A 57,671-nucleotide genomic window follows, 5' to 3' on the forward strand; every position below is an offset into this window, starting at 1 on the left:
TGGCTCTTGGCTCTTGGCTCTTGGCTCTTGGCTCTTGGCTCTTGACTCTTAACTCTTAACTCTTGACTCTTGGCTCTTGGCTCTTGACTCTTAACTCTTAACTCTTGACTCTTGGCTCTTGGCTCTTAACTCTTAACTCTTAACTCTTGACATTTGACTCCTGGCTCCTGGCTCTTGAAGTTATTTCTCCCTGTTGAGCAGATAACGGTAATCATCGAAGCTCATTCCACTAAAGATCTGCATGGAGCGTTTAATGATCCCTTGTGAAACTTCAGGAGAAAATCCCAGCCCAATAGCATATCTTCTGAGTAGTTCTTCTTCCTCCTCCTCAATGTCATGATCTGCATAAATGATCCGGAACAGGTCATAAAGTCTTTCCAATCGCCCCTCAACAGAGTTATTGGGATGAATTGGAAATGCGGTAGGGTTTTTAAGGACCTTGGAATATTCATCTTCTCCAATATCCAGTTTCCTCGCAAACCTTTTTAATTGCGCCTCTTCGCGTGTGTTAATGGGTCCATCGGCGGCTGCAAGATTTACAATGGCGGCAAAATGCCCCAGATTTCGAAGATGTTCTCCGGTTCCAAAAAGGTCTGAAAATGACATAACACTGTTTTTACTCAAAGATAGCAAATAGTACCCGATATTTTGAGGTGGCGAATTTGTTTCCCCTGCGGCCTGGACAGGCACCGCTTTTCGGCTCATTTTCCTATGCCTCTAAAAATTTCCGAAGCTATACTACCGGCCCGTTCGGAGCCACTGCGATAGCTAATTCTTTAAAAATGGCATTTTCAGTTTTAATTTTTTCCTAACGCCACAGCTGCCCTGCACAAATATTCCTAACTTGAATTTATGCCGCTCAAAAAGAGAAAAAAACCCCTGCTTTGCTTTGACGACAAAGGGATCTACTGCGAACCCGCCGGAGTTTATCTGGACCCGTGGAAGCCTGTGGATAAGGCGATCATTACTCACGGCCATGCCGATCATTCCCGCTGGGGTCACAAGCAGTACATTACCCACCACACCAATATTCCTATAATAAAACACCGCCTTGGGGAAATAGAAGTTTCCGGAAAGGAGTACGGGGAGACCTTCACAATAAACAATGTGAAATTTTCCTTTTTTCCGGCAGGACATATTATTGGTTCTTCGCAGGTGAGGGTGGAGCACAAGGGGGAAGTCTGGGTATTTAGCGGGGATTATAAGACTGAAGATGACGGACTCGCAGTGCCCTATGAGCCTGTGAAATGCGACGCCTTTATTACTGAATGTACCTTTGGGCTACCAGCTTTTAAGTGGCTCCCGCAGGAGCAGGTGATGAACGACATTAACAGCTGGTGGCAGCAGAATAAGGCTGAAGGTAAAACCTCTATCCTCTTTGGCTATTCCCTCGGAAAAGCCCAGCGGCTCCTGAAATTTCTGGATCCGTCGATTGGCAGGATCTTCACTCATGGCGCAATTGAGAATATGACTGAAGTGGTCCGACCTTTCGCTGAACTTCCTGAAACAACAAGGATCACCCGGGAAACTAAAAAGGAAGAAATTAAAGGCGGAATGGTGTTGGCGCCACCCAGCGCCCACGGCAGTACCTGGATTAGGAAAATGGTGCCTTTTGAAACCGGAATGGCCAGTGGCTGGATGGCCTTTAGAGGCGCCCGCCGCCGCAGGGCTGTTGATCGCGGCTTTGTTTTGTCAGATCATTGCGACTGGCAGGGATTATTATCCTCGATCAAAGCCACAGGTTGTGAAAGAGTGATCTGTACGCACGGCTATTCAGAAATATTTTGCCGATTTCTCAATGAGATTGGGTACGACGCCCGTACCGCCGAAACTCAATATGAAGGAGAGCTGGCAGAGATGAGTTCAAAGAAAGAAGAAAATGAAGAAGACTAAAGTAGTGGTCAGTGTTCGGTGGTAAGTGAGCAGAAAAAATATTCAAGAGGCTCCTCTCCTCTGGAGAGGCGGGGGAGAGGATGAGTGAAAAGTATTCAGTGTTCAGTGATCAGTGGTCATTTGTCAGAAAAAACAATAAACAATAAACAATAAACAATATTCAATTCCCAAGTAACCAATCACTAATCACCAATAACTAACGTGGAGGAATTCGCAGCACTCATACAGGAACTTGACAGCACCAACAAAACAAACGTGAAGGTGGCGGCGTTGACGCGTTACTTTCAGCGGGTGTCCAACAAGGACAAGGTATGGGCTATTGCCATTCTTTCGCACCGCCGTCCGCCGCGGCCGGTAAATACCACCCTGCTCCGCCAGTTTGCCGCCGAACTTGCCAATATTCCGCTGTGGCTGTTCGAGGAATCTTACCACATTGTTGGGGATCTTGCCGAAACCATTGCCCTGATTATTCCTCCGGCAGAGAATTCGAGCGAGAAAAGTCTCACTCAGTACCTGGAGGAGATCATTGATCTAAAAGCCGCCACCGAAGCCGAAAAGAAGGAGTATCTGCACGAGAACTGGGCAGCTTTAAATTATTACGAACGCTTTGTTTTTACGAAGCTCATTACCGGAAGCTTTAGAATAGGAGTGAGCCAGAAGCTCATGACCCGTGCTCTTTCGAAGGCCACAGATATTGATGAAGATGTGCTGGCATATAAGCTTATGGGAGACTGGAACCCTCAAAAAATTTCTTTTCAAAAGCTCATTTTAGAGGAGAATGAAGAGGACTTTCTTTCAAAACCTTATCCTTTTTACCTGGCCTATGCTATTGAAGGAGAACCCGCAGACCTGGGCGATCCCGCCGATTGGAGTGCCGAGCATAAGTGGGATGGCATTAGATCCCAGGTGGTAGTGCGCAATGGAGAACTTTTTGTTTGGAGTCGGGGGGAAGAACTGGTTACAGATAAGTATCCCGAATTTTCGGCTTTTTTGGAGCTCCTACCAGGCGGGACTGTGTTGGATGGTGAAATTTTGCCTTTTCCTGAAGGGGATATAGGAACTTTTAATGATCTTCAAACGCGCATTGGCCGCAAAACGGTTTCCAAAGCGCTGCTGAAAAAGACTCCTGTGATCCTGAAGGCTTATGATATATTGGAGTGGGAGGGAAAGGATATTAGAAGTTTACCCTTTTTGGAACGTCGGGAGATCCTGGAAAAATTGCATAGTACCGTCTCCACTGAAGGTTCCCCGTTTCATATTTCAAGAACGATCTCCTTTGACGATTGGAGCGAAGCAACTGCCGAGAGGGAGCGGGCACGGGAGGTGAAGAGCGAAGGTTTGATGCTCAAGCGCTGGGATTCGCCTTACCTCGTCGGAAGAAAAAAAGGAGACTGGTGGAAATGGAAGGTGGAGCCATTGACAGTAGATGCGGTGCTCACCTACGCCATGCGCGGCCACGGTAGGCGGTCGAACCTGTTTACCGATTACACTTTCGCGCTCTGGCAGGATGATGAGCTGGTGACTTTTGCGAAAGCCTATTCCGGATTAACTGATGCTGAATTCCGCCAGGTGGATGCCTGGATCAAGAGAAATACTCTGGAGCGATTCGGCCCCGTTCGTTCCGTAAAACCTGAACTCGTCTTCGAAATAGCTTTCGAAGGCATCGCCGAATCCACCCGACACAAAAGTGGAGTAGCAACCAGATTCCCGAGAATTTTGAGGTGGAGACAGGACAAGAAGATTGAGGAAGCGAATACGATAGAAGAATTGAAGCAGTTAATCCCTAAGTGAGATCGTGCTGCGACGGACCACCCCGTCTGCCTTCGGCAGCCACCCCTCCTTGAAATAAGGAGGGGAGGTTTTGGCTGCAGCTTTGCTGCAGCTGTATAGGATTCTGGGTCAGGTAATACATCATGTGATGTGGAATTTTAGATGGTAGCACAAATAGCTCCTTCCCTTGCTAAGGGAACCTGCCTGCCGGCAGGCAGGGGTGGCTCCGGCGAATAGCCGGAGACGGAATGGTCCGTTATGGAAACGGGTGCTTCTAATTAGAACAAAAACAAAATAAAACGCAGAATTCATAATCGAAAACCCCTCAAGCCCTACCGCAAAAAGCTCCGCCATCATGGAACTACCGCAGAGGCTTACCTGTGGACGCATCTGCAGCAAAAGAAGCTGGAGGGAAGGAAGTTTAGACGACAGCACAGCGTTCTAAATTTCATCGTGGATTTCTACTGTGCCGAGGAAAAGTTGGTGATAGAACTTGATGGATTATACCATATGAATCCGACAAATGAGGAGAAAGACGCTGCAAGAACCAGGAAGCTGGAAGAATTAAATTTAAAAGTGGTGAGGTTTGAGAATAGAAGTGTGTTTGATAATTTGGAGTGGGTGCTGGAGGAGATAAAGAGAAATTTCAGGAGCGACGGACCACCCCGTCTCCGCTCCCGCGGATCCACCCCTCCTTGAAAAAAGGAGGGGAGCTTTTTGGGAACAGCTTTGCTGTTCCCCTAGCAGGACGATGGGTTTAGAAAAATTATAATTTGAAGTACTACAAAAAATAGTAGCACAATCAATAACTCCTTCCCTTAACAAAGGAACCTGCCTGCCGGCAGGCAGGGGTGGCTCCGCCGCAAGGCGGAGACGGAAGGGTTCAACCGGAGACGAAAACATGAATCAAAAACAACTCATAAAACTTGCCAACGACTGGTTCAAATCCCGGTCCTGGAAATCTTTTGCTTTTCAAAAGGAGTCCTGGAAGGCATTTTTGGATGGTAAGCACGGCCTCCTTAATGCTCCCACCGGTAGCGGGAAAACCTACGCTTTATGGGTGCCAATTGTGCTGGACTACATCAGACAAAATCCCGACTACAAAACCAAACACAAACCCGGACTCAAAGCAATCTGGATCACTCCCTTGCGGGCACTTTCTGTGGAGATCGAGCAGGCGGCAAACCGCTTTGCACAGGACATTGGCAGCGGACTTACAGTAGGTATCCGCACCGGCGATACTTCCCAAAAATTACGTGCCGCTCAAAAGAAGCAAATGCCCGACCTGTTGATCACTACGCCTGAGAGTCTGCAGCTATTATTGGCCTCAAAGGGTTATGAGAAGACCTTCAAGGATTTGAATGCCATTGTCATTGATGAATGGCACGAGCTGCTCGGTACCAAACGCGGAGTACAGATCGAGCTGGCGCTTTCTCGTTTAAAGACTGTTTCTCCAAAAATGAAGATCTGGGGCATCTCTGCTACCATAGGAAACCTTCAGGAGGCGCGGGAGGTGCTGCTGGGACCGGGATCTGAGGCTTTTCAGAATTCTGTTTTAATTCGGGCAGATATTAAGAAGAAGATCAGCGTGAAGTCTATTATTCCGGAGAAGATGGAAACTTTTCCGTGGCGGGGACATCTGGGATTGCATTTGCTGGACGAGGTGGTGCCTATTATCCGGAAGTCCAGGACTACCTTGCTCTTTACCAACACCCGCTCTCAATGCGAGATCTGGTTCCAGCGGATTCTTCAGAAGTATCCCGAATTTGCCGGGGAACTCGCAATGCATCATGGGAGTATCAACAAAGAAACCCGGCTCTGGGTGGAGCAGGCGATCAGAGACGAGCAGCTAAAAGCGGTAGTAGCGACCTCCAGCCTTGATTTGGGGGTGGATTTTGCGCCCGTGGAAACGATCATCCAGATTGGCGGACCAAAAGGGGTAGCCCGATTTCTTCAGCGGGCTGGGCGTAGCGGTCACCAGCCGGGGAAGGAGAGTGTGATCTATTTTCTTCCTACTCATGCCATGGAGCTGATTGAAGCTTCGGCATTACAAAAGGCTGTGAGGCACACCGTGGTGGAAGATCGGATTCCCTACCTGAACTCCTTTGATGTGCTGGTGCAGTATCTGACTACTCTCGCCGTTTCCGACGGATTTTTTCCGCAGGAGATCTGGCCCGAGGTCAAATCCACCTTCTGTTATCAGGCACTTTCCGAAGAACAGTGGGAATGGTTGCTGAATTTCATCACGCAGGGGAGTCAGACGCTGCAGGCCTATGACGAGTATAAAAAGGTGGAGATCGGGGAGGACGGACTCTTTAAGGTGAATAACCGCGCCATCGCCATGCGGCACCGGCTGCAGATCGGAACGATCGTAAGTGACGCGGTACTCGCGGTCAAATTTTTAGGTGGTGGTTACATTGGAACCATTGAGGAATGGTTTATTTCAAAGCTGAACCCTGGAGATGTTTTCACTTTCGCCGGAAAGAACCTGGAGCTGTACCAGATCAAGAATATGCAGGTGATCGTTAAGAAGTCGAAGGTGAAGAATTCCCGCTTCCCCAGTTGGGCAGGAGGAAGGATGAGCTTTTCGGCCGAAATGAGTGAGCTGCTGCGGGAGGAGATGTTCGTGGCTTCAGAATTAGAAGCCGATTCGCAGCAGAATGTCAGTTCGAGCACCTCGGCTGCGCTCGACGCAGGCTCCGTCGAGAAGTCAATCGAGCTCAAGGCGATGCATAACATCTTCCAAAGGCAAAAAAGAGAATCCATTATTCCCAAAAAAGATGAATTTCTCATCGAGACCTTCAAGACCCGCGAGGGATATCACGCAATTTTTTATCCTTTTGAAGGCAGGTTCGTCCACGAAGCAATGGCAAGTCTTCTGGCTTATAGGATAAGTCTGCTGTCGCCCATCACTTTTTCCCTGGCCTTCAATGACTACGGCTTTGAACTACTTTCCGATCAGCAGATAGACATGCAGCAGGTCTTTGACAATAATCTTTTTTCTGCGGAATACCTGATGGACGACCTTCAGAAAAGTTTGAATGCTACTGAGATGGCAAGACGAAAATTCCGCGATATTGCCGTTATTGCAGGAATGGTCTTTACGGGCTTTCCGAATAAGATGATCAAGACAAAGCATTTGCAGTCAAATTCGCAGCTGCTATTTAGTGTTTTCAGGGACTATGAGCCGGACAATTTATTGTTTCAGCAGGCGTTTAGAGAAACATTCGAGCATCAGCTGGAAGAAGGAAGGTTGAGATTGGCGATGGAGCGAATTTCGGAACAGAAATTGGTTTGGAAACAATGCGAAAAACCCACACCTTTCGCCTTTCCGATCATCACCGACAGGATGCGCGAAAAGTTATCTTCAGAAAAACTGGAGGACCGAATTAAGAAAATGATGGCACAATGGGGTGACCTGTAGCTTCAAAAATGACAAAAACACTTACTCTTCATAATAATACTTTTATTTTACATCCCTCCGGAGCGATGTTTTGGGAAGAGGAAGACTTGCTGGTGATAAGTGATGTACATCTGGGGAAGGTGTCGCATTTCAGGAAGTTTGGCAGTGCGGTACCACAAAAAGCTATTGCAGGGAATTTTCAAAAAATGAATGAGGTAATTGCCTTTTTTGAACCCTCAAAAATTGCTTTTTTGGGAGATCTTTTTCACAGTTCTTTGAACAAGGAATGGTTGTTCTTTGAGCACTGGCTTGATCAAATTTCTGCGGAAGTCATTCTTGTTGAAGGAAACCACGATATCATTTCCCCTCTGAAATATGAAGCCTTGGGCGTTTTTCTTACTCCGGAAATTGTCCTAAAAAATTTCCTTTTTACCCACCATCCAGAAGAAAGAGCGGGATTTTTCAACTTTTCAGGACATATACATCCCGGAGTAAAGATCAGCGGAATAGGTCGGCAGCAGCTGAAGTTGTCGTGCTTCTTCAAATCCAAAGATCAATTGATCCTGCCCGCCTTTGGTGAGTTTACCGGCAAACATATTCTCGTGCCACAGGGAGATGATGAGGTATATGTGGTGACAAAGAAGGAAGTGATTTGTTTGAATGATTAAGGAAGTCGGGACAAAAATTGGGCTAAAGCCCCTGCTCAACCTTGATCCTGACCAGTAACTAAAGCCAGTGGTGATTCATAAGGTTGAGAATTTCTAAACAAAATTCATGGTTGAGATGGTATATGAATTGCCTCCGCCTTCAGGCGGAGGATTAATAGGGTATATATAAAAAGGGCTTTAGCCCAACATCGAACTGAATTTAATATTTGATATTCCTTTAGAAGGGTACAAAAAAGAATTTTTCATGAATTGCCTCCGCCTTCAGGCAGAGGACCAGAGGATGAATTAACAAGGGCTTTAGCCCAATTCTCAATCGTCAAAATTTTTGAATTTGTATTTTTCTAAAAATTCCTCATATTCCTCCTGGAATGATTTTTTCCGATGATGCTCTTCCTGATTCTTAATGTAATTTCTTACCCTCTCAAGATTAGATTCTGAAACAGAGACAGCGAAATAATCATTCTGCCATTCAAATTTTTCTGAAGTTAAATTGTTCTTGTTGATCCAATGGGAAGATTCTCCTTTGATCAGGTTTACCACCTTTTGATTGGTTTGGTCTACTCCTAATGACAAGAGGCAATGACAATGATCTGTATATCAATTTACAAAGTCTACAAATATTCCTTTTGATCTTGCATTTTCTGCTATATGCTGCCAAACTTTTTTTCTTAATTCTGGACTATTGAGATCAGGAACTCTGTTTTTCGTGCTCCAGACAAAATGGATGTAGACCTTTATGTGCGGCATAATTTGCTATTAATTGGCTGATGATGAATTTAATGAATTAATATAATACTTAAAGATTGGGCTAAAGCCCTTGTGTGCTTTTTTATTTTTGATCCCCTGGCTGAAGCCAGGGGCAATTCATGGTTTTGAAAATTTTTATTTGTTGTGATGAGTTGCCGCCGCCTGAAGGCGGAGGAACAGAAGAATATATTTTCAAAGGCTTTAGATCAACTAAGATTCTGCTATGCCAGAAACTTTTTGACCTGCTGCCTTAGAAATTTTGGACTAAAACCTTTTTAAATTCTTTAATTTTTAATCCCTGGCTGAAGCCGGTAGCAATTCATGTTTTGGAAATTTTTTTTTGTTATGATGAATTGCCTCCTCCTGAAGGCGGAGGAACAGAAGAATATATTTTCAAAGGCTTTAGATCAATTAAGATTCTGCTATGTCAGAAATTTTTAACCTGCTGCCTTAGAAATCATGGGCTAAAGCCCTTTTTGTGGTTTTTTATTTTTGATCCCCTGGCTGAAGCCCGGGGCATGAGTTGGTAAACTTTTATTTGCTATGATGAATTGCCTCCGCCTGAAGGCAGCATGATGTCTTGCTGATTAGATAATAATGAATTAATAAAAAAGATTGGACTAAAGCCCTTTTGTAATTATTTATTTTGATCCCCTGGCTGAAGCCAAGGGCAATTCATGGCTCGCAGGATCATTTGTATATTCAAGAATTGCCTCCGCCTTTAGGCGGAGGATTAGATTAGAGGAAACATAACACAAGGGCTTTAGCCCAAATGCCCCCTCAAAGTCCTGGCTCTTGATTCTTGCAGCGCAGCGGTCTTGCTTCTTTTTTAACTTCTGTTTAAACCTTACCACCTTTAGCCTTTGAGCATTAAACTTTATCTTTGCCAAAATTTTATTTTTTGAGTAAAAATTCTATTGCCCAAAGCTTTGCACAGTCGGCTCAACAGCTGGAACTGGGGAAAGCGCTTGCCCTGTCGCGAACTCAGGTGCAGTTAAAAGGCCTTGTGGGTTCTGCACTTTCCTTTGTTATCGCCAATGCTTTTGAAGAAGCTGAAAAACCTTTTCTTCTGATTTTCAACGACAAGGAAGAAGCTGCATATTACCTGAATGACCTTGAGCAGCTGTTAGGAGATAAAAATGTGCTTTTTTACCCCGGCAGTTACCGCCGACCATATCAGCTGGAAGAGACCGATAACGCTAACGTACTGCTGCGGGCAGAGGTGCTCAACCGAATCAACTCCCGAAAAAAACCTGCATTAATAATTACTTATCCAGATGCCCTTTTTGAGAAGGTGGTAACCAGAAAAGAGCTGGAGAAGAATACTCTTAAGATCAAGGTCGGCGACGAACTCTCGATCGATTTTGTAAACGAGGTCATGTTCGAGTACAAGTTCAAAAGAGTGGATTTCGTGACCGAACCCGGAGAATTCTCGGTAAGAGGGGGAATTTTGGATGTATTCTCCTTCAGCAACGATGAGCCCTACAGGATTGAATTTTTTGGGGATGAGGTAGAGAGCATCAGGACCTTTGATGTGGAGACGCAGTTGTCGACAGATCAGATCAAGAAGATCACGGTGATCCCGAATGTAGAGCACAAAAGACTTCAGGAGGTGCGGGAGAGTTTCCTGAAGTATATTTCAGACAAGACAGTGATCTTTAGCCAGGATCCTTCCCTGATGTTTGACAGGATAGACAAACTTTTCAGTAAAGCTGAAGAGGCTTTCCAGAATCTTTCCGAAGAAATAAAACACAACGCGCCTGAAGAATTGTTCTGTAATTCGGCACTTTTGCAGGAGCAGATACAGGAGTATTCGCTTGTCACTACTACTTCCCGTCATCCTGAACTTGTTTCAGGGTCTAAAGCGGAAACAATCGAATTCTACACCAAACCCCAGCCTTCCTTCAATAAGAATTTTGAACTCCTTATTCAGAATTTGAGGGAGAATTCAGACTACGGTTATACCAACTATATATTTTGTGTAAGTGAGCAGCAAGCCAAACGCTTCCATGACATCTTTGACGACATGGAAGGTGGCGTGGAATATAAGACCGTTGTACTTTCCATGTATCAGGGGTTTGTTGCTGAAGACCAAAAAATGGTTTGTTATACAGATCACCAGATCTTCGAGCGCTACCATAAGTTCCACCTCAAGAACGGTTACGCCAAGAAGCAGGCGATCACGCTGAAGGAGCTTACCAACCTTGAAGTCGGCGATTTTGTGACACACATCGACCACGGAATAGGGAAGTTTGGTGGACTCCAAAAAATCGATGTGGAGGGCAAAAAGCAGGAGGCGATCAAATTGATCTACGGGGAGAGAGATATTTTGTACCTGAGCATTCACTCGCTGCACAAGATCTCCAAATACAACGGCAAGGACGGCAAACCGCCAAAGATCTACAAGCTGGGCAGCAACGCCTGGAAAAACCTGAAGCAGAAGACCAAAGCCCGTGTCAAAAATATTGCTTTTAACCTCATTGAATTGTACGCCAAGCGCAGACTGCAGAAAGGCTTTGCATACGGACCCGATTCTTATCTGCAGCACGAGCTGGAGGCTTCTTTCCTCTACGAAGATACGCCCGATCAAAGTACTGCAACGGCCGATGTCAAAGCCGATATGGAGAACGAACGGCCAATGGACCGCCTGGTGTGCGGGGACGTTGGCTTCGGAAAGACCGAGGTTGCGATAAGAGCCGCTTTTAAAGCAGTAGACAATGGGAAACAGGTGGCAGTGCTGGTGCCAACGACCATTCTGGCGTTTCAGCATTACAAGACCTTTACCGAACGCCTGAAGGATTTTCCTGTGACCGTAGATTACCTGAACCGCTTCAGGACCGCCAAAGAAAGAAAAACGACCTTGGAAGAACTGGCCAACGGGAAAGTGGATATCGTCATTGGCACGCACCAGTTAGTAAGTAAGGCCGTAAAATTTAAAGATTTGGGGCTGCTGGTAGTGGACGAAGAGCAGAAATTTGGAGTAGCGGTCAAGGATAAACTGAAGACCATCAAAGAAAATGTGGATACGTTGACCTTAACAGCCACGCCTATTCCGCGTACGCTACAGTTTAGTTTAATGGCTGCGAGGGATCTTTCTACAATAACTACTCCGCCGCCAAACAGATATCCTATTGAGTCGCATGTGATAAGATTTTCAGAAGAAACTATTCGCGACGCAATTTCCTATGAAATTCAGCGGGGAGGGCAGGTATTCTTTATCCACAATAGAGTTGAAAATATCAAGGAAGTCGCCGGAATGATCCAACGGCTGGTGCCCGATGCGAAGATTGGGATCGGGCATGGACAAATGGAAGGAAAGAAGCTGGAGCAGCTCATGCTGAAGTTTATGAATGGTGAATTCGACGTACTGGTTTCCACCACCATTGTGGAAAGCGGACTCGATGTGCCAAATGCCAATACTATCTTTATCAACAACGCCAATAATTTCGGACTTTCAGACCTGCACCAGATGCGTGGTAGGGTAGGCCGGAGTAACAAAAAAGCCTTTTGTTATTTTATTACGCCGCCATATTCAGCCATGACCGATGATGCTAGAAAACGAATTACAGCCCTGGAGCAGTTCAGCGAATTGGGCAGCGGATTCAACATTGCGATGAAAGATCTTGAAATCCGTGGCGCCGGAGACCTTTTAGGAGGGGAACAAAGCGGCTTTATTAACGAAATTGGTTTTGATACTTACCAGAAGATCCTGAACGAAGCTATTGAGGAGCTGAAGGAAAATGAATTCAGGGATCTTTATCAGGAACAGGAGAAAGAGGATAAGGAATACGTGAAGGATACGCAGATCGACACCGATTTTGAATTACTGTTTCCTGATGATTACATCAACAATATTTCTGAAAGGTTGAACCTGTACACTCAGCTCAACAACCTGAAAACCGAAGAAGAACTTCAGAAATTTGAAGCCGAACTGGTGGATAGGTTTGGAGAACTTCCTACTCAGGCCGAAGATCTTCTGAACAGCGTTCGTATTAAATGGATCGCCTCTAAGATTGGACTGGAGAAAATCGTGATGAAGCAGGGCAAATTGATCGGCTATTTCATTGCCGATCAGCAATCTCGTTTCTACCAGAGCAAAGCTTTTACAAGAGTGCTGCAATACGTACAAACACATCCTCAGAGCTGCACCATGAAAGAAAAGAAAACCCGCAGCGGGTTGAGGTTGTTATTGACCTTTGAAAAAGTAACTTCGGTAGATAAAGCGCTGAAGGTGTTGCAGCCGCTGGATGTGAAGGCAACGGTGGAGGTAGAAGAAAAATAATACTTTTAAAAATGGCATTTCTGAGAGGGGATTTCACCAGACCTCACCAGTTTTTTAAAGCCTGTGAGGTCTATATTATTTAAAAATTGCCTTTTTCGGCAGGTAATATAAATCCAGGGGTGCTTCTACAATTTCGAAAAGCAATGTTAGGGCTTCAGGATCATACTGCAGTTTTATTTTTCCGTCCGAAGCACTGTAAGCGCTCCTTATGCTGCCTTCAAAAACATTTTCGGAAGTTCTTTTTACATGAATAGAAGCGGGTTCGTCTTTATCTATGCAATCAATTCGGTCGCCTGTTTGAAATATGGCGCAATGGTATCCTATGTAATCCTCTTCTTCAGCTTCTAGCCCGATTTCCATTAGGGTGCTGCCATTTTCGGTTTGCCAGGACCAGCTTCCGGAAATATCCTGTGCGCTTCCGAAGAGAGGGATGAGAAAAATTAGGAGGAGGCTGTGAAAAGAATACTGATTTTTCATTGAGGTAAGTTAGTTAGAAATAATGTCCTTCAAAAATGGCATTTTTGGAAGGAATAGTTGAAAAACTCACAGGTTTGTAAAACCTTTGAGGTATAATACGTTCAGGTTCTGCTATCCAAATTCTCACGTTCATTGGTGCCCTTAGTTTTATCGTGATATAATTTCTCTAAAGGTACGCTCGTTAATCCATTAACAACAGTAGATGCCGCTACAATTAGGCTGGGAATAATCCAGGCTTCCTCAAAATGGGCCTTGTTTTTTGAGATCATAGCGTAGTAAAGAGCGGCAACTCCAATAGGTCCAAACCAGCCCATGATCAATATGCTGTACAATTTTTTCCGGAACTGGGGCATTACCGGCATAAGAAGTAATAAGGCTGGTAACCTTCTAAACAAAAGAATAGATATGATGATCCCAACAGCAGTCCATCCCATTTCCTGCCATTCCTGCCAGGGCAACATGAGGCCCAGGATAAAAAACACCGGAACAGTAGTCAGGCGTTCCATGGTTTCCTGGATCCTTTCTTCTTTTAGATCCTCATTTGCTGTAATGTCTTTGGCAAAGGCGAATCCGCCCACAAATACTGCTATAATTGGATTCATCTTTAACAGGTGAAAACCTCCCAAAAGAAGGAGTGCGACGGCAACTGAAAAGGATAAAAGAGTCTTGGTGTTTAAATACCCGGCTTTGTGCGTTTTTTTCATGAGAAACCCACAGCCATACCCAATCCCATAAGCAAGAATAGCGCAAAGGACATTTTCATATAACAGAACTTTCGTGACCCACTCTCCCAAATCGCCACCACCTTCAGCACCCAGAAGATATAAAGCTAGAAAAACTATTGGGTAGGCAAATCCGTCATTGACTCCTGCTTCGAAGGAGAGAGTGTTCCTAATCTTTTGGGGCAGGAATTTTTCAGCTTTTTTGCCTGTTACAAGGGTCGAGGCGACAACGGGATCTGTAGGCGTAATAATAGCTCCTAAAAGGAGACATTCAAAAAGAGAGAATTCCGGAAGAAGAAAATAGAAGACTCCGCTGCCAAACAACCACATCAGTATCATTCCAAAGACGACAAGATTGGATAAGCTAGTGCCGTTCTTTCTGAATACGTGGGCAGGAAGCCGCAAAGCTGTTGCCATTAGAGCCATGGCGATTGTGAATTGACAGGCAAGTTCTAGGATCTGGAATTCTGATTCAGGATCTGTCGATTTGATCAGGTTAAGGACATCTGGCCCCAAGATCACTCCGAACAGGAGGGCGAGTAAAGGTTCGGTGACCGATATATTCTGAATTTTCTTGAAAAATGCACCGGCTAAAATGATCAACAAGCTTATGAAAAAGATGATCTCCATTAAAGCCATAGGCTGACAAAATTTTGCGGTGTCTTTTAAAGATAAGCAGTTGCTCCTCCTATTTTCTTAAGATTTATTTAAAACTGTCGTTTAAAATCCTCTTTTCATTCCCGTGCGTTTTAGAACCCTTAAAGTTCCCTTAAGATTATAAAGCAATCTAATGCTTTCTTTTATCTTGTATAGCAGCCATTTAAAATTACCGGAAGAAACTTAAAAAATCTGAAGTCTAAAAATGAGACAACTTATACTTAAAATTCCAAAGGGTAATAAAGATGAAGTCTTAAAGGCCGTGGAAGAATTTGAAGGAAAGAATACCATTTTTCTTCCAAATGATGAGCAGGATGTATTTATTCTTTTTTTGCCGAACAGGAAGGTAAATGATTTCCTGAAACGTATAGATGACTTTGAGGAACCCGAGATCAATTTAATTCCCCGGGGAGTGATCACCTTGTATCCACCGGCCTCGGAATCACCCGATCAAGTGGCCGATGTGCAACCAAAGAGTTCCCTGGAGATATACCTTGGAGGTATCCAAAGTGTGGGTTCTGTCAAGGGTTTAATAGGCTATTCTTTCGCTGCCGGGATCATTGTATGGATAGGACTATACACTACCACAGTATTTCTTTTAGTAGCGGCAATGCTGGTGGCACCTTTTGCAGGCCCGGCGATGAACGCAGCCTTGGCTACCGCAGCAGGAAAGATGCCCTTGCTTAAGAGCAGTCTGCTACGTTATGGCATGGCAATAGGAATTGGAATAGCAGCAAGTTTTTTAATGACCGTTATTTTTCCTCTTGAAACACTCACACCCCTAATGGTGGAAGTGAGTCATGTGTCAAAAGTGGCACTTTTCTTACCCCTTATTTCGGGCTTTGCGGGAGCCATTAATATTGTGCAGTCCGAAAGGGATAGTTTGGTTTCGGGTGCTGCAGTGGGCATTCTTGTAGCTGCTTCCCTTGCACCACCGGTTGGTCTCGTTGGTGCCGGTCTTTATCTTATGGATTGGGAAGTGGTTTGGAGCAGCGTTTTCAGGATCATCCTGCAACTGCTTGGTATTCATCTTGCCGCCACTCTGGTATTCTATTTCTTCGGAAAGGTCACACCTGGCGGGGTCCGCTTTTTGAAAGGAAACAAAGCGATGACTTATGTCACAACTGCTCTGGTAACTATTGGAATCGGCGCAATGATGTTTTGGCAATTCAGCCAGCCTCCATTTCTGCGGAAAGCCAGTATGAATACCGAACTTACTGAAGAACTTGACAAAAAACTTAACGAACTCGACTACATCGAAGTGATTGGAAAAGATGTGAATTTTACCAATACCATTATAAATGGAAATCCTACTGTAAGCTACAATGTCACCGTGCTTCCGAAGGATTCTGCCATCTCAGATGCTGTTCTCAAAAATAGGATAATCGAGCATCTTAAGAAAAATATCAAACATCAGGAAGATAATATCTACGAGGTCTACCAGATAAACGTAGCCGAAGATTAGCAAACCGGTCAAGATTCAATTATGGACGACACTACTTTTTTGTGGAATGGGACACAACCTATCATTAGGATCGTTATTGTAGGTGTAAGCGCCTACCTGGCAATCGTTCTCATTCTTAGAGTTTCGGGTAAAAGAACCCTGGCAAGTATGAGCGCCTTTGATTTTGTAATTGCAGTTGCAGTGGGTGCTGTTTTTGGCCGTACGCTTACCACCAAAAACCTGTCAATTTCTGAAGCTCTAGCTGCTTTTGTTCTATTGGCGGTGCTTCAGTTCATTTTTGCTTATTTTGAAGTGAAATCAAAGACTTTCAAAAAGATCTTTAACACCACTCCGACTATTTTGTACTACAACGGAAATTTTATTGAAAAGAATCTTCACAAGGAACGTCTGGATAAAAGTAAAGTTATTAGTGCCGCCCGGAAAAAAGGATTTGGAAGTATGGATGATGTTGCTGCCGTCATTTTAGAGATCGACGCTCAACTTTCGGTAATAGGGAAATCCAAGGAAGGTAAGTCCTCCACATATCAAGACATTTTAGATAAGAATGATCTTTAAAAATGTAGAAAAGCATCCTCTATATGCTCCAGTCTTGTGCCGGCCTTGTTCTTAATGATTGCTACGATGTCGAAACGCACTTCCACATCCAGCTTATGCTCGTTCACAAAATGATCTATGGCTTTTACCAGCTGCTTGATCTGCTTTTTCTTCACAAAATCCTGAGGATCGCCAAAGTCGGGCGTGCTGCGGGTCTTTACTTCAACAACAGCGAGAATATTTTCTTTACGGGCAATGATATCTACCTCGGCTTTCTGATAGATGAAGTTTCGCGCCACGATCTCGTAGCCGGTCGCCAGGAGATGCGCAACTGCCATTTCCTCACCACGTTTTCCTAATTCATTGTGCTGTGCCATATTCTGAATATCCTTCTAAAATGCCCTTTTTTGGCCATCTGTTGCAGTGTTGCTCACCTGCTTTCTATACTTTAGGAGTCGGTTTCATTCTGAAGGATTATGGCTCTAACTTTTAGGTCGAGATTGATTATATCCTCGGGGTCTGCTTCTATGATCTGGTCGCCGTAAAAACTTTTGGGAGGTGCGGCTACGGGTGCAAGGAACACCCTAATATTGGAATCTTTCATTTTTCCATCTTTCCAATCTACGGCACCACTGTAGTCCCAGCCAAAGCCGTAAAAATCAAAAGGTCCTTCATTGATCCTTTCAAGATCTGTATAAGGGGTTCCAACTTCGATGCCTTCTCCGGTTCTCCAGCGGCCCTCATTTTCTACATAGATCTGGTGTGGTTTGTTTTGAGTCTTGTCGTCCCAAATGATAAGCAGCTCATCATCTGTATTAGGATATAAGATACTATAAGCCCGCTCCACAGTTCCCTCTTCAAAAAGGTCAATTCCTTCAGAGATTTCTGCTTCAGGATAGATCTTTTGTAAATTGTTCCTGCTGATCACTTTCGCCAGATTCTCCATCTGGAATTTTTCCGCAGAATCTGAAGTTATTTTTCGGCTTTTACAACCCGAAGCCAGAACTATGAGGGCAAGGATCAATAATTTTCTCATGCTTAGTTTTTTACTAAAATGCAGAACATTTGCCGCACCCGCACTGCCTTTTACTAAAATTTAACGTGTAATCGCCAGTACTTGCTTAACTTTACAGCCTTTAATTTTTCACATGAATTCACCAAAAAGATATACAATTACAGCGGCTCTTCCATATACAAACGGGCCTATACATATTGGCCATTTGGCAGGAGTTTACGTACCTTCAGATATTTATGCACGTTTCCAGAGAATGCAGGGAAAGGATGTGGCCTTCGTGTGCGGGAGCGATGAGCATGGAGTGCCAATTACCATCAAAGCAAAAAAGGAAGGAGTTTCTCCCCAGGATGTGGTGGATAAGTACCACAAGATCATCAAAAAGAGCTTTGAAGACTTCGGAATTTCTTTTGATAATTATTCCCGGACTTCAGCTAAAATACACCATAAAACTGCTTCAGAATTTTTCAGAAAACTCTACGAAGAGGGAAAATTCACAGAAGAAACTACGCAGCAGTTATACGACGAACAAGCAGAACAATTTTTGGCTGACAGATTTGTAGTTGGTACCTGTCCAAAATGTGGCTACGAAGAAAGCTACGGCGATCAATGTGAAAAATGCGGAACCAGTCATAATGCTACAGACCTTATAAATCCAAAATCAGCTATCTCAGGTTCCAAACCTGTTCTAAAAGAAACGCGGCATTGGTTCTTACCTTTAGATCAATATGAAGGTTGGCTAAAGGAATGGATCCTGGAAGGTCATAAAAAGGACTGGAAGCCCAACGTCTACGGGCAGGTAAAATCCTGGATCGATGATGGATTGCGACCAAGAGCGGTGACAAGAGATCTTGATTGGGGAATTCCTGTGCCTGTGGAAGGAGCCGAAGGAAAGGTCCTCTACGTTTGGTTCGATGCGCCTATTGGGTACATCTCTTCAACAAAAGAATGGGCAGAAAAGACCGGGAGAGACTGGGAACCTTACTGGAAAAGTGATGACACCAAACTGGTACATTTCATAGGTAAGGACAATATCGTTTTCCACTGTGTGATCTTCCCCGCTATGCTTAAAGCTGAAGGAAGTTTTGTACTTCCCGAAAATGTGCCTGCAAATGAATTTTTGAACCTCGAGGGTAATAAGCTTTCAACCTCGAAGAACTGGGCAGTTTGGCTGCATGAATATCTTGAGGAGTTTCCTAATCAACAGGACGTATTGAGGTATGCTTTGACTGCAAATGCACCCGAGACAAAGGACAACGACTTTACCTGGAAGGACTTCCAGGCGAGAAATAATAATGAGCTGGTTGCCATTTTTGGGAACTTTATCAACCGGGTGGTGGTGCTTACGAATAAGTACTACGATGGAATTGTCCCTAAGCCGGGTGATCTCTCTGAAGTTGATGAACAAACTTTAGCCGAGCTTAAAGCTTATCCTGCAGTTATAGCAAGTTCAATTGAGCGTTACAGATTCAGGGAAGCCCAGGCAGAATTGATGAATGTAGCCCGTCTCGGAAATAAATATCTGGCAGATGAAGAGCCTTGGAAGCTCATAAAAACCGACGAAGAACGGGTGAAGACCATAATGTATGTAGCCCTGCAAATTTCTGCAGCTCTTGCCAGTCTAAGCGAGCCTTTCCTGCCATTTACCTCTCAAAAATTAAAAGCCATTCTTGATTACGGCCGCTCAACTTCCGAAGCACTCATCAACGCCAGCGGAGTGGTTTTTGGTGAAAATGAAGAAGAAAGCGAATGGGATCAAATTAGCTCCGGAAACGAATTTTTAGAACCCGGACATGCGATTGGAAAAGCAGAACTACTTTTTTCTAAAATAGAAGACGACCAAATTCAGAAACAATTGGAAAAACTTGAAGCTACAAAGGCGGCAAACATAGCCGACAACAAAAAAGCCGAACCACAAAAGGAAATTGCAACTTTTGAAGACTTTTCAAAAATGGATCTCCGCGTGGGTACTATAGTAGAAGCTGAAAAAATGCCTAAGGCCAATAAGCTCCTGGTGCTAAAAGTAGACACAGGTATCGACGTGCGCACTATTGTTTCAGGAATCGCCCAAAGCTTTAAGCCTGAAGAAATTGTGGGGAAAAAAGTGACCGTACTTATAAATTTAGCTCCGAGGAAACTACGAGGAGTAGAAAGTGAGGGCATGATCCTCATGACCGAGAACAAAGAAGGAAAACTGGTCTTTGTTAATCCCGATGAAGACGGGGTAAAGGAGGGGACGGTGATTTCTTAGGTCTTTAGTAGCCTGATCTAAACGAAAAACGAAAGGCTCGACCTGTCTTCAAGCTTGTCTCCCCGAGCGGAGTCGAGGGGTCTCTTGCGAAGACGACAGTTAATTTGAAACGATGAAATTATATTACGTCTACATCCTGGAGTGTTCGGATAAATTACTTTACACCGGAATCACAAATTATATTTCCAGAAGATTAGAAGAGCACAATTTAGGATTAAATAAAGACAGCTTTACTTTTAAAAGAAGACCTGTAGAGGTTATTTTTCATCAGGAGTTCAGAGAAATTAATCAGGCAATCTGGTTTGAAAAGAAATTAAAGAAGTGGAGTGCCCAAAAGAAGAGGGCTTTGGCTAGTGAGGATGAAATACTCCTAAAGCTGCTGGCGGAGTGCAGAAATGAGTGTCATTCTGGGAACAATGGTAATAGCAATTAAATGAGGTCTCGACTCCGCTCGACCTGACAATTGAGCGCGGTAGTCTTAGCTCAACCTGAAAGATATGCTTAAAATCGCTTTCCATCCAATCTATGTTCTGCCTTTGCCAAAAGGTCACCGCTTCCCTATGGAAAAATACGAGCTGGTGCCACAGCAACTGTTGCACGAAGGCACCTGCACGCAGAATAATTTTTTCGAACCTGAATTCCCCGATGAAGGCGATGTGCTAGCTGTACATGAAAAAGATTATGTAGAAGCTTTGAAGAACCAGACCCTGAGCTACAGAGAAGCCAGAAAGATAGGTTTACCACTGTCTGAACGGCTGGTAGAGCGGGAATTTATCATTGCTTCAGGAACTATTAAGGCTGCCGAATTTGCACTAAAAAATGGTATAGCCATGAATATTGCAGGCGGCACTCATCATGCCTATACAAATCAAGGAGAGGGATTTTGCATGTTCAACGATCAGGCGGTGGCGGCGAGATGGCTGCTGAAGAACAAGCTGGCCCAAAAGATCCTTATTGTAGATCTGGATGTGCACCAGGGGAATGGTACGGCAGAGATTTTTGAAGATGATGATGCTGTTTTTACTTTTTCCATGCATGGAAAAAACAATTACCCCTTTAAAAAGGAAAAAAGTGATCTGGATATTGAACTGGAAAATGGGACCGGGGATGAAGAATACCTCAAGATCCTCAAGGAAACTTTGCCGAGACTTATTGAGGAACAAAGGCCTGACCTTATTTTCTATTTGAGCGGCGTGGATATCCTGAAGACCGATAAACTTGGAAAACTCGGCTGTACGGTTGCGGGCTGTAAGGAGCGGGACCGTTATGTGTTGCAAACCTGCCATGATCTCAACATCCCTGTAGAGGTAAGTATGGGTGGTGGATATTCGCCCCACATTAAAGACATAGTGGAAGCCCATGCCAACACCTTTCGTTTGGCGCAGGAGATATTTTTTTGAGTTTCAAGCAAAACCTGTTTGTTTCCAGCTCTGTTATTAGAAAAGAATTTAGGTCACAATAAAAAAGAGGTTGCTCCCGGCAACCTCTCCAAAACATTCTGATTATCATTAATTCCTAATAATAAATGCTGTTTCTGTTTGGCCGTCAATCGAAACACTTAAAATATATTGACCAATAGAAGTCAGTATAGTGCCAATATTATTACTCACTAATTCATTTCCAAGCGGGAAAAAATCAACCCCAGGGAATGACTTTGCTCCCTGAAAAACCTCTACCCGAACATTGCTCAGATATACAGGTTTTGAAAAGGAAAGCCTCATATAATTAGAAAATGGATTAGGATATACAGTAACCACCAGATTCCCTTTAAATTTTAGAGAGGTTGGATTACTTGCGCTGTCAATAACCTGAACAGTAGTTACCGAGCTAGAGTGATTTTCTGAACCATCTGTCACAGTAAAGATCACCTCATACTCTCCCGGGAAACTGAAGGTTGACTGATCAACAGAGTATTGAAGAACACTGCAATTATCACTGGAACCATCATTAATATCAGCAGGATTTAAATTTACTGAAGCAGCTCCCGCAAGGTCTAATGTAAAGCTGCGTAAAGAGGAAGCTGATGGTGCGATCTCATCTTTCAATGTAACTGTTGCATTAGCTGAACCGATATTGCCAGATTCATCCTCAACTGAAAGTTCCACTGTATTTTCACCAAGGTTGCCACAGTCAAAATCAGAAATATCCAGATTAAAGATCAAGTCTTTTTGTTGAGTCATATTATCTGAAGATCCATCATCTATATCTGAAGGAGAAATACTGGCAAGGCCATATCTATCCAGGTAAACGGTGACATCTTTGGTATTGACTATTGGTGCTTCACAATCACCGCTGTTGGTATACCTGGCAGTGAGGTCGATGCTCCAGTCTTCTATGGTAGTTGATTCGTCATCTACCCCAATACAATTCAAGAATGGATTGTTGGTTGCATCCATAAAAGTGATAGCTGAGTTATTTCCATTTCTCAGGTCAAGGCTGGTTAATACATTTTCACTTACGTTTACACTTCTAAGTTTATACAGATCGCTTAGATCAAGAGAGGTGAATTGATTACCAGAAAGATCCAGGGCTTCAAGGTTCGTTAGGTCCACCAGGTCAAGTTGGTTTAACATATTATTGGCTGCATTTAACTCAACCAATAATTTTGGATTGCTAATAACCAATGCTGCAAGAAGGTTTTCACTTAGGTTTAAAGCGATTAGATCAGTGTTTTCTGCCAGATCTATCTCATTTAGAAGGTTGTGTGAAAAGTCAAGGGATTCCAGGTTAACAAATCCCTCAATTCCTGTTGCATTTGTAATAGATTTGCCACTAACATTCAAAGAGTTTACCTCCTCGGCTTCAGATAGGAGAATATTTCCAGTTAAAGCACCATTTTCTCCATTGGTATCAATCCCAAGGTCAATAAGTGCCTGCTCAAAATTAGGATCAGGTATTAGGATAACTTCTGGGGCCTGTTTGCAGTTAAGGCTAAAAATTACTCCCAGATCTACTTCCCAGGTTTCATAAGGTAAGGACGTATCCGTTGGATCATCTACTGATATACAGGTTAGCAAATTGCCGGTTGCCTTAAGTTTCTCTAGAGCAACATTATTTCCGTTTCGTAGGTCCAGCTCTTCCATTCCATTATTCATGACCTGCAGTTCAGTCAGTTGAGCATTACCTGTCAAGCCCAGTTTAGTAATAATATTATTATTCAAAAACAGGTGCTGCAGGTTGAGATTATTATTTCCATTGAAATTACTCAAGCTGTTATCGTTCAATAGTAACCACTCAAGGTTGGGGTAGGTTGCACCATTGAAATTGCTCAATCCCGTGCCGGAAAGATTCAGGGAGGTTAAAGTTGGGTTCCCGTTCGCACCGGTTAAAAGTGTCATGTTCGGATTAAACTGCGCATCCACTCTATCAATTACAGAAAGCAAAGTGATATCCAGTTCAGAAAGCTGATTATGCTGAGCACTCACCCATTTAAGAGCTGTGTTTGCCGAGAGATCTAAACTCGTAAGCTCATTTTCTGCAATGAATAGTTTCCAAAGATTCGCATTCGCTGAAAGATCAATAGAACTGATTCCTGTAGAATGAACGAAAAGCTCTTCCAATAAAGGATTACCGGAAACATCAATTCCTGATGTCATATTATTCCTCATGACTCCAAATCGTTTGAGATTTGGGAGCATGGAAATATCAACGGAATTCAACTGGTTATCATTTAGAAACAATTCCTCTAGTTGGGTGTTTTTCGAAAGATCTATATCAGTTAATAGTCCGAAACCTACCTGAAGGTTGGTGAGATTGCCAAAGGCCTCTATACCCGTTAGGTTGGTGATTTTTTCAGCAATTGTTAGCCTGGCATCCGCAAAAGAATTTGTATTACCATTAGGCAGTTCAGGAAAGTTCAAATTAAGACTTGTTATATTTTTAACATCCTCTCTTAGAACTGAAGTATTGACCACTCCATCACTATCAATTCCAAGATCAATCAGTGCCTGCTCGAAATTAGTATCGGGAATCTTAACAAAATCGCCACAATCTTCACTGAAGTTTTTTCCCGAATTCAGCATGGCTTGGGAAACAACAGGATCTGCATTTATACAGGTTAAATTTGGTGCATTAGTGACATTAAAATATGTGACTAGAGAATTATTTCCGTTTCGCATGTCTAAGTGCTTAATATTGCTATTATATCCTGTAGATAAACTTATAATTGGATTATTAGATAAATCAAGAACTTCTATCTGTGTAAATTGAGTTTGCAAATTTTCAAGAGAGGTTAATTTAGAAACGTCGACTTTGGTTAGAGGATTTTGACCTAAATTTAGCCAAGTCACTTTGGTGTTTTCTTTCAAGTCTATAGAGGACAAGTCATTTACTCCTAATTGCAATACATCCATGTGAATGTTACTGGTCAAATCTATGGATGTAAGTTTATTTCCACTCAAGTTTAATCTTGTTAATTTGACATGAGGAGTGAGATCAATTGAAGTTAATTGGTTCCATGAGCCAGTTAAATTAGTGAGATTAGGAGTACCGCTCAAATCGATTTCTGCTAAATTATTTTGTGAAAAAGTTAACCAGGTCAGCGTTTCTGTTGCCGGTAAGATTAATGTCTCGATCCGGTTAATAGGACAGTGTAAATTCCGTAAAGAGGTATTGGCAGAAACATCTAATTCGGTTAGTTCGTTGGAATGGCATGTTAAATAAGTCAAATTTATAAAGGCCTCTATTCCGGTCAAATCCTGGATTTTACTACCTACATTAGGTAAGTGTGCATTACTATCTGCATTTGAAACATCCAGGGAACTTACAGCTTCAGCATCCCTCCTTAAAATGCGATGATTGACTATACCATCGCTATCAATACCCAGATCAATGAGCGCCTGCTCGAAGTTGTTATCAGGAATAAAAACGACATCTTTTAAGAGCTTATAGGTCCAAAATCCATCTCCCCAATTTAATGAGACGTTCATGACATTGCCATTTTCAGAAAAGGAAACATTGTATGTAATTGATTCCGGAACAGGCACATTTGGTAAAATACCAGCATTTACGGCACTTGAAATACCCAAAAAGGAACCTTTTCCGTTCAATGTGATTGTTCCATTTATTGGATCGTATTCGTAACTGGCAGGTATGGATCCATCATGGGGAGGAACTGGTTCGCCACAAACATGGGTTTCAACACCTTGAAAAGGTTCGAGTATTGTTTCATCCCCCTGCACATTACTAAAAGTTCCATCTTCAGAAAAGACATACAAATCATCCATATAACATGCTCTTCTTAAAATTTCACCCTCGTCCTTCTCCAGGTACCACCAGTCATCGGAGCCGGGGGTGGAACCTACTTTTAACGCTCCCGCTTCAGGAGCTATGATCCATTTACCGGCAATTGATGTTGAACAATCTTCGCTAAAGGTCTTATAAGGTAGATTCATCTGGTCTGAGATCTCAGCATCCGATCTTATACAATTAAGCTTAGGTGTATTATATGCTTCAAAATATGTTACGTTGAGATTATTCCCATTTCTAAGAGTAACGTATTCTAAAGGAGTATTTGATAGACCATAAACCTCAAGGTTTGGATTATTATCTAGATTCAAAACGGAAATTGGATTCCCATTACACCAGAAGACTTCCAGAGCCAGATTATTAGAAACATCAATTTCTGAAATGTTATTTAACCCAAATCCTAAGACCCTGAGTGACAAATTTTGGCTAACATCTAATTCAACCAGTTGGTTACTGCCGCATTCCAGAACTGTTAAATCCGAATTATTTACAAGGTCCAGCTCCTGAATTTGATTGCCTTGAATAAATAAAACTGATAGTAAGGGATTATTACTAATGTCTAATTCGGTCAATTGATTCCCTGTACCATGTAATTCAGTCAATTGTGTATTATTAAAAAGCTTTAATTTCTGAATCTGATTTTTTCTACAATCCAACACTGAAAGCGAAGTAAAAGCTTCAATTCCTGTCAGGTTGCTAATTTTTTCGTTGACAGTAGGCAAGGCCGGATTGTTTATGGGATCTGAAATATGTAGTTCGGTTACCCCTACAACCTGGCTTCTTTTAATGCGATGGTTTAAAGTTCCATCACTATCTCTTCCCAGATCAATAAGTGCCCGCTCGAAATTATTGTCCGGAACAAAAACCGCATCTTTGATTAAAGTAAAGGTCCAAAAAGTGCCCGGAGTAGATTCAATCATTAAGACCATTCTATTTCCGTCTTCCGACAGAGAAATGTCATAAGTTATTGATTCTGGTACTGAAGCCGGATCTTCAAGCTCACTGCCATTCACTACTTTGGGCAATCCCAAAAATGCCCCTTTTCCATTCAGAGTAATAGTTCCGTCTACGGCATCGTATTCATAACTGGCAGGAATGGAGCCATCGTGTGGAAAAACTGGTTCGCCACATTGTAATTCAGACACACCTTGAAAAACTGAAAGGTAAGTTTCAGGACCAAGAATGTTTTTAAAAGAGCCATCCTCTCCAAACTCATACACATCATCGAAATAACATATTCTTTCGAAAAGAGTTTCTTCAGTTACTTTCCACCATATATCCGATCCTGGTTCTGGTCCAACTTTTAACGCTCCAGCTTCGGGAGCAATGATCCATTTACCGGCTATTGAAACAAAAAAATCCCCCTCGAGTTGACCGCTATCCATACCAAAGTAGATAGGGGCCTGTCCAAAAATAGGATTTGAGATATAATCAATGGCAGTAAGGTTAACCGAAGTAATACTTTCATTAAGTGACATTTCGATTTTCCTATCAAGATTAGGAGCGACCTTAACCAACCGGTCATTAAGAAATGTTTTTGCATTAAGACCTTGAATGGAAATTAGCAAAGCACCAAATAATGTTAAAAGAGAGGAGTTGAAAGATTTCATAATAAAAAGAATTGATTAGCAATTAATTATATAAAGACCAAATGCCCTGATATTGAGTAAGCTTGGGGGGTGTTAATATGAAGTCAGGGGTATATCGTTGATTGGATTTACCCCATATTAATATGTTTCTTAAACTGGGTAGGACTTAGAAAAAATTCCAATTTAAAATTCACCACTAACATGGCAGCTTTATGGATTATAAAAGGCTTACATTTTTGACAGGGGACCTTTGTAAAACGATATTTTAAAATTATTTCAGACTATAAAATTCTCATTAATAGAACGATAGTTGTAAATATACTCGACTTAAATTATCAAGAGCAATACCCCTTTCTAGGTAATTTTATTTCAATTGCTTAAGTTTATTGTAGAAAAATTATCAGTCATAGGTTAACATTTTAAAATAATCCTTAAATCGGTTGAGTAAGAAAAATTTATTTATAAATGATGATTAAAAATTAATCCCGTTACTTCATTTGAGTAATATTTATAGTCCGCTAAAATGAGTCAAACAGATAATGAATCCACCCAGAAGGTCAAATTGGTCTGGAAAACAAAGAATGGAGTAAGAATTCTTAACCCCCATAAAAAGTTTTTCGGTCCGCTTATCAAGTCTATTGCCACACTTTTTTCACCTGGGGACTACTTTTATTTCACTTTTGATTTTACGACTTTACAAATGACTTTTGTAAGTGATGAGATAAAAGATGTGTTGGGTATTGAGCCTTTTGAATATAATCTAGATTATGTTTTTAAAAATATGGATCCACATTATTTGGAAGAATATCATAAAATTGAAAATGCTGGATTTAATTTCCTAATAAATTTCTTACCCACAGAGGATATAAGAAAATATAAAGTTTGTTATTTAATAAAGATAAAGTCTGGGGACGGCACCTATAAAACTTTATTGCATCAATCTAAAGCCATTACTATCTCCAAAGACGGTAAAGTCCAGGAAATTTTCTGTATTCAAACAGATCTTTCTTCATATGATATAAAAATGGATTACTCTATTTCTTTTATAAGTGAGACACGTCCTTCTTATTATTTAGTAAACACAGATCCTCCTTATTGTTATGAAAAAATAACTCATTCTCTTACTGAAAGGGAAATAAGAATAGTTAAAGAATTGGCCAAAGGAAATACTAACAAGGAAATAGCTGATATTTTGGACATTTCTCCCCACACGGTAAAAACTCATAAAAAGAATATCCTGAAAAAAACAAAATGTTATAATACCCCTGATTTAGTTGCCAGGAGCATACGAGAAGGGCTTATAACGTAAGGTGATGAAAGAACCCAGAAACACTTCCCTTGAGCAATGGCCAAAAGAATTTCCTTTAGGTGATTCTAATTCTTTTAAAGATGCCTTGGAAATAATTGATCAAGTAGGTTCTATGTTCGCAGTGGGTCCCTTTTACTATTATGTTGTTGATACGCGTAACATAAATTTGCTGCATGTAAGTAAAGGCATAAGAAACGTATTAGGAGTTCCTTCCTCAAGTTTCAGCTTGGAATTACTTGATGACCTTATTCATCCTGAAGACCTGGCGGCTATAGAGAAAATAATCGAGTTTTATTCTAATACACAAGAGTTCGAACTAAGCAATTATAAAGTTTCTTACTTAATCAGGTTGAAAAATTTTGAAGGAAAATACCGGACCATTTTAAATCAAAGCAAGATCTTAGGGGACACTATAGAACCTGAACAAAAAAAAATAATTAATATTCATACTGATATTTCACATTTAAAAATTGAACAGGACTTTCAGATTTCCTTTACCTGTAGTAACAGGCCTTCCTATCATTTCGATCTAATTAAGAAAAAACCCATAATAACAGAAAAGGCTACAAGGAATCTTTCTGAAAGAGAGCGCCAGGTTATCAAGCTTACTGCAGAAGGAAAAAAAGCTGAAGAAATAGCCAGATTATTATATATCTCAGCGAATACCGTCAATTCCCATAAACGAAATATTATTAAAAAACATGAGAGTAAAAATATGTCTCAGCTGATTGCTGATCTTTTACGGCAAGGGATTATTTAGAGCAGTCATTAAATTTTGAAATCTACAATGTTGACTACGAACAATTTCATATAGGCATTGAAAATCTTTTTCCAAAAACAACAAGCGCAGGAGAGTTTCCTGCGCTTGTTTGTCAAAAAGGGCATTTTTCAGTTGCTTTTTTCCGGGAGCTTTAATTCCCGGCATACCACCTCTGTCACATATTTTTTGTTGCCGTTCTTGTCTTCGTAGGTACGACTACTTAACTTGCCTTCAATTTCTATTTCCCTGCCTTTCGGTACCTGTTGTTCAACCATCTCAGCCATTTTTCCCCAGGCAACGATGTTGTGCCATTGAGTATCGGTCACTTTTTCGCCTTTGTAGTTAGTATAGGTTTCCCTGGTGGCAATCGAAAATTTTGCCAGCTTCTTGCGGGTGCTCAGGGTGAGGATCTCAGGCGCTCTTCCTACATTTCCAGATAGCTGCACGTTGTTCTTTAGTGTGTTCATGATCGTATCTATTACGGTTGATAATTCATTATTTTCCAAGAAGCAGTATCTCATTGCAAACCACTTCGGTAATGTATCTTTTGATTCCTTCCTTATCCTCATAGCTGCGGCTGGTGAGTTTTCCTTCCACCCCTATTTCTTTACCTTTTGGAACGTAATTCTCAATCAACTCTGCAGTTTTTCCCCAGGCTACAATGTTGTGCCATTGAGTATCGGTAACCTTTTCTCCTTTGTTGTTCTTGTAGGTCTCATTTGTGGCGATAGAGAATTTCGCAAGTTTCTTTCCAGATTCCATAGTGACGATCTCGGGTGCATTACCTACGTGGCCAATCAACTGTACTTTGTTTCTTAATGTGTTCATGATGTAAAGAATTTAGTTTAGCTGAAAATCATTCGTTCATTTCAACAGGACAAACCTACCAACGGCTTCAGGTCTTATTCGGTTGATACTGATTTGTTTTCGTTTACATCCGCTTGTAAGCGTTTGTAGACGGCTATGGCTGTAGCTGATTTAATTTTTGTAATATTACATGAGACCTCTGATTCTTTTCCCATGAAAAAAATGCTTTACCTGCTGTTCCTGGCTTTGACCATAAGTTGCCAGGAAAATTCTAAAACTTCTGAAGAAGCTATAGCGCACAATAATGACCTTTTGAGCATGACCTTCAAAGATTTTCGGGAAATAGAAATTTTTGAGAAATATGAGAAGGCTTTTGATACTGCTATCTACACCGGCGGTTGGGAGGATGATTTTCGACTACTTCACTTAAGAGAAACTAATGAAAATTTAGTTTTATTCTATAAAGTTGTCGACCGTCAACAAAATACTGGTGAAAATACTTTCCGGGTACTCGATACACTGCAAATCAGGAATTTGAGACAAGATGAGGAAATAATCATTGGGTACTGCTACAATCAAAATTATTATGAAGGAGAATTAGTGGCTGTGGCAGAGAAAACAGACAGTCTCGTGGCACAAAAAATTCTAAAAGTTTGGCGCGCAAATCCGGCATCTGGGGCCGTTGAAGCAGTTGAAAATTTTAAGGGCATCATCTGCTTGAGCTTAGATTATGAAGATAATGGGCAGCCTGTATCTATAAAGCACCTTAATCTGCAATCCCGGGTAGATTAATTACGGCATCAAAAGCATGAACAACCAAAGCGCCTTCTGGAAGTACTATCGGGATTTCAATTTCTTCAATCTGGCCTTTTCAGCCTTATCTGCAGTCTTTTTCGGAATTTCAAGCGGACTCCTCATCTTCATAAGCTTTGGAATGGGGGTAGGCTACCTGGGATATAACTTTTTCAGGAAGGATGAGTATTATTTATATTACAACCTCGGCTTCAGCAAATCTTATCTTATAAAGAAGGTTTGGATCCTTAATCTGCTTTTCATGGGGCCAGTGCTTCTAATTTTGTTTCTGTTCTTATGAGTCGGCTGCAGGTAAGCCGGGTAAACAAGAGCTTCGGAAAAAGGCAAATTCTCGATGAGGTTTCTGTGAGTTTTGAAACGGGAGAGATAATTGGCCTTTTTGGGAGGAATGGTTCCGGAAAATCGACTTTGCTCAAATGCATGTTGGGAACTCTGAAAGCAGATTCTTTAGAGATAAGAATTGACGGGGAGGAGATAAAACCTTCCGAAGTTATTCCTCGTCAAAAAATAGGATTTCTACCTCAGGAAACCTTTCTTCCGAAGGAGATGAAAGTGCGGAACGTTATTCCTCTAATATTTCCGGAAGGGGAAGATCAGGATAAGATCTTTTATTCTACCGGAGTAGCTGCATTTGACGGAAAGATCGTTGGGAAGCTCTCTGCCGGACAATTGAAGTATTTGGAGCTACTTTTACTGGCCCATATGCCACATCCTTTCCTGCTGCTGGATGAACCTTTTTCCATGCTGGAGCCGCGATATATTGAACTGGTAAAGGAATTGCTGCTTTCTCTCAAGAGCTCAAAAGGTCTTTTACTTACAGATCATTACTACCGGGATGTTCTGGAAGTGGCTAACCGTAGTTATGTGCTGAAGAAAGCAAGAGCATATGAGGTGGAAAGTGAACACGACCTGGTAACTCATAAATATTTAAAGATTAATAACGAATGAAACCTGCTTCGGCCAAAGAGATAAGGGATGAATTAAAGCACCTCGGGAGGGACGAGCTCCTGGAGATTGTGCAACGCCTTTCCCGTTTCAAAAAAGAAAATAAGGAGCTGCTAACATATTTGCTGTTTCAGACCCAGGATGAGGAGAAGTTCAAGGCTGAAATTAAAGCCGAAATGGACCGGGAATTCTCTGAGATCAACAGGAGCAGTTATTATTTCATGAAGAAGAGTATGCGCAAGATTTTGCGGAACGTTAAAAAGTACAGCCGATATTCCGGGAAAAAAGAAACAGAGACAGAACTGTTGATCTATTACCTTCAAAAAATGGATAATTTCAAACCTTCTGTCCATCGTAACAAGACTTTGAAAAACCTGTTTGACAGACAGCTGGCCCTGGTGAACAAAAACATGGAGAAGCTGCATGAGGATCTACAGTATGACCTAAGCCTGGAGCTGGAGAAAATTCTGAAGAACTACAAATAAATCTGCTACCGAAAGAGTCAACAGAACCTACCTTTAATTTTTAAAAAATCTGTAGAAGGTAATAAGAGAATGAGCTTTTTTTTCCTGAATTCCTTATTTTTACAGGTAGCAGGAAAGATGGCTCCTGCAGTTGTTCTGGCAGGTGTTGACTGAAAAAGTCATCCAAAAATTAGGAGATTAAACTTCCACAACATGGCTGCTGTTTCATATTCAAGGGTCCTCCTTCGCTTTTCTTCTATCTTCTTTTTCTTTTTACTGATTTCCTGTACGAAAACCAATGGAGAGCTTTTATTCAATGAAAAAGCTCCTGAAGCAGGTTTTAATTTTCCTTATTATCTTTTTATTCCGGAAGATATCTCCGAATCTTCCCCGAAATACTTGATTGTAGAAACAAACAATTCCGGATTTGCAAGTGATGATTTTAAGGAACACCTTGAAAAAGCAGGAAGAACTGCTTCCAAAGATTTTTATCTTGGAAATTATGCAGCGGTTAATCTTGGTTACCCGTTGCTCGTTCCGGTTTTCCCGAGATCAAAAGCAACAGGAAACATGTATACTCACAGCCTGGATCGCGACGTGATGCTTCAAAAAGGAACACAACTGGAGCGCATAGATCTTCAGGTCTTGGAAATGGTAGAAGATGCAAGGGAGAGACTAAAGCAAAAAGGGCTGGAGACAGAACCGGAAATTTTAATGACGGGATTTTCTGCATCAGGAACCTTTGCCAATCGCTTCAGTCTGCTGCATCCCGACAAGATCAAAGCAGTTGCCGCCGGTGGCCTTAATGGGATCTTAATGTTACCTTTTTCAGAAGAAAATGAAGTAGAACTCACTTATCCGGCAGGTACTAAGGATTTTGAGCATTTGTTCGGTAAGCCTTTTGATTCCATCGGCTTCAGGCAAACTCCCCAGTTCCTGTTCATGGGAGCACAGGATGAGAACGATGCACTACCTTATGATGATGCTTATGATCCAGCAGAAAGAGAGGCCATAAATACCATTTTGGGAAAGGAAATGCTCCCAACCCGTTGGAACAAAAGTAAAGAGTATTACTTGAGGGAAGGAGTAAATGCAGAGGTGAGGACATTTGAGGAGGTGGGACATGAGCATCCCCAGGCGGTGAAGGATGAGGTCGTGGAATTCTTCCGCAGGATAATAAAGAGTGAAATTGGGGAAAGGGGGTAAAAATTAAACCCATAAGCAGCCCCGACCGGAAAATTTGGTAAAGACCTGGAGAATTGAAATTCAGGTTCTGGCGAACCAGAAGAAACCGGTCTAAAATTACTAACTTTAAAATATGGAAAAAGGCTGTCTCGAATGTGGGGAAAAGATAATTGGCAGGACCGATAAGAAGTTCTGCAGCGATCATTGCCGCAATGCTTATAATAACAATCTCAATAAGGATAGTAAGAATATGGTGCGCAATGTCAACAATCAACTGCGCAAGAATTACAGGATCCTTGAAGAATTGAATCCGGATGGTAAGATCAAGCTTCCCAAATCAAAACTGGCAGCCAAAGGTTTTAACTTCGACTATTTCACCAGCATTTACACTACAAAAACAGGAAATATTTACTATTTCGTTTATGACCAGGGATATTTGCCCCTCGAGGGGGACTTTTACGCTTTGGTGAAAAGAATCTAATACCCCCAACTCTGCCCTTTAAGTTCAAGCGCTGCACGTAATACGTCGCTCTGACTTAGCTGACCTACCAGTTTGCCGTTGCTCACGATGGGAAAACGACGGAATTTGTGTTCGATAAATTTTTTGGCAGCGTCCAATACATTCATATCGGCATCTATGGTGACCGCGTTACAGGTCATTCTTTTCTCTACTGAATTGTCATCCATGGGCATGTTGTAATAGCGACTGTCCGAAATATGTTTCATACAATCTCCTTCAGAAATTACTCCCTGCAGGTTATTATCTTCATCAACCACACATCCTCCCGAGATCTTATGATGCAGCAATTGCTCCATGACCTCCATGACCGTTTGTTCTTTTCTAAAAGTGACCAGGTCTGTAGACATGTAATCTTTAACGCAGATTGGAGCACTTGCAGCTTTTTCCGGCTCTGCTCTTCTTCCCTGAAAGCTCTTAATTCCCATGGTACAAGTATTTGATAGTGAGTTTTTAAAATAGGAAATTAATCCAATCGGGAAAAGCCTATTGGCAATATTTTAAGAATTATGCATAGAGCTTCATGATTTGAAAGGCTTTTAGATATATTTGAATTATGTCAAAAAATCTACAGGCCCTCTTGGCTCTTATTATTGTCATTTCAGGTATTATCTGGAGTTTTACCGGCACCCGTCCCCAGGTGGATCTTGAAAAGCAAATTCCGGCAGATCAATTTTCGACTGCGCGGGCTTTTGAACACGTGAAGGCTTTAGCTCAGGAGCCACATTATGTTGGGAGCAAGGCTCATGCTTACGCCCGTAATTATGTGGTGGATGAGCTCGAGAAGTTGGGGCTTTTAGTGGAGATGCAGGAGGGCTTCACCATGAACAAGGGAGGGACTCTTACAAGACCTCAAAATATCCTGGCACGTATAGATGGGAAGGGAAACGGGAAAGCTTTACTCCTCATGTCCCATTACGATAGCGCCATGCATTCCTCACCGGGAGCCAGTGATGCCGCGAGTGGGGTGGCGACCATTCTCGAAGGAATTAGAGCTTACCTTGCCTCCGGAAAAATTCCTGACAATGATATCATTCTTCTTTTCACCGATGCAGAGGAACTGGGTCTTAACGGAGCGGAGCTTTTTACTGAAGAACATCCTTGGGCAAAAGATGTGGGGCTGGCTCTAAATTTTGAATCCCGTGGAAGTGGGGGCAATTCTTTTATGCTCCTAGAAACCAATGGTGGAAATAAAAAACTGATTGAACATTTTGCTGAGGCCGGTGTAGCACACCCCGTTACAAACTCCCTTGCCTATAGTGTCTATAAAATGCTGCCAAACGATACAGATCTTACCGTGCTGCGGGAGCAGGGAAACATCAACGGACTCAACTTTGCCTTTATTGATGATCACTTTGATTATCATACCGCTACAGATATTCCCGCAAACCTGGATATGCGAACTCTGGCCCACCAGGGAAGCTATTTAATGCCCTTGCTTGAATATTCGGCCGCGGTTCCTCTTGATGATCTTTCTTCGGAAGCTGATGTGCTGTTCTTCAATATTCCCGGCTTTCGCCTGGTGAAGTACCCCTACAGCTGGATAATTCCCCTGTTAATAATTTCCGGAATATTGTTGCTAACGGTGATCATATTTGGATTATCAAACAGAAAGTTGCACGTGAAAGCCATGGCTAAAGGTTTTGCACCTTTACTGCTATCCTTAATCCTGGCCGGGCTTCTGGGTTATTTTTTCTGGCAGTTCGCCCTTTGGTTCTATCCGGGATATGCCGAGATGGAGCATGGCTTTACCTATAACGGTTACTGGTATATAGGAGCTGTGATCTTCCTTTCTTTGTCTGTTTGCTTTTACATCTATCACAGATTCAGGAAGCCCGATAATTCCCGCGAATTGATGGTTGCACCACTTGTTCTATGGATAATCATAGGCGCTTTGGCTGCAGCCTACCTAAAAGGTGCAGCCTATTTCATCATTCCGGTGCTTTTCGGGATCATTCAGCTGTTCATCCTGGTCAATGATCCAAAATGGAAATTACCTGCAGTGGCATTTTTATGTCTCCCGGCTATTTTTCTCCTCATGCCATTTATTGTCAGTTTTCCCGTGGCTTTGGGACTGGGAATGCTGGTGCTTTCTGCAATTCTGGTGAGCTTGTTGTTCAGTTTGCTGTGGCCTGTTTTCGGAGCCTTCAGGAATAATCAACTTTTTGGGTTCTTTAGTTTTATAGTCTTTATTGGACTTTTCATAGTTGCACATTTCAAATCCGATTTTAACGAAGAACGTCCGCGGCCAAACAGTCTGGTTTACCTGGTTGATGAAGATAAGGGTGTTGCTACCTGGAATACCTATGAGGAGGTGCTGGATGAATATACCGCTCCCTATTTTGAAAACGCTGTAGAAGCACCACAGGACCATTGGTTTGGCAGCAAGAATGGCAGCAATTTCAGTAAAACTGCTCCTGCGCCTTCCATAATGCTTCCGAAGCCCTATATTTCTGTTGAAAAAGCAGTGAACCAACCCGATGGGCAAGATCTGTACAACGTCAAGATTGCTCCTAATCGGGATATAAACCGCATGGAACTTTTTGCTGATAGAACTATCAATTTTAAGAACTTTAAGGCCAATAGTAAAGAGGCGGGTGACCTGCGGCCGGGTGAAAGCAGTTTGCACGTGCACAAGAATCGTTGGCGCGACAGTTTTTTATCTTATTATGCAGTGAACAAAGACACTTTACGACTGGAAATAAGCGTTGAAGAGGGTCTGCACCCCGAGATCACTCTTTTGGAAGCCTCTTATGACCTGCATGAGAATCCGCAGTTAAATGTACCACCACGTTCTGCTGAAATGATCCCACGGCCCTTTGTAATGAATGATGCGATAGTAGTGAAAACGAGTTTCAAATTGGAATAAATTAAAATAAAAGCACCAGATTTCAAGCACCAAATTCCAATTACAGATATAGCACAATGATCAGTAAACAGTTAGCGATAATCAGATGACAGTTCAAGATTGGTTGTCTTTAGCCTCCAGTCTCACGTCGATAATTTGCTCTACCTTCGTACTTCTAAAATCCAACTTTTCATAACTCATAACTCTTAACTCTGAACTTTAAAAACCTTTCCATATTAGGAACCGGCTGGCTGGGATTACCCCTGGCAAAAATGTTAATTGCTGAAGGAATTTCAGTAAAAGGCAGCACTACTTCTAAAGACCGGTTGTCTGTGCTGAAAGATGCAGGAATTGAACCTTTTCAGGTCGTGGTTTCTGCGGAAGGAGCTGAAGGAAATGTCAGTGAATTTATGGCCTCAGCTGATGTACTTATAGTTGATTTTCCTCCCGGTCTTAGGAAAAATCCACAGCTGGACTATGCAGGAGCTATTGAGAAGTTGGCACAAGCCGTAGAAGCATCAGGTGTCAAAAAGGTCATTTTTGTATCCTCAATTTCGGTTTATCAGGAAACGGAAGCCTTTCCTATATACACCGAAGACGCAGCACCTAATGCAATTTCGGCTTCCGGAAAGGAGATCGCTTCCGCAGAAAAAAAACTACTTCAAAATCCAATTTTTGACACCACAGTAATCCGCTTCGGCGGACTCATTGGCGCCGGCCGGCATCCGGTGAAATATCTCGCGGGAAAAACCGGACTGGCAAATCCATTGGGGCCTGTAAACCTGATCCATTTAAAAGATTGCCTGCAGGTCATAAAAAAGGTGCTTAAAAATGACATTTTTGGAGAGGTATATAATGCCGTTTATCCGCTGAATCCGCCGCGGGAGAATTACTACACCGCGAAAGCCCGTGAAGCAGGGCTGGAAATTCCGCAGTTTGACCATTCAAAGCCTTCAGTCGGGAAGATCATTTCGGCTTCTAAGCTGATGCGGGAATTGGGGGTAGAGTTCATTGCAGGAATATGATCAATTAACAGTTAACAACAATCAGTGATCACCTGTAGGCTCAGGGCCGCCGCCTGAACTAATTTTATTCGGGTAAATAAATTTCCTGTCTGCTGTATCGGCACAGATTACAAATCCGCGCCAGCCTAATCAGTGCCAGATTTATATTAATTGACAGAACCCGGTTTATATCTAAGTCACCGATGCAGAAGCGGCACAGTAGTTGCAAATACTGTTAAAAAAATGATGGATTATGAAAAAGTTAGCCATAATATTTTCCAGTATCTTTTTTCTTTTTACCGGCTTTTCAGCAATGGCGCAAGGAAAAGGTAAGGGAAATAAGGAAGAATTTAAACAGCAGAAGGAAATAGCAAAAGAGTTCAGAAAAGAAGAAAAGGCACGGGAAAGATTTTTTCGTGATAGAGCCAAAGAGGAAGCCGAGTGGCACAGGGAACGCGCGAGGGAGCTTTCCGAAACCGCACGTGAAGCGAGAAAAGATGAAGCTGAATATTATAGAGAAATGGCTAAAGCCGACGCCGAATTTTACAGGGAAAGAGCGAAGGAAGCTGCCGAAAGAGCCAGAGAAATGAGAAAATCCCAATCTGAGATCCAACGGGAATTGGCTAAAGAAGAAGCTGAATATTACCGGGAACGCGCTAAAGAAGCTGCGGAACGGGAAAGAGAATTTCTAAAGGATAAAAGAGAGTGGAACAGAGAACGCGCCAAAGAAGCCGCAGAGTGGCACAGGGAGAGAGCAAAAGAGGCTGCTGAGCGCCAAAGAGAGCTTCAAAAAAGAGAGCGGAAATTATCCAAAGAGAGAACAAAACAGTAAGAATTTTACTAGATATGAAAAGCCGGCAATTTGTCGGCTTTTTTATGAGCTTCACTGTTTGGGTCAGAAATCCACCACATACGTTTCCTGTGGTAAAAGTTTCCATATTAACTTATCTCCAATAACCTTCTGGGATTTTGGATTTTGGTGCTTGGGATTTAGGATTTCTTCATCTTGATAACTTTTGAAATTTTATGAGTGGCACCGGGCCCCTGTTTTTATAGATTTGAGATTTTGAAAAATTCAGGAGAGCCTATGAGCGCATTTGTGATAAGTAAAAGAGACACCGGAAATTATAAGTTCACCTTTGCCTCCCGAAAGGGAAAAACCATTTTTACAAGTATTGCCTGCAGGGAGAAATCTGACTGTGAGAAGATCATCGAAACCATTCAGGGCGACTTGGAATCTTTTACCTTCCGAAAAGCCAGGACGGGTTCTGGTAAATATTTCTTCAGGATCACCCGCGGCGGACTCGTCCTCGCTACCAGTCGCAAATTTTCTACAGAACTTATGCTGCAAAAAGGCATAGATCAGTTCCTCAAATATGTCCCCGAAGCCGAAACACTGGATTTTTCGGTTAGTGAGGATGTTTTTGCCGAGGTGGAGGAAGAAGAGTAATCGTTCTAGAGCTTACATTCTTCTCCTGCGACCTGCTCAATTGTTGGGTTGTAGAGGTTCTGAAGTGCATTGAAACCTGTCCAACCTGCTGCAATTAGGTTTTGAAGGCTGCAATAATTTTCTAAAGAATTATTGTTGATTGCCCTTACAAAAAGATCTCCATGGGCTTTTAACCCTTCTAAACCATTCAAACTGGTAAGGCTCTCATTATATGATATACCAAGTTGTTGAACGTCTTCCAGATTTGTCAAACCCGAAATATTTTCCAGTATGGAATTATGCTGTATCTGAAAAAAATCGACCTTTTTAAGTCCGGGTAAATTCAGGCTCGTGAGTTTATCGTTATGAACTATCCAAAGGTCCTTCACTTGAGGAATATTACCTATTCCATTGGTGCTGATAATCCCTGTTCCAGTTAAATACATATATTCCACCGGTTGTTGGATATTGCTAAGAGGGCTTAGGTTATTTAATTTGGGTAAATCTCTTAATTCCAGTTGATAGGAAACTCCTGTAATTCCTTCCAGCCCGTTTAGGTTTTCCAGATTGGGACTCATTCTAATTTCCAATTGCCTCACCTCTCCGGTAATTCCACCTAAACCTTTTACATTTTTTAGAAAAGGATTATTAACAATTGAAATAAAAGAATCATCTTCAAGATCTATGTTTTCCAGGCCGTCAAGATCAACCAGGTCGGTTCCAATGATGTAAACATCACCTCTAACACTGGTGAGACTGCTTAGGCCGCTTACGTCTGTAATTGGATCCTTTGAATTGTAAGCACCAACACTAAGAATAAGATTTCCGGTAATTACTGTAAAACCTTCTTCTGCAAAATCGTCGACTTCTGCTTGGGAACTGAAAGCCTTATGATTAGTGAAGTACTTTTCTGTAGGTTTTGGCTCCGGTTTCTCCTGTTCAGGGGAATCTGAACTACAAGAAGAAAGAAAAAGAAGGAGGGATAACAGGACGAAATAAGATCTCATGAAGTGAAGGTTCTAATAGATGGAGTTAAGATAAAAAACTTTATTATTTTTAGTAAAATTTAAGAAATCGAATCTCTAAGCCTATTTTGATAGGAATCACTTGTTTACAGAATAATTTTAAAGCAATTTCAAATTGCTCATGTGGATTGTGGATTATCTAAGAGATGGAAACCGAAATTATGGTTAGATATTATTATTTCCTCCTCTTTATGGTGGTTCTATTAGGATGTAGTCCAGAGAGAAATACAGATGACGAATCTGGTTCAAAAACAAAGATAACAGGCTTTAGAATTGAGATAACTTCTCCAATTCAAAAAAGAGATTATTCTTTTCATCATCCCACAGAAACCTCTCAAGGTTATGACGGAGTATTTGCTAACCCCGCAAGCGAGTTGACTTTTATTGGGGAAGTGGGCGTGACATATAGTAAAGCTTCAGAAGAAACAGAAGAACCGGACTTCCAGGTGATATGGCGAAGTAGTATCGACGGAATACTGCACCAAGGTGAAGTGAAGGAAGGACTTCAAACAGAAATTCAAAGGAAATTATCTAAAGGCATTCATACCGTCTACCTTGAAGCTTCTATTCCCGGAACCCAATTTGTTGCCAAAGATTCTGTTATTCTTTCCAATACTATAGAGCTTAGAACAACAAGTACAGGTAAAGCTGTCGCACTAAGTTGGTCCAAATATGAGGGACAGGATTTCCAGAGTTATTTGATATACAGACAGGATCATACCCCTGTAGCCGAGATCGCCAACATAGATGATACTGAGTATACAGTCCCCGGGAGTAATTCCTTCATTGCCGAACATGAATACCAGGTTATCGTTCGCACCAGTAATAGCTATGATCATCCTATTGGGAGCAATATTTCCCTGCAATCCCAGGGTATTTTCTTTAAGTTCCCTCATTTTGTTCATAAAATCATCAAGGATCCTTTAAGGTCGAAGGTATATGCAATTGTAAGCCCCGAATTTTCTCATTACGATTCTACTACTTTTGGCCTTCTTATTATCGATGTGGGGGAGGAGAATTTCCAGATCGATTCCCACATTTTACAAGATCAAAAATTTGCCGATCTGGATATTTCACCTGATGGGCAAAATCTCTTCCTCGTGCAGAAGTATGTTGACCAGATCACTAAGCTAAACCTGGACCGGCTTGAAGCCGAAACTTTCGTCACCAGTACAAATGGATGGGGCTTTCATAAAATAGAAGTGGGTAAGGATAATACGCTTTATTGTCACAGAAATCCTCCAACATCTGGAAGCACGGGATTCTGGATCTTTGACGGCAATAATGGAAATCTTATTAGAAGTCAGGAATCTGTTTTGAGCCATGGAGATATTGAATATAATAGTTCTTTTGATGCCCTTTATGGAGGGGAAAGCAATACCAGTAACGGAAGAATGTACAAATACAATGTAACGGCAAATTCAATCGTTCAGGCAACTCCATATCCCGTTTGGCCCGATGGAATAACTTTTCCATGGTCGCATATATTCGTCTCCGATGATGACCAGTACATACTTTGGGAGAACTTTCAGCTGGATCCAAACCTCAATGTTATCCGGACTTTCGAAACTACTATGAAAATTAGCAGTCCCGGAAATAAGTACCTGTCAAATTATGAGGAGCTCTACGACTTCAACAGTCTTGAGCCGGTTTATAAGTTTCCGATATTACCAATTACAGATAGATCTACAATGGTCTTTATGGATGATGAGACCGTGGTAATGGCCAGGGCAGAAAATACGGGAATGAATCAGGAGGAGTACACTTACTTTTTCAGGATAAATTTGTAGTATACAGGTGCTGATCACTATAATTATGTAATCACAAAAAAGCCTCTATAGAAAGAGGCCTTAAAATGTCACTTTTGGAAATCCTCATCTGATGAGATTTCAGGAGAGTAAGACGAACAGGTAAAGAGCTACCTGCCGGTAATTATCTTACTCAAACATTTCCGTTTTTAAAATTATCATTTGAGAATTTCCATAAATTATGATGTGCTCACCATCTGGAGAGGTAATAAGACCGCCTGAAAATGAACCTTTATTTCTTTGGTCTATTGGATATTTGAAGATTGTGCCACCGGTGTTATAGTCAATAAGCTCTATACCTGTATCTGTGTCTGAATTTATTGCGTAGATATGATTCGGCAATTCAGGGTCATACGAAAAATCTCCCATATAAAAGGGAGCAGAAGTTTTTTGGCTTAGGTACGACATATCCTCTGAGATGATTTGTTGACTGCTGCTGCCGGAAACGTAGATCCTCTTATCCAATTTATTAGGAGTTATTCTCACTGCTCCTGCTCCACCATAATAGGTTTCCTGTAAGTCTATTTGCTCAAAAGATCCATTTGGGTTCAGGACGTTGATGTGGGAAGAGAAATGACTAATGGCATATAATTTTGAGGCGTCGTAGTTTAGCTTATAGCTCTGTAGCTGCATATCATCCTCAACTGTGTTGTTGGGTTCGGTCATTTCATCGGCATTTGAGCTGTCAATGAACCTCCATGTCATACCCGATATATCTCTGCTTACTAAGGAGATAATACCTTTTCCGGCCTTGTTAAAACCAATAGAGTATGGATTCGTATAAGGGTGATCTGGATGGTCTGAACTTCCCGGTTCAATATGTATTTCTTTGATAAGCTCTCCAGTTTGGGAATAAACCTCTACTTTTTCTCCCGACCAGTTGGGAATGTAGATAAGGTCATTATGTGGATTAATGAAAAAATCTCCTCCATAAAAGCTCGTAGGGGAGTAGTCAAGACCTGTTTCAAACCTCATTTCCTGTTCATAGTTGCCTTCCTTTTCTGTAAACTTGTAGATGTAACTTGCCTCACTATTTTCTCCCACACGAATTGAAAGAACCCACAGGTTATTCTCCTTGTCAAGAATAATTTTACGCACAGAGCCGGGGAAGCTGAACTTTTGCGAATAAAATTTTAGACTTACCAGATCTTCCAGCTTTCTATTGTCTTTGTCGATTATGGAATACTTATACCTAAAATCCCCACCCAATGGGGAAGGACCTTTGGTAAATTTTATACCACGGTTGTCATTAAAATATTCAACATCATCTTCCTTTATGAAAAAAGAAGTGGTCTCCGTTCCACTCATGATGTAATTAAGCTTGACAGGTCTATTGAATAACAGGAATTTTGCTTCGTCCATTCGTAGGGAGGCATCAGATCCGGTGTAAGCAATCAGCTTTAGAGAGGCCTCTTCCTGAGTTAGCTCGATGCGAAGTTTCCTGGTGGCATATTGGAACATCAAATGACCATCCCGCGGTTCCCCATCAAAGTTCTCCTCTACTTCCAACTGCAGGTCACCGTCTCCATCGCCTCCGGTCACTGAAGGATTCACCCAATCGGGATGAGAAAGTATTTCCCATGTAACATTTGTGCTTATGGAAAGATCAAAGCTTCTTCCTGCGGAGGAGGAATGAAGCACTGTTTTATTAAGTTCAAAATAAGGATCTTCTGTTTCTTTGGTTTCATCTTTACTGCAGGCAACTAATGCTATAAGGAGCAGGAGGTAAATTTTTTTCATTTGAGGCTTTTTATTTCAACATTTAAAGAAAACGAACAAAGATTAAAAAGTAGGGAAGAGTAATAATTATATAATTCCAGGATGCTATTAAAGATTTTTTTAAAATGCGAACCGCCTATTTTGAGGAAGAAAAAATTATTCACTATAGCCAACCTTTGGAAGCGATTCAGTTTTGGGTTTACTAATACGAAAAAGTTTCCTGTAGGTAAGACACCTCCAAAGCCATTCCAGTGGACCAAACCTGAAGTACGTCAGCCAAAGCTTACTAAAAAGTACCTGCAAGGCGAAAACAGCAAAGGCTATTGAAAGGGTTTGCCACGGACTAAAGCCTTCGTAAAAAGAAAATCCTACTGAAGAGAAAAGAAATAGTCCAATACCGCTTTGCATGATATAGTTAGAGAGGGCCATTCTTCCCACATGCCGTAGGGGCTTCAAAAGATATCTTGCTTTCGTGTTGTACCAAAGCCAACCCAGAAACCACAGATAGAACAGTCCCATCATAACATCTGAAACTACCATCACTTTTTTTAGATAGGGCCTGAAAAGCTCACTGGCATAGATCCCGGTTTCCGGTAAATAGAAAAGAAACAGGATTCTGTAGCTGTTAGTGGCTATTGCTATCAGGATCATAGGAATACTTATCCTTTTGATGAAGAAATCAAGAGAATTGTAGATCCTGTTTTTGCCAATATACAGCCCCAAAAGGAACATAGAAAGTGCAATGGGACCTAAAAAGCCAAACAGCATGGGAATATTTGCCATATACTCCTTAAGGCGGAGTTGCAGACCGTCAAAATAAGATCCTTCAGAAATTATATGGTGTACCGAAGCCCCGTCCAAACCGCTCAGGTAACTTCCCGGATCGAATTTCAGCTGCTCGAACAGGAAGAAGAAAATGTCATCATAGAACGGGAACAACAGGAAGAAGACCGAGAGGGACAGAATTAATTTATTGGATCTCTTCAGGAACAAAGTAACCATTAGTCCCAGGATTGCATATAGATTTAGAACATCACCAGACCAGAGGAAAACGATATGACACGCTCCGATTAAAAAGAGGATGAACATTCTTCTGGCAAAGAAAGAAAATCTAAGGCTGCCTTTTTCCTTCATTTTGAGGGCCTGCATGGAAATTCCCAGTCCAAACAAAAGAGAGAAAATAGGGAAGAACTTAGTATAAAAGAACAGCTGGAGAATGCGTTCTGCAAATTGATCTATTCCAGAAGTCCATTGTTTTGCAAACTCATCCTGATTAAGAAAGGTGGAATTCATAATCACACTGTTTACTACGAAAATTCCCAAAATGGCAAAGCCGCGGTAAACATCTAAGAGATCAATTCTTTTGGATTTGGTGGTGGGTTTAATTGCTCCTGAAGATTTCAAAAATCGAGGCTTTATGAAAAAATGTTCAAGTTAAAACTTTTAATTAAAATCTTCTGTCGGGAAAATTTAAAGATTCTATCTTTTAAGTATATAGTTCAGGAAGACCTTCTTGTACAAGAAAGATCCAGCTATAGAAAATTCTACAGCCGGATTGACAGATTAGAAAATAAAGAAAAAAAACCTTATGAAAACCTCACATGCTTTACTATGCAAGCTGAGCTGAAGTTTTTTGAGGGCGGGGATATGCTTTGTACATGATGATCACCTGAAACAATCCTGCCAGCATCTGGATAGGAAGACCTAGCGGATTAAGGAAAAGGAAGAATATTCCTGCACTTATTTCTAAAAGTCCGGCGACAAGACAGAGTGAGCCAAGCCCTTTCCGCAGCCGGATAAGAGATATCCCGAAGATGATTCCCAGAACCCCGAAAGCAACAGATATTCCCATGGAGATCAAAAGAGGATCTACAGGATTCCAGAAGAGGGAGGTGATTTCGTGTGTTATGGTAAAGATCATAAGTGCCATAAGAAGCAGTGCCGAGATCCTTAGCAGGGGATTGCGGAAGATAGCTCCCAGGGCGACAAAGCCTCTAAAAAAGAATAGAAAGGAGCCCAAAACGAGTAGCTTGATCATAAGGTAAAAGGTCTGATTGTATCCTTCCACCGGAAAGAAAAAGTAGGTGGAGGTTCCTGAAAGGTCTTCAGAAATTCTCATGAAGTCCATAGGACCTTCTAAAAATCCGAGAAGTAAATAGACGATCCCAAAGATCCAGCCTAACTGCAGGAGCTTGTTTTTACCTAAAGTAGAATTTTTCTCCTCCCGAATATCCTTTAGGTCATGGCCCATGGCTGCAAGAATTGTTTTCACTGTATAACTGCGCGGAGTGACCTCGCCGGTCTCAATGCGCTGAATCGTTCTCACGCTGATGTTGCAGAGATCCACCAGCTCTTCCTGAGTTAATCCTTTTTCTTTTCTAAGTTCTGCAATTTTTAAACCCAGTTCCGGCTGTTTCATAATTGATAATTTTTGATGTTGTACGTTTCTTTTGTTCATAGCAATATTATCCGGAACAGCAGAAAAGTACAAAATTTAGGGGATTACTTCACCCGTCATTTACCCGCCATTCGCTGTGAATAGCCATGAATACCGGAGGGAGAGAACTAGAGAGTGAAAAAGAGGAGGGAGATCCCGCGCAGACTTTAGGTTATTTTGAAAAAACAATTGTCCAAAACTGTATTCTTATCAATTCGACTACTCAAAAGAAAAAGGTTAAAAAACTGAGCAAAATTAGAGGTCTGGCAAATGTCATTTTTGAAAAGGTAAGGAACTGCTTTGTTTTTCTTTTAGTGGCTTCCGATTCAATGCTATTATTGAATTATAAAAGAAATGGTTTTTGAAATATTTCCTGCACTTGAACCTACAATAGTTTCATATTCAATGATCTGTCCTGCCGAAAAAAGATTTGAAGGTATCATAATGTCGATTTCTTTAATATACCGGGTAGTGCCATTATCATGCTCATAAAATCCTCCCATGGGTACTTCGTTGGTGATTTCAATTCTCTCTCCTTTATCAACAGTCCTAAAGAACCTGGGGGAACTACCATCGTTAGACTGTATACTTATCTGTAGGATCAATGGTTTTCCTGGAGTGGTGAAGGAGGTGTATATGGTATCTTCAGTAACTTCATGCTCATCATTGTGGGCATAATCATCAAAAGTGGAATACTTGATCCAGGTATCGGAAAAATCCGGCTCAGTACTACAGGAAATATTTAAAAGCGGCAATGAAAAAGTGAGGATAATAGATGCTAATCTTTTCATGCTTATCGCGTTTGGTTTGACTTTTATTTAGAACCGGTACCCAATTCTGAGGTGCAGGTTAAGGGCAAGATCACTTTCATTTTTAAGATAGCCGGCTGCTTTAGCAAAGGTATACTTATAGCCCAGTCCAATTCCGGTTTCATAGGTAAAGTGGCTGCCAATGTGCCTCCTTATTCCCCATGTAGGTATTATGGACACATCACTTATAACTCTGATATTTTCATAGTTGGAGATCACAAACCAATCGGGATGATAGTTGGTTTGTAGGGATAGGAAATTTCCTGAATTCCCATCTGTTCTTCTGGATTTTCTTTCCCTTTTGTTGAGATTGTAGTACCATCTCGGCTCAAGACTAATTACCGGGGCCAGTAAAAAACCCACCTTGTCGTAATAACTTCCCGCCCAGAGTCCTGTGTCAAAGCCCACTTCACTTCTCAAGGCGAACTCTTTGGAAAGTGCGGTTTCGTTATGGAGCCACAGGCCCAAAATTCCGCTCTGGATGCCGTAGGTGGATTTTTCTACACTTGCGTTTTGAGAATTAGCAAAAAAGCAAAGGCCACAAAAGGCGAGGGACAGGAAAAATTTTTTCATCAATAAGAGGATTCATTTGCCCGAGATCTGGTCCCGGCATCCAATACGGATCGGGAAAGAGGACGGAATTTCAACTTTGGATCTTTAGAGGTAGGGAAGGAAAAAGATCTGGAGACCAATATAGTTAAAATTTTCAAGAAGCTTACGGGAAGCCCGTAGAAGGCTCTATTAAAGGAGAGCGGCTCCTAAAACGGTATTTTTCGGTGGTATTTTACTGGAACAGCACCTGAAAAATATAGATTTAGGGTTTACGCGTTATTCTTGCCGGTGTAGCTACGTACCGGGTGACGAAAGTGGCGGGTTTTCACTATAGAAATGATTGGGAAACCAACCTTCAAAAAGGCCATTTTTGATGCCTCTAATTGCAAAGCGTTCTAATTTTTTAATTGTATCAATATCAATCCATTTCTGGCGCTCGTCCCGTAGAGTGCCATTGCAGTGTAGTCGTTCTTTGGAAAAACTTTTATTTCTGCAACATCTTTCCATTTGTATTGATCAAGATTCTCAAGGTTCGTTATATTTCCATTCAGTACCACTAGGGGCAGAGGGTTAAAAGGGAAACTACTACGAGCAGGACGAATTCCTTTGTAGGTGATGGTATCCGACTTGTAATCGGGTTTCATATTTGTAGTGGAATCAATGACATAACCAATCTGAAATTTAAAAATTGAGTCTACTTTTTTACCGAGGTCAAGTACAGTATCTAATTCCTGAGCGCTAGAGGAAGCTCCAATAAGCCCGAGAAAACAAAAAGCGGCGAATAATTTCATTTTTCAGTGGTTTGTGTGCTAGCCAACGGTTTCGAATAACGCAAGTTGCGGCTTGGTGGCTGGAATTTGTCCGATAAAAACTTTTTTTTAAAGGTAGTCAAAAATCTTATTTATAGGAGGTATCCTTCAGTTGTGATATTCAGTGTTAGCCACCGCATTTTTCTTTTAGTTCCAGTTTTTTTATTCTTGATTTTATGGCTCCAGCGTTGCGACCAAAGATTTGACTCAGTTCGGTAATCGATTTTCCTTCACAAAAAAGTCTTTCAAGTTCTCCGTCGCTTTCGGGAGTCCATCTCTCATAGGCATATTGATCCTTTACTTGTTTTTCAGCTTTTGTGTAGGCTTTTTTAACTCCTCGTTTACCTTTTTGGTTATATTTTGGAGTCAGTTTTGCGTACAGACGTTCTTCAAGTTCCTTTCGTCCGAGATCAACAACAATATAGGACAAGGTCAGATGTTTCTGAATTCTGTCGTTCAGCATTAGTTCAATTTCGTCTGCAAAACTCTTTTTAGATGTCGCCTTTTCATAAGAGAGATGCTCTGAATAATGATTGCTTCCTAGATTCCTTCTTACTGTATGATTTTTGGTATTGAGTACATCATTCATTCGTCCTCGAATGCTTCCTGATTCTCCCACATAACAGATCTCTCCTTCTTCTCGAAATAAATAAACCGCTGATTGATTGGGAAATGAATTTGCCCAATCACGTGTTAATTCGATTGGTTTTCTTTCTGATTCAATCAACAGTTTATGCTCAAGTTTGAGCAAATATTCTTCTATTTCTGTTTTTTTCATCTTTAGGAGATTATATGGTGGCTAACGTGTTAGCCCCAATATATTCTAGAATTTTATAATTCCAGGGACGGGATAAAAGCAATTTTTTTGATCTGCGATAGCGGTAGGGAAGAAGGAGCAGGATCTCTCTACTAATATAGGGGTAAATATTCTTACATCCCTCAGTGGAGGCGGGAAAAAGTCTCTTAAGAGCTGATCCCGTGTCAGCCCAGTCTTCCGGGAAACGTATTGCAGAAATAGGATGTGGTTACCCGAAGTCAGGCAACTTTTGGTAAATTTTGTAATGTAGAGGCCAACCTTCTGTTCCTGGCCGGTAAAGGCACACCCGAAAAAGTCCGGGACCCGATGTTCCCTATTCATAAGTATCAGGCATCCCGTTCGCAGTTCTAGTTTTAGTCCTCTTCGGGTTCAGGTCCCCAGAGGTATTGATTGCCCATGTTCAGGTTAGCGAATTCAATGATCACCGATTCCCCTTCGACCTCGCGTTGCACTTCCCCCACGACCTCGTAGACCGATGCCGGGAGCGATGATGCCTGCTCAATATGATGTGGAGACCAGACAAAAATATTATCACCGTAAACATCCTCGGCATCAATGCTGACCTGCAAGCTTTCCTCTATCAGGAACTTCGTAGGTGCCGAAACCAAAATTGAACCGTCCAGGCTGGAGCGAGCATCCTCACTAAATGGTCCTTTCCACACCAACAGGTTGTCACCAAAAAAATCTTCACTGTTGATTTTTACTCTCCTACTGCCATCTGTCACCCGAAAAACTGCCGGGGTGGAAGCAGTTACTGAGCTCTTGAGCTCCGGCGTTGGAGATTTCCGGTTCTTAAGCACCCAATTAAAGATGTTGTCGCCGGCCTGATCCTCAAAGTCGATATTTACGTCGCGGCTGTCGGCGACGATAAAGGTGGTGGGCACATCGAAACGAAGTGGACCGCCAATACTATCGCTGCTCCCTGCAATCCAATCGAGTGTCATATCCCCGGCGCTATCCTCAAAATTGATCTTTACCCTATCGCTGCGTTCTATACGAAAGGTCAGGGGCACCTCAATGTCCATTGACCCACCTACGAAGGACGCCGAGTGCTGTTCGCCACCATTCCAGTTAAATTCGTTATCGCAGAGCACATCTTCAATATCGATCTCGATGTCCTCGCTATCAAAAACTTCGATCTTTACAGACATAACGATCTTGAGAGATCCTCCTACCAAACCGGAGCGTTGAGCTTGCGAGGGTATGTTCCCTTTAGAGTTCTTGCTAACTGTCCAGGTGAAGAAGTTATCCGTAAAGATATCTTCCAGGTCCACCAGAATGCGTTTGCTGTTGGAGACCCGGATGAGCACAGGCATGTCAACCTTGAATTCCCCGCCGATAGTGCCAGGCTTATTTCCCGGGAACCCGGAATTTTGCCAGGTGAATTTGTTGTCCCCGAAGATGTCTTCAATGTTCAAGGTGTCGTCCCGGCTGTTGGTCACGTTAATACTGACGGGGAGCGACACCTTAAAGTCACCAAAATTATTGCCATTGCTTTCGCCCCGATTGCCCGACCAGACCAGTGTTGTATCGCTGAAAAAATCCCCAAATTCAATATTCTCTCCGTTTAAATCCAAGATGTTGATGTCCACGGAATCATAGAGCTCGTAGGTGCCAGACTGCGATTGCCGCTTCCCGTTATTTGCGTACTGGTCCAACACACAGGAAGTCAAAAACAAGGAAAACATAATCGCAAAAAAAGCTACATGTATTTTCATTAAGTCGGTTTTTAATTGCTGCTATTTGCATTTAAGTACCTGGTATTCTGTAATTTAATAAAATACTCGTGCCTACACATGAATTGAATTTTAAACTTTTCTTAATGCCGTTTGGACAAATTGTCTGTTTCAAAAACTGCTGGATCTATAGTAAGAAATAATAGGATTATGAGTTCCTTTGAGCGCGGGGCATGGTGAATTGCCACCGAATCCTATGAACAACCATGGGGAATCATGCTCCTAATAAAAAAGCCCCTTCAAAAGAAGAGGCTTAAAATGTCATTTTTGAAAGGTATTACCAGATCTTCACCCGGTTCTCAGGCTTCACATACATTGGGTCTCCTTCTTTAATGTCGAATGCTGTATAGAAAGCATCAATATTCTGAAGGGGTACATACGCCCTGTACTCGCCGGGAGAATGTGGATCTGTCTTGATCCTGTTTCTCAATGCTTCTTCACGCATTTTGGTTCTCCAAACTGTGGCCCAGCTCATAAAGAAACGCTGCTCGGGAGTGAAACCATCGATCTTTCCTGGATTGCCGTGTTCCTTCAGGTGAATTTGGAGTCCGTCGTAAGCGGCATTCACACCACCAAGGTCTCCAATATTTTCTCCAAGAGTAAATTTCCCGTTAATATAAACTGAATCGAGTACTTCAATAGCGCTGTACTGGTCTGCCAGTCTTCCGCCTAAAGTTTCAAACTGCTCCAGGTCCTTTTCAGTCCACCAGTTGTTCAGATTTCCGTCGGCATCAAAACGGGAACCGCTGTCATCAAAACCGTGAGAGATCTCGTGTCCTATTACAGCACCAATTCCGCCGTAATTTACAGCAGCATCGGCTTTATAATCATAGAATGGCGGCTGAAGGATTGCAGCTGGGAACACGATCTCGTTATAAGCCGGGTTGTAGTATGCATTCACGATTTGTGGCGCCATAAACCACTCGCTTTTATCTACAGGTTTGCCAAGTTCGGCAATATCTTCTTCAGTTTCCCATTTTGCAATGTTGAGAAGGTTTTGAAAATAGGAACCTCCATCCTTTGGTTGCTTGATCTCGACAGTAGAATAATCTTTCCACTCATCTGGATATCCCACTTTGATCACAGTGGTGTTCAGCTTCTCCTTAGCTTTCACCTTGGTGCTGTCGCTCATCCATGCCAGCTGATCGATGCGGTTCTCGAAAGCTTTTACCACGTTCTGGATCATTTCCTCTGCCTGGGTCTTGGCCTCGGAAGGAAAATGTTCTTCAACGTATAATTTTCCAAGAGCCTCACCTATGGTCTGGTTAATCGTCGCAAGGGCCCGCTCATTGCGGGGGAGTGGTTTTTGTGCGCCACGAAGGGTTTTTTCATAGAATTCCCAGTTCGCATCTTCGATCTCTGTGGTCAACATTCCAGCTGCATCATTGAAGAGCGTCCATCGCAGGTAGTTTTTCCATTCCTCAACATTCTGTGAAGCAAGGGTATTTTGCAGGGCCTGCATGTATTTTGGCTGCCTTACGATCACGGTGTCGACTTTTTTAGCGCCTATAGCTTCGAAGTAGCGAGTCCAGTTGATAGCAGGAACTGTTTTTTGAAGCTCGGCGACTGTCATAGGATTATAGGTTTTTCGGGCATCCCGGCGCTCTACTTTATCAAGACGCGGTTGTGCCAGGGCGGTCTCAAACTCAAGGATGTTTTTTGCGTTTTTTGCTGCCTCTTCTTCCGAATCTCCTAAATACTGAAGCATTCTGGTGATGTGGGCAACATATTTTTCACGCTTGTCTTTGGAATCGGCATCCTGTGAGATATAGTAATCACGATCTGGCAATCCAAGGCTTCCGGCTCTAAGATATGCTGCGTTCATGTTTGAATTCTTCGCATCGGCACCCACACCAAAGCTGAAGAATCCCCCGCCGCCGTACATTTGCATCTCCTCAAGGTAATTCTGAAGATCTTCTTTTGTCTTGATAGCGGCGATCTTCTCGAGGTAAGGCCGAATAGGCTCAATTCCCTGCTCATTTCGTGCTACCGTATCCATGATGGTCTTATACAAGTAAACCGCTTTTGCCTGATCGCTCGAAGCATCAAGATCCTCACTGTTTACTGCACCCTCCAAAAGGGCCAATGCATCTTTATCTGTTTTTTCACGGAGTTCATTAAAACTTCCCCATACAGTTTTATCTTCAGGAATTTCGTTTGTGTCCAGCCAGCGGCCGTTCACGAACCTAAAGAAATCCTGCTGTGGAGTAACAGTGGTATCCATATTAGCAAGATTAATCCCAGGTGACTCCTGAGTTTCGGCAATATCTTTGTCATTTTTACAGCCCGAAACCACTGCGGCAGTCAAAAATGGAAAAAGAAATGCTTTTGTTATTCTATTCATAAGTAATTGTTTTTTGAGTGGCGAAAAATAAGAAAAATGATCAATAGTTTTTCCTTTTTGAGCAGTTTAGCGGGATCTGATTTTTGAAATTAAAGCCTGATCAAAAGCAGCTTTTAAAGAGGTAACCGCATCTACATTTTCATTAGGAATTGCAATGGAAAGCACATAGTGTTTAACCTTCCACTCACCATTCTTTTTAACCACCACACCCGAACCGCGGCAGATGCCCATTTGGGTGTCCAGCAGTTCGTCGAACCAGGCCAGATCTTTATCTTCGTCTAAAAAGATATTTCGCTCCAGGGTGGAGAAACTCCAGGCTTTTCCGCGGTCAAAATATGGTTTGGACCATTCCATGAACTCCTGTTTGTTCCAGTTTTCGGTAGCATCTGTACCTATAAAAACTGAAGCAGGAGCCATCATGCTGAAGTAATTGTCAAAATTGGCCTCGGCGGCTGCTTCGTGCCAATCCTCAAGAAGCTGATAAATATGTTCTTTTTCCGATTGCGCCTGAAGTATATTTCCGAAGAAAAACATCAGGACTAGAAAACTGAATTTATACATGTATTAAAATTTTTGCTCAAGATAAGCTTTTTCCGGGGTGAGGCTTCAAAAATGCCATTTGTGGAAGGTTCTTTCGATCAATTAAGTCAACCTGATGATTTTACGATACACCTGTTTACCCTCGCCATTAATTTCCCAGACAATCTATACAATTGCAGGCACGATTTTTCTTATCTACGGTGTTTCTGGTATTTCACAGCATGTCTTCTCGAGGCTGGAATGGGTTGACCTTTACTGCGGATTATTTTTTTGCCGTGGGGTTAATACCTTTTAAAAATCTTCTGGAGCAACCATCAGGCTGCCGTACTCTCTACTGTACTGGGAGGTCAAAAAAGCAATTTAAAGCTCTTCATCTTCCGAATTCAATGCCGTAAAGCTTTTGATCGCTGCGTTGGGTTCTATGATGTTATAACCGTTCCAAAAATCGGGGTTGTAAACCTTGAAAGTCTCGTATTCAAAGTCGGCAGCTGCAGACAGCTTTTCAAGTTCACCGGGAGCGAGAGCTTCATTTTCGTAGACTACAAGTTGCAGTTTTTGTATTTGACTGAATTTTAGGTTTAAATCAAGGTCAAGCTCGTTCTGCTTCCGTCGACCTGGCACGTGCTTATTTTTTTCGATGATGGTAAGCGGCCGGTCGATGCCTACTGTCTCGCCTGTTTCACGCTCCACGTAGCTAAGATTGTATTTCCCGGATTCATCCTTTACGAAGATCATTTTTCCGCGGTAAACATCATCGGCTGTACTTATTCCGAAGAGGCGGAATTTCTTCAGGGGCCTTACATTCTCGTATTCCAGGCGGTGCACCCCAAAATCTGCAGTATTCACATAGATCCTTCCTTTAAAATCTGACCGCCACCTGGGTTCGAAATCTATAACATAGACTGCTGCATTGTCGATCCAGGCATAGCCGTTGAGGTGATATTTGTACCGGTTTGACTTGTCAAAAAGGTTGAACGTAATGTCTTCCTTCCAGAACATCCCATTCAAGAGACGCTTCACCCTGGAATCTGAAGCTTTTGCCAGGCTCTTTTTGCTTTCCAACCTGGCTTTCTCTATTTCTTCGGGAGTTTTCTCCTTCTTCTTTTCCTTCGTGACCAACTCCTCCTTAAGTTCATCTTCATCGATCTTTACGCCAATGATCCCCGAACGCACCTTGAGATAAGAGCGTTCTTTCAGGGTATTCATAAAAAGAGAATTCAAATGATCTGTAAGTTCTTCAAGGGATTGGGTGCTCTGTGGGTTGTGAAGGTTAGCAGCTTTGATGATCTGGAGTTTTTGAGAATCGAAATTCCCGTACATATCGGCAAGTACTTCTTTGTAGGAGTCTGAGACCCTTGGGATCTGTGAAGAGATCTCATTCATAAGCCTCTGGTCGATCCCGGCAATAGTACTCTTATCCACCTCCAGGTCAAATCGGCGGACATAATTAAAATCCGACTGTCTTAGAAAAACCCTTTTCCTGCTATTGTCAAAATTGTAGTTGTTGGCAACCTCTTCTTTTACTTTCTCTATTATTTCTTTTGCTGAAAGGTTCTTGTTTGAAAGAAAAACTTCACCCAGTTCAATGGACTTTGGGGTGAGGTAGATGATGCCTCCTGATATCTTTTCGGGAGCAATTTCCAGCTGCTCAAATCCCAGCGAGGAGATCTTTATAAGTTCCGGCAGTTTTTCATCTTCAGAATTATAGCTGAAAAAACCCTCGTCATTAGTGACCAGTCCACGATTTTCAGAAAAGATCACATTGGCATAAGGAATAGGCTTTTTACTTGAAGCATCAAGGACCTGAGCTTTCACCTCTTGGGCCAGACCAATTGACGATTGAAGGAATGCCAGAAGCAGAATTAAAAATCTCATAACAGCAGTTTATACTAAGACGTAGATCTATGGATAATGTTACAAGGATTAGTTGTTTGCTATAGGATTAACAAAAAACTAACGGAAAAGAATTGGCAGCAGGAAGATTGAGTATTAAATTTAAGGGAAAAGCCAACCTATGACACGATCTATCTGGAAATCAACCGCTCCAAAAACCAATTTCCCTGCGCTTAACGGAAACCTGGAAACCGAAATTGCCATCATAGGAGGTGGAATTACAGGTATTACTGCAGCTTATCTTTTGGCCCGATCGGGTAAAAAAATTGTACTGCTGGAGGCGGGCACCATTAGTGGAGGTACTACAGGCGATTCTACCGGGAACCTTTACGCAATGGTCGATAAGCGTTTGCACCACATCCAAAGTAAATGGGATAAGGAGACTGCTGCCAGGGTTGCAAGATCACGGGCACAGGCTGTGAACCTGGTGGAGGAACTTGTGAACGAGCATAAGATCGATTGTAGTTTTAAACGTGTGCCATGGTACCTCTTCAGCGAGACCGACAAGAAGGATAAAACGATTGAAAAGGAGATAGATGCCGCGGCCAATTACAATTTGCCTGTAGAGGAACTGCATGAACTGCCCATTCCGGTAAAGGTGAGTACCGCCATAAAAGTAGAAGGCCAGGCTCAGTTTAATCCGGCCGCTTTTGTGAGAGGCCTTGCAGAAAAGATCGATAGTACAAACTGCCAGATCTTTGAAAATTCTGAAGTACATCATATCGAAAAGGAGGAGGAGCTGGTGTTATCTACTTCTTCCGGAACAGTGACTGCCAAAAAGGTCATTTTAGCCACCCATACTCCCAAGGGCATTTACGGCCTGCAAACTGCTCTTTATCCTTATAGAGAATACGCTATTGCCGCTAAACTGCGATCGGGTAATTTTCCCGATGGAATTTACTGGGATACCGAAGCCGATTTCCATACCTCGCTGCGCACCTATAGCAAGGGAAATGATAATTATGTACTTGTTCTTGGGGGTCATCACAAGGTAGGACAGGAGGATGATTACAGCCGCTTCTTTGGAAAGCTTGAGCAAAATGCAAGGCGCTACTTTGATGTGGACGAGATTGAATATAAATGGAGTGCTCAACACTATAAACCTGCAGATGGTTTGCCTTATATAGGAGAAAGTTCAGACGAGAATATCTATTTGGCTACAGGTTTTTCTACAGATGGGCTAACCTACGGCGTTCTTTCTGCAATGATCCTGAATGACCAATTGAACGACAGGAAGAACGAATGGAGTGATCTTTATAAAGCTTCCAGGTTTACGCCAATAAAATCTACAAAGAATTTCATTAGGGAAAATCTGAATGTTGCCAAGCAGTATCTTAAAGATATTCCCGGAAAGGCGGATGCCGAATCCTTTAAAGAAATTGCAGCAGGCCAGGGGAAGGTAGTGGAGGTTGATGACGAAAAGTGGGCTGTGTATAAAGACGAATCGGGGCAGCTACATTGCCAGTCGGCAGTATGTACGCACATGGATTGTATAGTAGACTGGAATGACGCTGAAAAATCCTGGGATTGTCCCTGCCATGGAAGCCGCTTCGAGGCTACCGGACAAGTAATTGAAGGCCCGGCATTTTCACCTCTTGACAAGCGAAATATGAACCCAAAAGAATAGAGCTATGGTTATTACCGCAGTAATTCTTATTGCCATTGCCGTTTTTCTTGGCGGCTATTTACTCACCTATGTTCTTGATCAAAAAATTCCGCCTAAGGCAATTGTTTTTGCTCATGGCACGGCTGCCATTCTGGGCATTCTGGTCCTGTTAACCTTTGCTCTTACCACAGAAAGGCATCACAAACACTGGGACAGTTTCATAATATTTTCAATTGCAGCACTTGTCGGGTTCTATTTGTTTTCCAGAGATATAAGACATAAGAATGTGCCCAAGTGGCTTGCAGTAGTTCACGGGAGCGTCGGCCTGGGAGGATTGGCGTGGATCCTGATACACATCTTGCACTAAAAATTAAAAAAATGATACGTTGGACCTATCCGGTATTGGCAGTTTTTATTCTACTCGTTTTAAGTTTTGGGCTTTTACTTACTATTAAAGAAGGTGTTGAGGTAGCCGGGCTGGTAACTCCGGACCATGATCCTGAGGCAGGACGACTTACTTTACACATGAAGAATACCACGAGGCTAACTGGTGGTGCCCCACAGATATTTTCTCAGTTAAAGGAAAGCATTCCGTATGAAGAAGCAAAGACAGCTAATTTTGTTCCTACAGCAGAAAACTGGAAGGGATTTGTAAAGCAAAGTATAACTGCAGATTCGCAGGCCAAGCATGTAATAGTCGTATCAGCAGATCATGAAAATGCCCTGCAATGGGCACTTCCTGCCATCTTTTATGCTGCTTATAACAATTCTCCGCTGG

At 42.1% G+C, this 57,671-nt stretch carries 49 protein-coding genes and 1 pseudogene (1 of these 50 running past the window's edge); 27 read left to right on the top strand and 23 right to left on the bottom strand.

The annotated features are described in order from the left end of the window. Positions 1–180: 180 nt before the first annotated feature. Entirely contained in the window at positions 181–606 is a 426-nt protein-coding gene (locus VR862_RS07770; protein WP_324720390.1) for a tellurite resistance TerB family protein, read from the bottom strand. Between the two features lie 246 nt (positions 607–852). Here VR862_RS07770 and VR862_RS07775 point away from each other — a divergent pair, with 246 nt between their 5' ends. The 5 genes from VR862_RS07775 to pdeM all read left to right on the top strand — a co-directional run bounded on the left by VR862_RS07775 (position 853) and on the right by pdeM (position 7,734). Next, positions 853–1,893, top strand: coding sequence for a ligase-associated DNA damage response exonuclease (locus VR862_RS07775; protein WP_324720391.1), 1,041 nt, complete (start codon positions 853–855; stop codon positions 1,891–1,893). A gap of 201 nt (positions 1,894–2,094) precedes the next feature. Beyond that, on the top strand, positions 2,095–3,684 hold the full coding sequence (locus tag VR862_RS07780; protein WP_324720392.1) for an ATP-dependent DNA ligase: 1,590 nt from the start codon (positions 2,095–2,097) through the stop codon (positions 3,682–3,684). Between the two features lie 285 nt (positions 3,685–3,969). Continuing rightward, entirely contained in the window at positions 3,970–4,362 is a 393-nt protein-coding gene (locus VR862_RS07785) for an endonuclease domain-containing protein (RefSeq protein WP_324720471.1), read from the top strand. Positions 4,363–4,564: 202 nt separating this feature from the next. Beyond that, positions 4,565–7,087, top strand: coding sequence for a ligase-associated DNA damage response DEXH box helicase (locus tag VR862_RS07790; RefSeq protein WP_324720393.1), 2,523 nt, complete (start codon positions 4,565–4,567; stop codon positions 7,085–7,087). Positions 7,088–7,095: 8 nt separating this feature from the next. Beyond that, complete coding sequence (pdeM, locus tag VR862_RS07795) at positions 7,096–7,734, top strand: ligase-associated DNA damage response endonuclease PdeM (RefSeq protein WP_324720394.1); 639 nt, start codon at positions 7,096–7,098, stop codon at positions 7,732–7,734. A gap of 309 nt (positions 7,735–8,043) precedes the next feature. On the opposite strand, the pseudogene tnpA reads toward pdeM, so the two are convergent. Beyond that, positions 8,044–8,481 (bottom strand): annotated as a pseudogene (gene tnpA, locus VR862_RS15620) (IS200/IS605 family transposase). A 641-nt stretch (positions 8,482–9,122) separates the two neighbouring features. After that, a complete protein-coding gene (locus tag VR862_RS07805; protein ID WP_324720395.1) occupies positions 9,123–9,371 on the bottom strand; it encodes a hypothetical protein in 249 nt (82 codons plus the stop codon). Between the two features lie 11 nt (positions 9,372–9,382). On the opposite strand from VR862_RS07805, the gene mfd reads away from it, so the two are divergent. After that, the gene (gene mfd / locus VR862_RS07810; protein ID WP_324720396.1) at positions 9,383–12,763 is read left to right on the top strand and encodes a transcription-repair coupling factor; all 3,381 of its coding nucleotides are present in this window, start codon (positions 9,383–9,385) and stop codon (positions 12,761–12,763) included. A 75-nt stretch (positions 12,764–12,838) separates the two neighbouring features. On the opposite strand, the gene VR862_RS07815 is transcribed toward mfd, so the two are convergent. Both VR862_RS07815 and VR862_RS07820 read right to left on the bottom strand, forming a co-directional pair. After that, positions 12,839–13,240: a hypothetical protein gene (locus tag VR862_RS07815; RefSeq protein WP_324720397.1), complete on the bottom strand. Its 402-nt coding sequence runs from the start codon at positions 13,238–13,240 to the stop codon at positions 12,839–12,841. Between the two features lie 101 nt (positions 13,241–13,341). Next, positions 13,342–14,601: a cation:proton antiporter gene (locus VR862_RS07820; protein WP_324720398.1), complete on the bottom strand. Its 1,260-nt coding sequence runs from the start codon at positions 14,599–14,601 to the stop codon at positions 13,342–13,344. Between the two features lie 223 nt (positions 14,602–14,824). On the opposite strand from VR862_RS07820, the gene VR862_RS07825 reads away from it, so the two are divergent. After that, positions 14,825–16,084: a DUF389 domain-containing protein gene (locus VR862_RS07825; protein ID WP_324720399.1), complete on the top strand. Its 1,260-nt coding sequence runs from the start codon at positions 14,825–14,827 to the stop codon at positions 16,082–16,084. 21 nt (positions 16,085–16,105) lie between these two features. Next, positions 16,106–16,639, top strand: a complete 534-nt coding sequence (locus tag VR862_RS07830) for a DUF421 domain-containing protein (protein ID WP_324720400.1) — start codon at positions 16,106–16,108, stop codon at positions 16,637–16,639. Here VR862_RS07830 and VR862_RS07835 read toward each other — a convergent pair. Further along, positions 16,636–16,995: a YraN family protein gene (locus VR862_RS07835; RefSeq protein WP_324720401.1), complete on the bottom strand. Its 360-nt coding sequence runs from the start codon at positions 16,993–16,995 to the stop codon at positions 16,636–16,638. The genes VR862_RS07830 and VR862_RS07835 overlap by 4 nt on opposite strands. Before the next feature lie 71 nt (positions 16,996–17,066). Beyond that, positions 17,067–17,654, bottom strand: a complete 588-nt coding sequence (locus tag VR862_RS07840) for a hypothetical protein (RefSeq protein ID WP_324720402.1) — start codon at positions 17,652–17,654, stop codon at positions 17,067–17,069. Positions 17,655–17,766: 112 nt separating this feature from the next. Here VR862_RS07840 and metG point away from each other — a divergent pair, with 112 nt between their 5' ends. The 3 genes from metG to VR862_RS07855 all read left to right on the top strand — a co-directional run bounded on the left by metG (position 17,767) and on the right by VR862_RS07855 (position 21,281). After that, positions 17,767–19,881 (top strand): methionine--tRNA ligase, encoded by a 2,115-nt coding sequence (gene metG / locus VR862_RS07845; RefSeq protein WP_324720403.1) that lies wholly within the window; start codon positions 17,767–17,769, stop codon positions 19,879–19,881. Positions 19,882–19,993: 112 nt separating this feature from the next. Further along, complete coding sequence (locus tag VR862_RS07850) at positions 19,994–20,314, top strand: GIY-YIG nuclease family protein (protein WP_324720404.1); 321 nt, start codon at positions 19,994–19,996, stop codon at positions 20,312–20,314. A 64-nt stretch (positions 20,315–20,378) separates the two neighbouring features. After that, positions 20,379–21,281 carry a histone deacetylase family protein gene (locus tag VR862_RS07855; protein WP_324720405.1) on the top strand — a complete coding sequence of 301 codons (903 nt, stop codon included), beginning with the start codon at positions 20,379–20,381 and terminating at the stop codon, positions 21,279–21,281. Positions 21,282–21,389: 108 nt separating this feature from the next. On the opposite strand, the gene VR862_RS07860 is transcribed toward VR862_RS07855, so the two are convergent. Then, entirely contained in the window at positions 21,390–26,738 is a 5,349-nt protein-coding gene (locus VR862_RS07860; protein ID WP_324720406.1) for a leucine-rich repeat domain-containing protein, read from the bottom strand. Positions 26,739–27,240: 502 nt separating this feature from the next. On the opposite strand from VR862_RS07860, the gene VR862_RS07865 reads away from it, so the two are divergent. Both VR862_RS07865 and VR862_RS07870 read left to right on the top strand, forming a co-directional pair. Next, entirely contained in the window at positions 27,241–28,026 is a 786-nt protein-coding gene (locus VR862_RS07865; RefSeq protein ID WP_324720407.1) for a helix-turn-helix transcriptional regulator, read from the top strand. An 85-nt stretch (positions 28,027–28,111) separates the two neighbouring features. Then, entirely contained in the window at positions 28,112–28,786 is a 675-nt protein-coding gene (locus tag VR862_RS07870) for a LuxR C-terminal-related transcriptional regulator (RefSeq protein ID WP_324720408.1), read from the top strand. A 128-nt stretch (positions 28,787–28,914) separates the two neighbouring features. Here VR862_RS07870 and VR862_RS07875 read toward each other — a convergent pair whose 3' ends face one another. Then, complete coding sequence (locus tag VR862_RS07875; protein ID WP_324720409.1) at positions 28,915–29,253, bottom strand: single-stranded DNA-binding protein; 339 nt, start codon at positions 29,251–29,253, stop codon at positions 28,915–28,917. Positions 29,254–29,281: 28 nt separating this feature from the next. Next, positions 29,282–29,614, bottom strand: coding sequence for a single-stranded DNA-binding protein (locus VR862_RS07880; RefSeq protein ID WP_324720410.1), 333 nt, complete (start codon positions 29,612–29,614; stop codon positions 29,282–29,284). 192 nt (positions 29,615–29,806) lie between these two features. Between VR862_RS07880 and VR862_RS07885 the strand changes: the two genes are divergently transcribed. The 6 genes from VR862_RS07885 (at position 29,807) to VR862_RS07910 (ending at position 33,481) form a co-directional block, all read left to right on the top strand. Beyond that, a complete protein-coding gene (locus VR862_RS07885; protein ID WP_324720411.1) occupies positions 29,807–30,385 on the top strand; it encodes a hypothetical protein in 579 nt (192 codons plus the stop codon). 16 nt (positions 30,386–30,401) lie between these two features. Beyond that, positions 30,402–30,686 (top strand): hypothetical protein, encoded by a 285-nt coding sequence (locus tag VR862_RS07890; protein ID WP_324720412.1) that lies wholly within the window; start codon positions 30,402–30,404, stop codon positions 30,684–30,686. Next, positions 30,683–31,354 carry an ATP-binding cassette domain-containing protein gene (locus VR862_RS07895; protein WP_324720413.1) on the top strand — a complete coding sequence of 224 codons (672 nt, stop codon included), beginning with the start codon at positions 30,683–30,685 and terminating at the stop codon, positions 31,352–31,354. Before VR862_RS07890 ends, VR862_RS07895 begins: the two co-directional genes overlap by 4 nt. Beyond that, a complete protein-coding gene (locus tag VR862_RS07900; RefSeq protein ID WP_324720414.1) occupies positions 31,351–31,836 on the top strand; it encodes a hypothetical protein in 486 nt (161 codons plus the stop codon). The genes VR862_RS07895 and VR862_RS07900 overlap by 4 nt, the downstream gene beginning before the upstream one ends. A gap of 192 nt (positions 31,837–32,028) precedes the next feature. Beyond that, the gene (locus VR862_RS07905) at positions 32,029–33,021 is read left to right on the top strand and encodes an alpha/beta hydrolase (RefSeq protein ID WP_324720415.1); all 993 of its coding nucleotides are present in this window, start codon (positions 32,029–32,031) and stop codon (positions 33,019–33,021) included. A 112-nt stretch (positions 33,022–33,133) separates the two neighbouring features. Continuing rightward, positions 33,134–33,481 (top strand): hypothetical protein, encoded by a 348-nt coding sequence (locus VR862_RS07910; RefSeq protein ID WP_324720416.1) that lies wholly within the window; start codon positions 33,134–33,136, stop codon positions 33,479–33,481. On the opposite strand, the gene VR862_RS07915 is transcribed toward VR862_RS07910, so the two are convergent. Next, on the bottom strand, positions 33,478–33,945 hold the full coding sequence (locus VR862_RS07915; RefSeq protein WP_324720417.1) for a CBS domain-containing protein: 468 nt from the start codon (positions 33,943–33,945) through the stop codon (positions 33,478–33,480). The genes VR862_RS07910 and VR862_RS07915 overlap by 4 nt on opposite strands. 128 nt (positions 33,946–34,073) lie before the next feature. Between VR862_RS07915 and VR862_RS07920 the strand changes: the two genes are divergently transcribed. From VR862_RS07920 to VR862_RS07935, 4 genes are all read left to right on the top strand, one after another. Next, positions 34,074–36,386, top strand: coding sequence for a M28 family peptidase (locus VR862_RS07920; protein ID WP_324720418.1), 2,313 nt, complete (start codon positions 34,074–34,076; stop codon positions 36,384–36,386). A gap of 230 nt (positions 36,387–36,616) precedes the next feature. Continuing rightward, the gene (locus VR862_RS07925; RefSeq protein ID WP_324720472.1) at positions 36,617–37,390 is read left to right on the top strand and encodes an NAD(P)H-binding protein; all 774 of its coding nucleotides are present in this window, start codon (positions 36,617–36,619) and stop codon (positions 37,388–37,390) included. Between the two features lie 232 nt (positions 37,391–37,622). Further along, entirely contained in the window at positions 37,623–38,201 is a 579-nt protein-coding gene (locus VR862_RS07930; protein WP_324720419.1) for a hypothetical protein, read from the top strand. A gap of 255 nt (positions 38,202–38,456) precedes the next feature. Further along, the gene (locus tag VR862_RS07935; RefSeq protein ID WP_324720420.1) at positions 38,457–38,819 is read left to right on the top strand and encodes a DUF1508 domain-containing protein; all 363 of its coding nucleotides are present in this window, start codon (positions 38,457–38,459) and stop codon (positions 38,817–38,819) included. A 5-nt stretch (positions 38,820–38,824) separates the two neighbouring features. On the opposite strand, the gene VR862_RS07940 is transcribed toward VR862_RS07935, so the two are convergent. Beyond that, complete coding sequence (locus VR862_RS07940; protein ID WP_324720421.1) at positions 38,825–39,805, bottom strand: receptor L domain-containing protein; 981 nt, start codon at positions 39,803–39,805, stop codon at positions 38,825–38,827. 179 nt (positions 39,806–39,984) lie between these two features. On the opposite strand from VR862_RS07940, the gene VR862_RS07945 reads away from it, so the two are divergent. Further along, on the top strand, positions 39,985–41,613 hold the full coding sequence (locus VR862_RS07945) for a hypothetical protein (RefSeq protein WP_324720422.1): 1,629 nt from the start codon (positions 39,985–39,987) through the stop codon (positions 41,611–41,613). A 147-nt stretch (positions 41,614–41,760) separates the two neighbouring features. Here VR862_RS07945 and VR862_RS07950 read toward each other — a convergent pair whose 3' ends face one another. The 11 genes from VR862_RS07950 to VR862_RS08000 form a co-directional block, all read right to left on the bottom strand. Continuing rightward, positions 41,761–43,371 (bottom strand): BACON domain-containing protein, encoded by a 1,611-nt coding sequence (locus VR862_RS07950; protein ID WP_324720423.1) that lies wholly within the window; start codon positions 43,369–43,371, stop codon positions 41,761–41,763. 135 nt (positions 43,372–43,506) lie between these two features. Further along, positions 43,507–44,754 carry a DUF418 domain-containing protein gene (locus tag VR862_RS07955; RefSeq protein WP_324720424.1) on the bottom strand — a complete coding sequence of 416 codons (1,248 nt, stop codon included), beginning with the start codon at positions 44,752–44,754 and terminating at the stop codon, positions 43,507–43,509. Positions 44,755–44,959: 205 nt separating this feature from the next. After that, positions 44,960–45,769 carry a helix-turn-helix domain-containing protein gene (locus tag VR862_RS07960; protein WP_324720425.1) on the bottom strand — a complete coding sequence of 270 codons (810 nt, stop codon included), beginning with the start codon at positions 45,767–45,769 and terminating at the stop codon, positions 44,960–44,962. A 353-nt stretch (positions 45,770–46,122) separates the two neighbouring features. Next, complete coding sequence (locus VR862_RS07965; RefSeq protein ID WP_324720426.1) at positions 46,123–46,578, bottom strand: hypothetical protein; 456 nt, start codon at positions 46,576–46,578, stop codon at positions 46,123–46,125. A gap of 27 nt (positions 46,579–46,605) precedes the next feature. Continuing rightward, positions 46,606–47,169 carry a hypothetical protein gene (locus tag VR862_RS07970; RefSeq protein WP_324720427.1) on the bottom strand — a complete coding sequence of 188 codons (564 nt, stop codon included), beginning with the start codon at positions 47,167–47,169 and terminating at the stop codon, positions 46,606–46,608. Positions 47,170–47,543: 374 nt separating this feature from the next. Continuing rightward, on the bottom strand, positions 47,544–47,939 hold the full coding sequence (locus tag VR862_RS07975; RefSeq protein ID WP_324720428.1) for a hypothetical protein: 396 nt from the start codon (positions 47,937–47,939) through the stop codon (positions 47,544–47,546). Positions 47,940–48,084: 145 nt separating this feature from the next. Beyond that, positions 48,085–48,735, bottom strand: a complete 651-nt coding sequence (locus VR862_RS07980; RefSeq protein WP_324720429.1) for a GIY-YIG nuclease family protein — start codon at positions 48,733–48,735, stop codon at positions 48,085–48,087. A 392-nt stretch (positions 48,736–49,127) separates the two neighbouring features. Then, positions 49,128–50,492: a hypothetical protein gene (locus VR862_RS07985; protein WP_324720430.1), complete on the bottom strand. Its 1,365-nt coding sequence runs from the start codon at positions 50,490–50,492 to the stop codon at positions 49,128–49,130. A gap of 295 nt (positions 50,493–50,787) precedes the next feature. Next, a complete protein-coding gene (locus tag VR862_RS07990; protein ID WP_324720431.1) occupies positions 50,788–52,854 on the bottom strand; it encodes a M13 family metallopeptidase in 2,067 nt (688 codons plus the stop codon). A 66-nt stretch (positions 52,855–52,920) separates the two neighbouring features. Beyond that, on the bottom strand, positions 52,921–53,415 hold the full coding sequence (locus tag VR862_RS07995) for a nuclear transport factor 2 family protein (protein WP_324720432.1): 495 nt from the start codon (positions 53,413–53,415) through the stop codon (positions 52,921–52,923). 339 nt (positions 53,416–53,754) lie between these two features. Further along, positions 53,755–55,269 carry a peptidase associated/transthyretin-like domain-containing protein gene (locus VR862_RS08000; RefSeq protein ID WP_324720433.1) on the bottom strand — a complete coding sequence of 505 codons (1,515 nt, stop codon included), beginning with the start codon at positions 55,267–55,269 and terminating at the stop codon, positions 53,755–53,757. Positions 55,270–55,408: 139 nt separating this feature from the next. Here VR862_RS08000 and VR862_RS08005 point away from each other — a divergent pair, with 139 nt between their 5' ends. The 3 genes in view from VR862_RS08005 to VR862_RS08015 are tightly spaced (at most 11 nt apart) and all read left to right on the top strand, a layout consistent with a single transcriptional unit that may run on beyond the window. Continuing rightward, complete coding sequence (locus VR862_RS08005; RefSeq protein ID WP_324720434.1) at positions 55,409–56,914, top strand: FAD-dependent oxidoreductase; 1,506 nt, start codon at positions 55,409–55,411, stop codon at positions 56,912–56,914. A gap of 4 nt (positions 56,915–56,918) precedes the next feature. Beyond that, entirely contained in the window at positions 56,919–57,260 is a 342-nt protein-coding gene (locus VR862_RS08010; protein ID WP_324720435.1) for a hypothetical protein, read from the top strand. A gap of 11 nt (positions 57,261–57,271) precedes the next feature. Next, a protein-coding gene (locus VR862_RS08015; protein WP_324720436.1) for a DUF4396 domain-containing protein crosses the window boundary here: on the top strand, positions 57,272–57,671 show its start. It continues 1,211 nt past the right edge of the window; 400 of the gene's 1,611 nt are visible here — the first part of the coding sequence; the start codon lies at positions 57,272–57,274; the stop codon falls past the right edge of the window.

This window comes from Salinimicrobium aquimaris (assembly GCF_035607535.1).
In the GTDB taxonomy this organism is placed as follows: Bacteria; Bacteroidota; Bacteroidia; order Flavobacteriales; family Flavobacteriaceae; genus Salinimicrobium.

Coding starts and splice junctions, on each gene's coding strand:
- VR862_RS07770 (WP_324720390.1), bottom strand. CDS start 606: ATGTCATTTTCAGACCTTTTTGGAACCGGAGAACATCTTCGAAATCTG.
- VR862_RS07775 (WP_324720391.1), top strand. CDS start 853: ATGCCGCTCAAAAAGAGAAAAAAACCCCTGCTTTGCTTTGACGACAAA.
- VR862_RS07790 (WP_324720393.1), top strand. CDS start 4,565: ATGAATCAAAAACAACTCATAAAACTTGCCAACGACTGGTTCAAATCC.
- pdeM (WP_324720394.1), top strand. CDS start 7,096: ATGACAAAAACACTTACTCTTCATAATAATACTTTTATTTTACATCCC.
- VR862_RS07815 (WP_324720397.1), bottom strand. CDS start 13,240: ATGAAAAATCAGTATTCTTTTCACAGCCTCCTCCTAATTTTTCTCATC.
- VR862_RS07820 (WP_324720398.1), bottom strand. CDS start 14,601: ATGGCTTTAATGGAGATCATCTTTTTCATAAGCTTGTTGATCATTTTA.
- VR862_RS07825 (WP_324720399.1), top strand. CDS start 14,825: ATGAGACAACTTATACTTAAAATTCCAAAGGGTAATAAAGATGAAGTC.
- VR862_RS07830 (WP_324720400.1), top strand. CDS start 16,106: ATGGACGACACTACTTTTTTGTGGAATGGGACACAACCTATCATTAGG.
- VR862_RS07835 (WP_324720401.1), bottom strand. CDS start 16,995: ATGGCACAGCACAATGAATTAGGAAAACGTGGTGAGGAAATGGCAGTT.
- VR862_RS07840 (WP_324720402.1), bottom strand. CDS start 17,654: ATGAGAAAATTATTGATCCTTGCCCTCATAGTTCTGGCTTCGGGTTGT.
- metG (WP_324720403.1), top strand. CDS start 17,767: ATGAATTCACCAAAAAGATATACAATTACAGCGGCTCTTCCATATACA.
- VR862_RS07850 (WP_324720404.1), top strand. CDS start 19,994: ATGAAATTATATTACGTCTACATCCTGGAGTGTTCGGATAAATTACTT.
- VR862_RS07855 (WP_324720405.1), top strand. CDS start 20,379: ATGCTTAAAATCGCTTTCCATCCAATCTATGTTCTGCCTTTGCCAAAA.
- VR862_RS07860 (WP_324720406.1), bottom strand. CDS start 26,738: ATGAAATCTTTCAACTCCTCTCTTTTAACATTATTTGGTGCTTTGCTA.
- VR862_RS07865 (WP_324720407.1), top strand. CDS start 27,241: ATGAGTCAAACAGATAATGAATCCACCCAGAAGGTCAAATTGGTCTGG.
- VR862_RS07875 (WP_324720409.1), bottom strand. CDS start 29,253: ATGAACACACTAAAGAACAACGTGCAGCTATCTGGAAATGTAGGAAGA.
- VR862_RS07880 (WP_324720410.1), bottom strand. CDS start 29,614: ATGAACACATTAAGAAACAAAGTACAGTTGATTGGCCACGTAGGTAAT.
- VR862_RS07885 (WP_324720411.1), top strand. CDS start 29,807: ATGAAAAAAATGCTTTACCTGCTGTTCCTGGCTTTGACCATAAGTTGC.
- VR862_RS07890 (WP_324720412.1), top strand. CDS start 30,402: ATGAACAACCAAAGCGCCTTCTGGAAGTACTATCGGGATTTCAATTTC.
- VR862_RS07895 (WP_324720413.1), top strand. CDS start 30,683: ATGAGTCGGCTGCAGGTAAGCCGGGTAAACAAGAGCTTCGGAAAAAGG.
- VR862_RS07900 (WP_324720414.1), top strand. CDS start 31,351: ATGAAACCTGCTTCGGCCAAAGAGATAAGGGATGAATTAAAGCACCTC.
- VR862_RS07905 (WP_324720415.1), top strand. CDS start 32,029: ATGGCTGCTGTTTCATATTCAAGGGTCCTCCTTCGCTTTTCTTCTATC.
- VR862_RS07910 (WP_324720416.1), top strand. CDS start 33,134: ATGGAAAAAGGCTGTCTCGAATGTGGGGAAAAGATAATTGGCAGGACC.
- VR862_RS07915 (WP_324720417.1), bottom strand. CDS start 33,945: ATGGGAATTAAGAGCTTTCAGGGAAGAAGAGCAGAGCCGGAAAAAGCT.
- VR862_RS07920 (WP_324720418.1), top strand. CDS start 34,074: ATGTCAAAAAATCTACAGGCCCTCTTGGCTCTTATTATTGTCATTTCA.
- VR862_RS07930 (WP_324720419.1), top strand. CDS start 37,623: ATGAAAAAGTTAGCCATAATATTTTCCAGTATCTTTTTTCTTTTTACC.
- VR862_RS07935 (WP_324720420.1), top strand. CDS start 38,457: ATGAGCGCATTTGTGATAAGTAAAAGAGACACCGGAAATTATAAGTTC.
- VR862_RS07940 (WP_324720421.1), bottom strand. CDS start 39,805: ATGAGATCTTATTTCGTCCTGTTATCCCTCCTTCTTTTTCTTTCTTCT.
- VR862_RS07945 (WP_324720422.1), top strand. CDS start 39,985: ATGGTTAGATATTATTATTTCCTCCTCTTTATGGTGGTTCTATTAGGA.
- VR862_RS07950 (WP_324720423.1), bottom strand. CDS start 43,371: ATGAAAAAAATTTACCTCCTGCTCCTTATAGCATTAGTTGCCTGCAGT.
- VR862_RS07960 (WP_324720425.1), bottom strand. CDS start 45,769: ATGAAACAGCCGGAACTGGGTTTAAAAATTGCAGAACTTAGAAAAGAA.
- VR862_RS07965 (WP_324720426.1), bottom strand. CDS start 46,578: ATGAAAAGATTAGCATCTATTATCCTCACTTTTTCATTGCCGCTTTTA.
- VR862_RS07970 (WP_324720427.1), bottom strand. CDS start 47,169: ATGAAAAAATTTTTCCTGTCCCTCGCCTTTTGTGGCCTTTGCTTTTTT.
- VR862_RS07975 (WP_324720428.1), bottom strand. CDS start 47,939: ATGAAATTATTCGCCGCTTTTTGTTTTCTCGGGCTTATTGGAGCTTCC.
- VR862_RS07980 (WP_324720429.1), bottom strand. CDS start 48,735: ATGAAAAAAACAGAAATAGAAGAATATTTGCTCAAACTTGAGCATAAA.
- VR862_RS07985 (WP_324720430.1), bottom strand. CDS start 50,492: ATGAAAATACATGTAGCTTTTTTTGCGATTATGTTTTCCTTGTTTTTG.
- VR862_RS07990 (WP_324720431.1), bottom strand. CDS start 52,854: ATGAATAGAATAACAAAAGCATTTCTTTTTCCATTTTTGACTGCCGCA.
- VR862_RS07995 (WP_324720432.1), bottom strand. CDS start 53,415: ATGTATAAATTCAGTTTTCTAGTCCTGATGTTTTTCTTCGGAAATATA.
- VR862_RS08000 (WP_324720433.1), bottom strand. CDS start 55,269: ATGAGATTTTTAATTCTGCTTCTGGCATTCCTTCAATCGTCAATTGGT.
- VR862_RS08005 (WP_324720434.1), top strand. CDS start 55,409: ATGACACGATCTATCTGGAAATCAACCGCTCCAAAAACCAATTTCCCT.
- VR862_RS08010 (WP_324720435.1), top strand. CDS start 56,919: ATGGTTATTACCGCAGTAATTCTTATTGCCATTGCCGTTTTTCTTGGC.